Origin of the sequence: Paenibacillus planticolens (genome assembly GCF_013141725.1) — a bacterium.
Lineage (GTDB): Bacteria > Bacillota > Bacilli > Paenibacillales > NBRC-103111 > Paenibacillus_E > Paenibacillus_E planticolens.
In genome coordinates this window covers 114,240-171,910 of the sequence record NZ_WHNZ01000040.1, presented here as the reverse complement: position 1 = coordinate 171,910, position 57,671 = coordinate 114,240, and the positions used below count along the sequence as shown (strand labels likewise).

At 45.7% G+C, this 57,671-nt stretch carries 43 protein-coding genes (2 of these 43 cut by a window edge); 28 read left to right on the top strand and 15 right to left on the bottom strand.

Annotation, left to right across the window (positions count from 1 at the left end):
- From GC097_RS18285 to GC097_RS18260, 6 genes are all read right to left on the bottom strand, one after another.
- On the bottom strand, positions 1-323 hold the 5' end (the start) of the coding sequence (locus GC097_RS18285) for a DMT family transporter (protein WP_246294332.1). The gene continues 592 nt to the left of window position 1, outside the view; only the first 323 of its 915 coding nucleotides appear in the window; its start codon is at positions 321-323; its stop codon lies beyond the left edge, outside the window.
- Between the two features lie 282 nt (positions 324-605).
- A complete protein-coding gene (locus GC097_RS18280; protein WP_171684747.1) occupies positions 606-1,652 on the bottom strand; it encodes a Gfo/Idh/MocA family protein in 1,047 nt (348 codons plus the stop codon).
- A gap of 22 nt (positions 1,653-1,674) precedes the next feature.
- Positions 1,675-3,021, bottom strand: coding sequence for a hypothetical protein (locus tag GC097_RS18275; protein ID WP_171684746.1), 1,347 nt, complete (start codon positions 3,019-3,021; stop codon positions 1,675-1,677).
- Positions 3,022-3,124: 103 nt separating this feature from the next.
- On the bottom strand, positions 3,125-3,328 hold the full coding sequence (locus GC097_RS18270) for a hypothetical protein (RefSeq protein WP_171684745.1): 204 nt from the start codon (positions 3,326-3,328) through the stop codon (positions 3,125-3,127).
- A gap of 142 nt (positions 3,329-3,470) precedes the next feature.
- Positions 3,471-3,896, bottom strand: coding sequence for an NUDIX domain-containing protein (locus GC097_RS18265; RefSeq protein WP_171684744.1), 426 nt, complete (start codon positions 3,894-3,896; stop codon positions 3,471-3,473).
- Positions 3,897-4,459: 563 nt separating this feature from the next.
- Complete coding sequence (locus tag GC097_RS18260; RefSeq protein ID WP_171684743.1) at positions 4,460-4,693, bottom strand: GNAT family N-acetyltransferase; 234 nt, start codon at positions 4,691-4,693, stop codon at positions 4,460-4,462.
- A 719-nt stretch (positions 4,694-5,412) separates the two neighbouring features.
- Here GC097_RS18260 and GC097_RS18255 point away from each other — a divergent pair.
- The 3 genes from GC097_RS18255 to GC097_RS18245 all read left to right on the top strand — a co-directional run bounded on the left by GC097_RS18255 (position 5,413) and on the right by GC097_RS18245 (position 9,212).
- On the top strand, positions 5,413-5,613 hold the full coding sequence (locus GC097_RS18255) for an SDR family oxidoreductase (RefSeq protein ID WP_171684742.1): 201 nt from the start codon (positions 5,413-5,415) through the stop codon (positions 5,611-5,613).
- Between the two features lie 158 nt (positions 5,614-5,771).
- Positions 5,772-6,950, top strand: a complete 1,179-nt coding sequence (locus GC097_RS18250) for a NupC/NupG family nucleoside CNT transporter (RefSeq protein ID WP_171684741.1) — start codon at positions 5,772-5,774, stop codon at positions 6,948-6,950.
- Between the two features lie 210 nt (positions 6,951-7,160).
- A complete protein-coding gene (locus GC097_RS18245) occupies positions 7,161-9,212 on the top strand; it encodes an alpha/beta hydrolase fold domain-containing protein (RefSeq protein ID WP_171684739.1) in 2,052 nt (683 codons plus the stop codon).
- Positions 9,213-9,387: 175 nt separating this feature from the next.
- On the opposite strand, the gene GC097_RS18240 is transcribed toward GC097_RS18245, so the two are convergent.
- On the bottom strand, positions 9,388-9,840 hold the full coding sequence (locus tag GC097_RS18240) for a MarR family winged helix-turn-helix transcriptional regulator (protein ID WP_171684738.1): 453 nt from the start codon (positions 9,838-9,840) through the stop codon (positions 9,388-9,390).
- A 135-nt stretch (positions 9,841-9,975) separates the two neighbouring features.
- Here GC097_RS18240 and GC097_RS18235 point away from each other — a divergent pair, with 135 nt between their 5' ends.
- Both GC097_RS18235 and GC097_RS35295 read left to right on the top strand, forming a co-directional pair.
- Entirely contained in the window at positions 9,976-10,836 is an 861-nt protein-coding gene (locus GC097_RS18235) for a DMT family transporter (protein WP_171684737.1), read from the top strand.
- A 151-nt stretch (positions 10,837-10,987) separates the two neighbouring features.
- The gene (locus GC097_RS35295; RefSeq protein ID WP_376768402.1) at positions 10,988-11,359 is read left to right on the top strand and encodes a helix-turn-helix domain-containing protein; all 372 of its coding nucleotides are present in this window, start codon (positions 10,988-10,990) and stop codon (positions 11,357-11,359) included.
- Positions 11,360-11,773: 414 nt separating this feature from the next.
- Here the strand turns inward: GC097_RS35295 and GC097_RS18225 are convergent, their stop codons facing one another.
- On the bottom strand, positions 11,774-12,169 hold the full coding sequence (locus GC097_RS18225) for a VOC family protein (RefSeq protein WP_171684734.1): 396 nt from the start codon (positions 12,167-12,169) through the stop codon (positions 11,774-11,776).
- A gap of 265 nt (positions 12,170-12,434) precedes the next feature.
- Here GC097_RS18225 and GC097_RS18220 point away from each other — a divergent pair, with 265 nt between their 5' ends.
- The gene (locus GC097_RS18220; protein WP_171684732.1) at positions 12,435-14,615 is read left to right on the top strand and encodes an ABC transporter transmembrane domain-containing protein; all 2,181 of its coding nucleotides are present in this window, start codon (positions 12,435-12,437) and stop codon (positions 14,613-14,615) included.
- Positions 14,593-14,718, top strand: coding sequence for a hypothetical protein (locus GC097_RS34775; RefSeq protein WP_281364308.1), 126 nt, complete (start codon positions 14,593-14,595; stop codon positions 14,716-14,718). Before GC097_RS18220 ends, GC097_RS34775 begins: the two co-directional genes overlap by 23 nt.
- A 47-nt stretch (positions 14,719-14,765) precedes the next feature.
- Here the strand turns inward: GC097_RS34775 and GC097_RS18215 are convergent, their stop codons facing one another.
- Positions 14,766-15,959 (bottom strand): MFS transporter, encoded by a 1,194-nt coding sequence (locus GC097_RS18215; protein WP_246294322.1) that lies wholly within the window; start codon positions 15,957-15,959, stop codon positions 14,766-14,768.
- 608 nt (positions 15,960-16,567) lie between these two features.
- Between GC097_RS18215 and GC097_RS18210 the strand changes: the two genes are divergently transcribed.
- Positions 16,568-24,517, top strand: a complete 7,950-nt coding sequence (locus tag GC097_RS18210) for a pectate lyase family protein (RefSeq protein ID WP_171684727.1) — start codon at positions 16,568-16,570, stop codon at positions 24,515-24,517.
- A 306-nt stretch (positions 24,518-24,823) separates the two neighbouring features.
- On the opposite strand, the gene GC097_RS18205 is transcribed toward GC097_RS18210, so the two are convergent.
- The 4 genes from GC097_RS18205 to GC097_RS18190 form a co-directional block, all read right to left on the bottom strand.
- The gene (locus tag GC097_RS18205; protein ID WP_171684726.1) at positions 24,824-26,347 is read right to left on the bottom strand and encodes a stalk domain-containing protein; all 1,524 of its coding nucleotides are present in this window, start codon (positions 26,345-26,347) and stop codon (positions 24,824-24,826) included.
- 229 nt (positions 26,348-26,576) lie between these two features.
- A complete protein-coding gene (gene cysW, locus GC097_RS18200) occupies positions 26,577-27,449 on the bottom strand; it encodes a sulfate ABC transporter permease subunit CysW (RefSeq protein ID WP_171684724.1) in 873 nt (290 codons plus the stop codon).
- A 35-nt stretch (positions 27,450-27,484) separates the two neighbouring features.
- Positions 27,485-28,321: a sulfate ABC transporter permease subunit CysT gene (cysT, locus tag GC097_RS18195; RefSeq protein ID WP_171684723.1), complete on the bottom strand. Its 837-nt coding sequence runs from the start codon at positions 28,319-28,321 to the stop codon at positions 27,485-27,487.
- 17 nt (positions 28,322-28,338) lie between these two features.
- Positions 28,339-29,445 carry a sulfate ABC transporter substrate-binding protein gene (locus tag GC097_RS18190; RefSeq protein ID WP_171684721.1) on the bottom strand — a complete coding sequence of 369 codons (1,107 nt, stop codon included), beginning with the start codon at positions 29,443-29,445 and terminating at the stop codon, positions 28,339-28,341.
- A 361-nt stretch (positions 29,446-29,806) separates the two neighbouring features.
- On the opposite strand from GC097_RS18190, the gene GC097_RS18185 reads away from it, so the two are divergent.
- Together GC097_RS18185 and GC097_RS18180 are read left to right on the top strand one after the other, a co-directional pair.
- Entirely contained in the window at positions 29,807-31,855 is a 2,049-nt protein-coding gene (locus GC097_RS18185; RefSeq protein ID WP_171684720.1) for a methyl-accepting chemotaxis protein, read from the top strand.
- A gap of 125 nt (positions 31,856-31,980) precedes the next feature.
- Positions 31,981-32,148: a hypothetical protein gene (locus GC097_RS18180; RefSeq protein WP_171684607.1), complete on the top strand. Its 168-nt coding sequence runs from the start codon at positions 31,981-31,983 to the stop codon at positions 32,146-32,148.
- A gap of 153 nt (positions 32,149-32,301) precedes the next feature.
- On the opposite strand, the gene GC097_RS18175 is transcribed toward GC097_RS18180, so the two are convergent.
- Positions 32,302-33,921: an extracellular solute-binding protein gene (locus GC097_RS18175; protein ID WP_171684798.1), complete on the bottom strand. Its 1,620-nt coding sequence runs from the start codon at positions 33,919-33,921 to the stop codon at positions 32,302-32,304.
- Between the two features lie 412 nt (positions 33,922-34,333).
- Here GC097_RS18175 and GC097_RS18170 point away from each other — a divergent pair, with 412 nt between their 5' ends.
- From GC097_RS18170 to GC097_RS18120, 11 genes are all read left to right on the top strand, one after another.
- Positions 34,334-35,302 (top strand): ABC transporter permease, encoded by a 969-nt coding sequence (locus GC097_RS18170; protein ID WP_171684719.1) that lies wholly within the window; start codon positions 34,334-34,336, stop codon positions 35,300-35,302.
- A gap of 12 nt (positions 35,303-35,314) precedes the next feature.
- Positions 35,315-36,193, top strand: coding sequence for a carbohydrate ABC transporter permease (locus GC097_RS18165; RefSeq protein WP_171684717.1), 879 nt, complete (start codon positions 35,315-35,317; stop codon positions 36,191-36,193).
- Positions 36,193-38,259 (top strand): sensor histidine kinase, encoded by a 2,067-nt coding sequence (locus GC097_RS18160; RefSeq protein WP_312875695.1) that lies wholly within the window; start codon positions 36,193-36,195, stop codon positions 38,257-38,259. Before GC097_RS18165 ends, GC097_RS18160 begins: the two co-directional genes overlap by 1 nt.
- Complete coding sequence (locus GC097_RS18155; protein WP_171684716.1) at positions 38,252-39,820, top strand: response regulator transcription factor; 1,569 nt, start codon at positions 38,252-38,254, stop codon at positions 39,818-39,820. Before GC097_RS18160 ends, GC097_RS18155 begins: the two co-directional genes overlap by 8 nt.
- Before the next feature lie 155 nt (positions 39,821-39,975).
- Positions 39,976-40,617 carry a ThuA domain-containing protein gene (locus GC097_RS18150; RefSeq protein ID WP_171684714.1) on the top strand — a complete coding sequence of 214 codons (642 nt, stop codon included), beginning with the start codon at positions 39,976-39,978 and terminating at the stop codon, positions 40,615-40,617.
- 33 nt (positions 40,618-40,650) lie between these two features.
- Positions 40,651-41,451 (top strand): sugar phosphate isomerase/epimerase family protein, encoded by an 801-nt coding sequence (locus tag GC097_RS18145; protein ID WP_171684713.1) that lies wholly within the window; start codon positions 40,651-40,653, stop codon positions 41,449-41,451.
- Entirely contained in the window at positions 41,448-42,434 is a 987-nt protein-coding gene (locus GC097_RS35040) for a zinc-binding dehydrogenase (protein WP_171684711.1), read from the top strand. Before GC097_RS18145 ends, GC097_RS35040 begins: the two co-directional genes overlap by 4 nt.
- Before the next feature lie 51 nt (positions 42,435-42,485).
- Complete coding sequence (locus tag GC097_RS18135) at positions 42,486-42,908, top strand: VOC family protein (protein ID WP_171684710.1); 423 nt, start codon at positions 42,486-42,488, stop codon at positions 42,906-42,908.
- Complete coding sequence (locus tag GC097_RS18130; protein ID WP_171684708.1) at positions 42,908-43,864, top strand: ROK family protein; 957 nt, start codon at positions 42,908-42,910, stop codon at positions 43,862-43,864. Before GC097_RS18135 ends, GC097_RS18130 begins: the two co-directional genes overlap by 1 nt.
- 19 nt (positions 43,865-43,883) lie before the next feature.
- The gene (locus GC097_RS18125) at positions 43,884-46,283 is read left to right on the top strand and encodes a glycoside hydrolase family 9 protein (RefSeq protein WP_171684707.1); all 2,400 of its coding nucleotides are present in this window, start codon (positions 43,884-43,886) and stop codon (positions 46,281-46,283) included.
- A 66-nt stretch (positions 46,284-46,349) separates the two neighbouring features.
- Positions 46,350-47,432, top strand: coding sequence for an SIS domain-containing protein (locus GC097_RS18120; protein ID WP_171684706.1), 1,083 nt, complete (start codon positions 46,350-46,352; stop codon positions 47,430-47,432).
- Between the two features lie 414 nt (positions 47,433-47,846).
- Here GC097_RS18120 and GC097_RS18115 read toward each other — a convergent pair whose 3' ends face one another.
- Positions 47,847-48,491, bottom strand: coding sequence for an SGNH/GDSL hydrolase family protein (locus GC097_RS18115; RefSeq protein ID WP_171684704.1), 645 nt, complete (start codon positions 48,489-48,491; stop codon positions 47,847-47,849).
- 352 nt (positions 48,492-48,843) lie between these two features.
- Here GC097_RS18115 and GC097_RS18110 point away from each other — a divergent pair, with 352 nt between their 5' ends.
- The 7 genes from GC097_RS18110 to GC097_RS35035 form a co-directional block, all read left to right on the top strand.
- Positions 48,844-49,623, top strand: coding sequence for a heparin lyase I family protein (locus GC097_RS18110; RefSeq protein ID WP_171684702.1), 780 nt, complete (start codon positions 48,844-48,846; stop codon positions 49,621-49,623).
- Between the two features lie 106 nt (positions 49,624-49,729).
- On the top strand, positions 49,730-50,893 hold the full coding sequence (locus tag GC097_RS18105; protein WP_246294321.1) for a GerAB/ArcD/ProY family transporter: 1,164 nt from the start codon (positions 49,730-49,732) through the stop codon (positions 50,891-50,893).
- Positions 50,890-52,374, top strand: a complete 1,485-nt coding sequence (locus tag GC097_RS18100; protein ID WP_171684700.1) for a spore germination protein — start codon at positions 50,890-50,892, stop codon at positions 52,372-52,374. Before GC097_RS18105 ends, GC097_RS18100 begins: the two co-directional genes overlap by 4 nt.
- On the top strand, positions 52,371-53,522 hold the full coding sequence (locus GC097_RS18095) for a Ger(x)C family spore germination protein (RefSeq protein ID WP_171684699.1): 1,152 nt from the start codon (positions 52,371-52,373) through the stop codon (positions 53,520-53,522). The genes GC097_RS18100 and GC097_RS18095 overlap by 4 nt, the downstream gene beginning before the upstream one ends.
- A 455-nt stretch (positions 53,523-53,977) precedes the next feature.
- Positions 53,978-55,015, top strand: coding sequence for a type I glyceraldehyde-3-phosphate dehydrogenase (gene gap, locus GC097_RS18090; RefSeq protein ID WP_312875694.1), 1,038 nt, complete (start codon positions 53,978-53,980; stop codon positions 55,013-55,015).
- Positions 55,016-55,071: 56 nt separating this feature from the next.
- The gene (pckA, locus tag GC097_RS18085) at positions 55,072-56,646 is read left to right on the top strand and encodes a phosphoenolpyruvate carboxykinase (ATP) (RefSeq protein ID WP_246294320.1); all 1,575 of its coding nucleotides are present in this window, start codon (positions 55,072-55,074) and stop codon (positions 56,644-56,646) included.
- Between the two features lie 288 nt (positions 56,647-56,934).
- On the top strand, positions 56,935-57,671 hold the beginning of the coding sequence (locus GC097_RS35035) for a methyl-accepting chemotaxis protein (protein ID WP_312875693.1). Its footprint extends 973 nt past the window's final position; 737 of the gene's 1,710 nt are visible here — the first part of the coding sequence; its start codon is at positions 56,935-56,937; its stop codon lies off the right edge, out of view.

Genomic DNA, 57,671 nt, shown 5'->3' with positions numbered 1-57,671 from the left:
ATAACAACCGATAGGATTGTAGAAAATACAACGTAAAATCTCCCAATGAATCCAACATATATTGGACTTAAGTTATTTGCGCTAATAAACATGCTTAGTATTGCTATTGTATATAGAAATGAGGTATCGATTGAGGAAAAGAATTTTTTCCAAGAGATCTCGACTTTTTGAATTAATATAAGTACAAAAGAAAATAAAACTTGGAGAATCGATGTAAAGATTGCCACGTCAACGTAAGAAAAAGAATTGACTAGGAACTTGTTCACTATGGGTGAAAGTGAAGTGAAAATAAGTGAGAAAAAAACAACTAGTATCCCTTTCATTTCATTGTTTACTGATATTAAAGATTTAACATTCATGTATATTCCCCGAATCTACATTTGATTTAAAATAAAGTAACAGGTACCGCCAACCCAATGACGTAAAACCCACGCTAAGACATTTTCGAGAATTAAATAAACGCGGATTGTTTCTAGCTAAACCGGTTACGTATTTGATACGTTAATTTTGAGATGGAAAGAAAAATTCTTGTGTATCAATCGTTTCAGCCTTAGCATGGGTTTTATGTCACATGTTGGATATCCCCCAGCAAGTAATAAATGACACTATTTTTCCTTGGTTTTTCTTAGAATCTCATCGATAATTTTATATACTGCAACGGACTCAGAAATGCCACAACTTGGTTTTAGTCGACCGAGAATCATATCCCGAAATACAGAAATCTCACCTGAATAGCCTGTGCGTTCATATCCTCCATTTAAACCTGAGTAATCGTAAACTAAATTTTCTTTACCATTAAACGGGGAGACTTTACTAATATTTTCGTCTAAAAATGATATTTTAGATAAATTATCAACGATACATACTTTTCCATCAGATGAAAGAAATTCAAATCTGCTATCAAATTTATTGGAGTAATTGCCCATTTCCAGAGTAGTATGGAATCCGGAAGCAAAATTTATGGTTACAATTAATGAAAATTTTTGCCCGTTATCTAAATTTAGAATTTCAGCATTAATTTTAACTGGTTCCCCGAATAAATTAACCACAAAATCAAGCGCGTGAATACCAACAGCGTAGAGGAAACTTTCAAGAACAGAAGTGTTATTCCACATTACCGTTCTAGGTTTAGAACTCAAGAAACGAATTTTACAGCCTACAATCTTATGAGAGTCGTCATTTTCTTTAAACAATGCAATAGCTTTTTTTAGTGCCCCTGATGTTCTGAAATTGTAACCTACATTACATACAATACCGGGACATTTTTTTACTCTATCTACTAGGTCTAGAAGAGTTTTTAGATCTGGAGCAGGTGGCTTTTCAATAAATATATGGATACCTAGTTCGAGTGCTACTTTTGCAACTTCATAATGTAAATCGGGGGGTGCGGAAATAACAACCGCATCAATAATTTGAGGATCGAGCATATCCCTCCAATTTGAATATCCATGGACAACAGGGAATATTTTCTTTATCCTTTCTAGCTTTTCTGGTGTTCTAGAAGCTACTGCTATTAGAGAAATATCTTCTGTTACTGCTATTGCAGGTATTAAATTTTCTTCACTGTGAGGACCAATACCAATAAGACCTACACGTAAATTTCTTTGAGCTAACAAATTACTACTGCTTAACTGCATGCTTAAATTTTCCATTATTATTCCTCCAAAGTTTGTTTTACAATTTTAAGTAGGCTAATAGATAAGTAAATAATTTATCTAGTACTAAATTTTTAGCTTCAATAGCTTGGAATGAACGATTATTACTTAAATCAAATAATACATTGTGTAATCTTTCGGGTATATCTCGCACGTAATCTGTTGCAAAATGAAGTGGTACAAATGTAACCGCTTTTAACTTTTCTTTATTATAATTCGATATTGCTAGTGCCATTTGAGAAATTTCGTTATCAATTGATAAAGCATGATATCTGTTTATGATTTCTCTTTGCTGATAATTCTCTTCTAGAACGGTCGGTACCGATACATGCCAACCTGTATTTATTTCTGGAAATAAATCTGCAATAGGATTTTTAACATCACAAATTTCACCTAATATTTGATTGTGTCGAAGAATTAAGTATTTAGTAGGTGAAAAAACCTTGTTATACAAATCTTCGGTACTTGATAAGGCACCTAATTTTGCTGCATAGATAATTTCACTGCACCCAAGTTGACATAGATGGGAAACTAGCTTTGCACTAATACATCCCCAAAAACTAAATTTAACCCCTAAAAGGCAAACAAAACTATCATTTAACTTATAGCGAGAAATGCAAAAGTATGAGTTCTCGTATCTGCTTATTAACAAACAGCTAAGTTCTTCGTCTAGTAATTTGTTGAATTCACCAACATATCCAAGAATAATACGATCTCCCGGCATAATTAATTCATTGTTGATACCTGTCCAAAAAGGTAAGCTTTGTTCAGCTAGAGGATACCAAAAAACTTTGAGAATATCGGGTTTTGTCGTTCTTAATTTAATAAAATGTTTAATAAGATTTGAGTAATGCACCAGATAATCCTGGCCCGGAGCGACACACAGTAGCAATACCTTTTTATCATACCTCTCAGCATAATAATATTTAGGTCTTTCATAGTTAAATTGTTTTGTAGATAAGTTATGTTCAAAATCAATTTTACTTATATTTGAATAACCAAGAATCCCATAAATGACTTCAAAGTGTTTCCAGTGGATTCCATGGACTTCTACAAGAAATCCGTCAGCTAATGCCTGGTCCATATAGGATGTGGGTAGTTTTTGAATTACATATTCATCGACACTGAATGACATTGTATGATCGAGTGGGCGGCAATCTGCTAAAAATATATCTGGTAGTATATGGAAGTTACGATATATTTCATAAAGCTCATTTAATGTATGGTTATCGTTACTTAACTGATATGGATACAAAGTGGTTATTCGGTTTAAGGTTACTTCTTTATTGTAAATAAGATTCCTTGGATCAAAGTCATTAGCATGAGTGTCTAACCGAAAAGTTCTTAATGAATCTGCTAAAAGCATAATGTCCCCCTCAAAAATGCAAAATACTAATATTCCGAAAAATTTCATGATTGAAGAAAACTATTTAGGGGTCCAGCCAACATTTTAACGCGGAAAATATAAGCTAAGGATGTTCAGACGCATAAACAGCGGATTTCCCTAACCGGTTTGTTACGTCCGCCAAGGCCGTCAGGAATGGGGCGAATACGTGTCCGCTAATGCTTAGCGTATAAAACCGAAATGTTGGATCTACCCCATTTTCTGTATACGCCTGTATTTTTCTATTAAAATCGTCTAAAATGAATTTGGGAACGTTATTTTTTTGCATGACAAAGAAACAACACTCCTCCAGAGAACCACTACCATGGCCCCGTCATAAGCGTTGGTAGTGGTTTCTTATTATTTTATTTTAATAAAACAACCAATCAGTTGCTCTGTAAACCGACGAAAACGCAATGAAATTAGACATATTATACAGACAGCATGTTTTTAGGCAATAAATGTTCCTCAATTAAGAGTTTAGTGGGTGTTGCTATACTAATTGAATTTAATTGAGATTTCGTGAACCACCCGAAGTCAACTGCTTCAGAATTAATAATTACTTCATCTGAGTTTATCGTAGTCGCTATATGCTCAATAAAAATGAAATGTTTATCTGAATTAATTTGTTCGCGAACACCTAAAAATTGAATATTTTCAATATTTAGGTTAGTTTCTTCTTTGATTTCTCGTTTTAATGCTTCAATCATAGTTTCACCACATTCTATTTTTCCTCCAGGGATAATCCAATCGTCTTTAAATTTTCCGGAAGATTTCATAAGAAATAATCGATTTTGACGATCTAATATCAGTGCACCTACAACTGGAATAGCATATTTTTGAGCGCTTGACTGCAAAAGTTTCTCCTCCTCACTCTTTTTCACTCCTATTTTTTCTCATAACAAAGAACTAGAAAATAAATACTACTAAAAAATTGTAATAAACTTCTTGTATATTAATAAATTGTAAATAATAACAATTTCAGATTTTATACCCAGTGGAGAATATTGTCAAATTAAATTTTGATAAATTTGGCATAAAGGGATCGTGCCAACAAAATGCGGATTTCGAACGCTAAGGAGAAGAAGTCAGTAAAATGGTCGCTTTTCTGTACGCTAACGAATGCAGCACAAGATCAATTGTGTTGTATGAAAGCCAAATAAACGAGTATTTTGATACCTTAATGCAACACAACTTATCCAATTATGACCGTATCAGGATGCGACGCAATTGTTAGCGTAGGATTTTCACGTTCTGCTTGTCTTTTTAATTATCGACGCTTCTTCCAAAAGAGACACACATTAAAATGAATGAATACTGTGATTTCAGCTTCTTCACTAACTCGACTAAGGTGGTATATACCCCGTATTATAACCTGCCCCCTCATAAAATTTCTGCGCGGCTCCATTATTGGCATCGACTAGTAACGATATACGCAAAGAGCCTTTAGTTCGACAAAATTGATGATTTTTTGCATAAAGAACGAACCGTACCCTTCTCCCCTCTCTGATTCGGACAAGATATAATCCTCAAGAATGATTGCTTTTCCGCCCTCGGCTGTACTAATGGTGAACAGCATGTTCACCATGCCAATAACGTAGTCATGATTCAATAGAACAAGAAGTTGGCCGCTTTCTGGGTGGTTTAATTTCATTTCCAAGCCGGCCTTTTGGGTCCGATGGCAGCCTCGTGTGTCGCTTATTCAGCACTCGTTTCCACGTTAGCTTTTCTTAAAATACGCAGGGGAAATGGTTTGTTTTCTGGAGCGATTGGCGGAGAGTAATAATTCAACATTAATATTTAATTAGAAATAATTTATTATAAAAATATCACTAATAACAATAATCACTTGGGGGGACATTATGATTAACGAAGAATATCAGTCAGACATTGCTTGCGTTACACCTTCAGGAATTCGACTTCACCATTGGCTTTACTCATGTAGGAGAGCAGTCCACGAACAGTGGTTTCATAATGCATTTATCACGGGAGATTGGAGTATCTCTGTATTATACGATTCATCTGACAGGTCTCATCTCTTCCCGATCATGAACTTGAGGTCTGTAATATCATTCAGTTCAAAACTTTTGATCAGGATGAACTAAACCAATATCATAGCCTTATTGAAATTTATAAGCAGAGTAAACAGAAGTTGGACAGACTTAAGCGGGGGCAAAGGCATGGATATCTAAGCTAAATTGGACTTTGTAGATGAGGAATTTGATTCAAAACCAGTAAGCAGATTGTATTCCCTTCAACCGATTGGGTTAAATTCCGGATATGTAGAATCATTGACCAGCTATATAACTCGACTTGCGAAGGCGCACTGTGTAAGAACTGGTTTCTGCGGGTTCGCCAGATACTCCAGGTGTGATGGGAGCGATGAAACTCCTTGCGGAAAGTGCAGGAGTAACCTTTGAGCAGATCTTGGAGGAAAACGCTAAGAGCACCATGCTTAAACGGATGCCGAGTTTGGCCGAAGTCGCGGAAATGGCGGTTCTCATGGCATCAGATCGCGCTCGATGCATCACCGCCGCGGCTGTGAATGTGACTTGTGGCGCTTACGTGGATTGAAGTGGCAATGCCTTAGGTCTGAGCACTGCGATAAGTAGGAAACCATCGAAGTCATTCGATGGTTTTTATTTTTGGCTGAGCTCTTTTAAAGGAAATGGGATAAGAGCGCTTAAGAAAGGAATAATGAAAGTACATTCACATCGGAGGAATTAGACATCATGAGATACTTAATCGCTATACTGGGAGTGTTAGTCGTGTTCTGTCTGTCGTATGCGGTAAGCAGTGACCGCCGGAACATCCGCTACAAGCCGCTTTTCATCATGATCGTCCTGCAGGCGCTGCTTGCATTTGCCTTGCTGCATACCGCCGTCGGCGAGATCCTTATTGGTGGCTTTGCTTCGTTGTTTGAGAAGCTGCTAGCGTATGCGGGAGAAGGCGTTGATTTTGTGTTCGGAGGTCTTGTCAATGAAGGCCAAATGACATTCTTTTTGTCGGTTTTGCTCCCGATCATTTTTATATCCACTCTCATAGGGATTTTGCAGTACACAAAGATCTTGCCTTTCATTATTCAATATATCGGTCTGGTGCTCAGCAAAATCAACGGAATGGGCAAGCTGGAATCCTATAACGCGGTCGCATCCGCCATTCTAGGGCAATCGGAAGTATTCATTTCCGTCAAAAAGCAGATCGGCATGCTGCCGAAGCATCGTCTTTATACGCTATGCGCTTCCGCTATGTCAACAGTTTCAATGTCAATTGTCGGCGCATACATGCAAATGATTAATCCGAAGTATGTTGTTACCGCACTCGTGTTAAACTTATTCGGGGGCTTCATTATCACTTCGATCCTTAACCCGTATTCGGTTTCGAGAGAAGAGGATATTTTGGAAGTACTGGATGAAGAGAAGCAGTCTTTTTTTGAAATGCTGGGTGAATACATTATGGATGGGTTCAAGGTGGCGATCGTTGTCGCGGCGATGCTGATCGGCTTTGTTGCGCTGATCGCTATGGTCAATGGCATCTTCACTGGCGTCTTCGGCATATCCTTCCAACAGCTTCTCGGTTATATCTTTGCGCCTTTTGCTTTCGTGATGGGGGTACCCTGGAAGGAAGCTGTGGAAGCGGGAAGCATCATGGCGACGAAAATGGTTTCCAACGAATTCGTGGCGATGCTTGATCTCGGCAAGCATACGACTTTGTCCGCACGTACGATCGGCATCGTCTCGGTGTTCCTAGTGTCGTTCGCGAATTTCTCGTCCATCGGCATTATTTCCGGAGCAGTAAAGGGATTGCATGAGAAGCAGGGCAATGTTGTGGCCCGTTTCGGTCTCAAACTGCTGTTCGGGGCAACGATGGTCAGTGTATTGTCAGCTACAATAGCGGGATTGTTCCTGTAATATCCTAAAAAAGAACATACAAAAACAAAAGACACCCGATAGGGTGTCTTTGCTTTTGTGTTATTTACACAAGTTGTCAAAGTAGGGTGACCAGGAATTGCGTAATATTGCACTCAATTACCGGGGAATACATCATTGTAAAAGTACTAAGGAAAATCTAAACTAAACATCAAATTGGTGTTACACTGCAAGTTTGAGGAGGTTGTCATAATGAAGCGGCTGCTCATTTACGTTCTTCCGATTTTAGTGATTGTACTAGGAGCTTGGCTATTCGTTAGCCGGCAGGCCCCTATTTCGAAAGTGTCCCCGGTCCAAGCAGCGCCCATCTATACGACGGTTAACAACGAGCCAGGCAACGTCAATTATCTATCTCCCGTGTACGATGTTTACATAAAGCGTGGTATCGTCTATGCGACTAAGAAGAATGAGACTGAAGCCGAAGAACCCTTGAAATTCGATTTATATGAGCCGGAGGGTGATAACAACAAGATGAGACCTGTATTTATTTTCATTCATGGAGGAGGTTTTAAGGAAGGAACTAGAACAGATGCGGAGCAATTTTCCAAGGAATTAGCCAAGCGAGGGTACGCCGTTCTTTCAATGGACTACAGACTGAAAAGCGATCCTTTTGCTGACTTTACACATACGGTTTTTGACGCTTTCGAGGATATCTCCGATGTCATTGGCTGGATTAACAACAACGCTACAGCTTATGGGCTGGACGCGGCACATCTGGCTATAGGCGGGGATTCGGCTGGCGGCCAGCTAGCGATGAATTTTGCTAATGAATATTTGGATCTCAATCCTGCCAGCGTAAAACCGATATTTGCAATCATCGATATTTACGGCGGGTTACTGATGAATAGCGCACATGAAAACCTGCCTCCCGTTCTCATCATTCATGGGACAATAGACAAATTAATCCCATACCAACAGAGTTTGCAACTCAACGATTTATTAGAAAAAAGCGGAATTTATCATACGTTGTTCACCTTGGATGGTGTTGGGCACGATTATAAGAATGCAAAGTATTTCGACGAAATTGTCGAAAATACATCACACTTTCTCTGGAACATCATGAGTCGTCCGAAGACAGAATGGCTCCCGGAAAGAGTCGGTATCGAAGCCGTTGCCGGCGATGCTTTTGACATTCAATTGCCTGAAGGATTCCGCAATCCCGTTAATGGGCAGATCAAAGTTAATTTGCCTAATGAATGGTCGCTAGGGAAAAATGAAGATACCCAGTCTCTAAGGGTTCAAGTTCCTGTAGGTTTGAATCGAGGGAATCATTCGATCTTCGTCTCGCTAGATCAAAGTCAACAGCCTGAGCCGCGCTTTGCGATGAACGTTAAAGTCGTCGATCCTGTAAAAGAAAGCTTCGATTCCTATTGGGATGCCACAGACCATAAAATAAAAACTCATCTGCAAATTACCAACGCATCAAAAAGCGAGTTCAACGGCTCTCTGCAAGTCACTTACGAAACGGAGCAATCGAATCAAGGAACATTCTCAATCCGTGTGGATCAGCTCGAACCAGGGAAAAGCAAGACGTTCACCATCCCTGAACTGGCAAAAGGCAAACGAACCCTCAAAGGATTCAACGCCTCAGGCACGCTCCTGCAAATTACGGAGGATTCGTCTCCTGCACTTCTAGTTCATAAAATCCAGAAGCGAATAACGATCGACGGCAATTTGGATGAATGGCAGGATCAGGTAAGTTTCGAGGTGAATGGCGTTGCCATCAACGATTGGAAAGGAAAAGAAGATGCCAGCGCAGTCGGCTATTTATCCTGGGACGCGAACTACTTATATGTTGCGGTGGACGTTACTGACGATGTTCATTCTCAACCAGCGGACAGTAGTATGATCTGGAATGGAGATAGCATACAGCTAGGGATTGGTTTCGCCAATGCGGATGGAAGCGTTCCTCTCGAATATCACGAGATGGGGGTTGCTCTGAATGACAATGGGAACTTGACCAATTGGCGCTGGATTGCACCGAAAAGCTTTAGTACCGATGGCTCCGTCAACATCCATGAAGCAGTCAAACGCCAAGGCCAGAAAACGATCTACGAACTTGCAATTCCTTGGAGTGAATTGACCCCAGATACTGCGTTGATCACGCAAGGAACGAAATTGAAATTTTCCATGGTTGTGAATGACAATGACGGGAGCGGTCGCAAAGGTTGGCTGGAATACAACAGCGGAATAGCAACAGCCAAAGATATTAACGAGTTTGGCGATTTATATTTGATGGATTAACCGAAACGTGGGAACTAAGCCTGAGTTTGGGTATCGACCCCGATACACGCGGCGGCGATAGTGGATTTTCCAAGCCATGTCTCACCTCCATACAAAAGAAAGAAGCACCCGAGAGAGTGCTTCTTTCTTTTGTATAGATTCGCCCGCGCGGGTAAACACGCTTCCTGCTCGTCGATCAGCGTTCGTCCTGCAGGGCACGATATACTTTGGACAGCCCTCTCTCGATTATCGTACGTTCTTCTTCGTCTAGGACGTTGAGAAAATAGTTCGATATCCCGTCCGCATATGTTGGCCATGTGGCGAGAAACGCCTTTTTACCTTCCCGCGTCAAAATGGCAAAAGCTCCCCGCCGATCTTCTTCCGTTCGTTCTCTTATTACGAATCCTTCACGTTCCAATCGTTCAACAACGCGTGTCAGACCGCTGCGGGTTATAACCACTTTTTTAGCAAGATCGGTCATCCGGAGCTTTTTATTTGGGGATTGATACAAGGCTACCAAGACATCGTAAGTCGTCAACGGTATTTTCCGCTGCTCGGATAAATCCTTTTCAATTCGTTCAATTACGGATGCATGTGCATTTACAAATGCACGCCATACGGACAACTGTTCTTCTTCTAGTCGGTGCATAAGGTAATGCCTCCTGAATCTTCGCTTTTATAGATCTTACTTGATTTTTTGTTGACTACGCAAGTAATTCATGATAATTTTATTTGCATAAGAAATAGTTGCTTGAACAACTATATAGCAAAGGAGGAATCTTCCTTGAATGGCATACTATTCGGACTTCTGTCGGCTTTTTCATTTGGTACAGCTGATTTTTTTGCAGGTAAAGCAAGCAAAAATACAGGGGTTTTCTCTACCCTTTTTTACATGCAGGTCGTTGGTTTTGTCTTTCTGACGTCAGCGGTGACTTGGTATGGACAGTGGCATAACTTGAATTCTTTGTCGCATGTAGCGGCAGCCAGCTTGTGGATGGCACTGGACTTGATCGGTATTCTATTTCTTTATCAAGGTCTGGTTTCCGGCAAGTCTTCCGTCGTTGCACCTATCGCGTCCAGTTTCTCGGTCTTCACCGTTATTCTGGCCTTTGTGTTTGGAGAGCGGCTCAGCATTGTGAAACTGGCAGCTATTGTACTGACGCTAGTCGGCATAGTTCTTACAACCTTGGTCTTATCTGATAGAGGGAAGAGCAGATCTGGCCAGAAACTGGAGAGCGGAGCGGTTTGGGCGATTTTTGCTGCGCTGTTTCTCGGTACGGCGTTCTTTGGACTGCGCTATCCGCATGAAGCCTTAGGCGGTCTGGTAACGGTTTGGATCGGTCGCCTGCAAGCCACGATTTTGCTTCCTGTTGTGTATGCATGTTTTAAGAAGCGTATAGTACTTCCGGATAAAAAGAACGCAGGTTTGATTATCATCGTTGGCATTCTTGATGCAATAGCTCTAGTTTGCTATAACCTTGGGCTGGGCTTAGAGGATACCTCTATTGTGATTACAGCAACATCCTTGTTTGCCGTGGTGACTCTGTTTTGGGGCGTGTTTCTAGGCGGTGAAAAACCTTCGTGGAATCAGTGGGTGGGAATTGGCTGTACGTCCATAGGGATTTTCTTGATTTCCCTGCTATAACAAGCATAAGGGGCTTTTTGCGTTAAACAGCAATATCTTGTCCTTTATAAAAGTGTTCTGTCAATATCCTTAATTTGTAAGTTGGTGATATAATGATGAGGTATTGAAAGGTAACTATACGTTGTTAAGAAAAGAATGATTTTATTTATAGGTGAAGGTGTTGCATATTTTTAACTACAAATTGTTAAAAAAACTAAGGAATCATAAAAGGCTATCTATTCAACAATTATCGAACGTTATTAATATTGACAGAACCTTGCTTTCTTCGTTCGAGAAGGGGAAGAAGATTCCAAATTACGCTGAAATAAACGCACTTGCAGACTTTTTTGAAGTCTCAAGCGATGAATTACTCCTAAGGGAACAACAGGAAACGGATGAAACAACCGAAATAATCCAACAATTATTAAATAAATATCGGTTCAGCCTTTCAAATTCAGAGCATGTTCAAAAACTAAACGAGTTATTATGTAAAGAAAAAAAGCGAATTAAAACGATACGTAATAAACATCGGAATGAAATCTAAATACATGAAAGCACGATTCTATCTAAGGGGATAGATATATTTTGGGAATTACAGTGACACGACATCCGTTATCCTTGGATAACACAAAATAAACTTTCTCACAGTCCTCCACATTCATCCAAGCATTTCTTTTCAGGCTAACGAAGACTACGCCAACAACTCCTTTTCCGTTTAAAAGTGTCGGACCCTACGTCTATCATCGGCTGCCCGAGGCTGCCATTGCGACAATACGGCGTTACATTGAATCACCGCCTACTTCTGGGGTCTCCATTTTCTTACACGGTTTAGGCGGTGCGGTAGCTAAGGTGCCGAATCGCGCTACGATCATATTTTTGTACGGGAGTATGTAACCTCCCTCATAACATCAAAACCCAGTCCGCATACGGACTGGGTTTTTGCGATAAAAAAAGGAGTTTATTTAGCGTTCTTATCCGGTTGATGAATACCCAGAATATTACCTTCCGTGTCCGTATAATAGCCTTGCCACGCCATACCCGGAAGGGCGTACTTAGGCATGGCAATCTTGCCGCCATGGTTAATAATTTTCGCTTCAGTAGAATCGTAGTTCGCTACTCCCATTGTACAGGCATAACCATTCAAAGGCTTGCCAGGTTCAGGGGAAGGACCTTGGCGCTGCATTAACGCTCCGTTAATACCCATTTCATTGGCATCACCCGTCACAGCTCCAAAATAGGGCATTCCAGCATAACTGCTCCAATCTTCAAATGTCCATCCGAATACCTCGCCATAAAACTTCTTGGCACGCTCCATGTCATCGACATGAATCTCAAAATGAACTAATCTGCCCATGTTTACCTCCTAAGTGTTGTCTTCTGTATTCCTTTAATTAATTATGTATATCTGTTTGATTTTCCTGCTTAGTATTGTTATGGGATAAATGCCATGTTTTTATAACCGATGATGTGCTAAGTTTCGACACGCAGTTCAGAAATTTTCAATCAAACCTCACGTGAAGCGCTTTCTTTTCAGTTTGCGCAGTAGTTTCATCCGTTAAAGTGAATCTATAATATTAGTTTTGCAAATTGCAAGAACCGTATAAAGGAGACTGGCAAAAGTGCTATGGAAAACTATACTTACTTCGATTCGCTCGTCGCCCTTCTTTACTTTCCTCATCGTATTAGGAGTCTTATTTGACCTTTTGTTCCAATACTTTTCCTCGCTCAGCTATAAATATTTAATCGATAAAGCTCTGATGCCGCGTGATATCGAGGCACTGGCGATTATTGTAGGTGTATTGCTTGCCCTGGGATTGCTTAACGTGATTGCCGGAATTTCCAGCGATTATGCCAAAGCCAAATTGGGTGCCAAGATGTTGTTTGATTACCGGCTCTCTCTTTTTCGGCACATGCTGCCGCAGTCTCATCGCTTTTATGAACGGTTTCAAGTGGGTGATCTTCTTGCCAGGTATTCCGAAGATATTCCGGTGATTAAGACGGCCGTGCTTCAGACGTTCAGCGGGGGATTGCTGTCCGCCTTAAGCGTCGTGATTGGGCTAAGCATCCTTTTTACGATGGAATGGAAGCTTACGCTGCTGGCGCTGGGCGGCTCGATTTTAGTATTCATACCTTACAGGATGTTCAGGAACCGTTCGCTTGCGCTAGCCAATGTCTATTATGGGCATCTTGAGCAGTTCAACGGATCGATTGATGAGAGCATGAAGGCATATCGGGTTATTCGAGTGTTCGATTTGCGCCAAAGCATGTTGACGAAAGTGGAAGGAATTCTTCATACAATGGCTTCAATAGGTGTGAAAAGGAGTTTCGTCGATTCCAATTTGAACCGGATGCCTGTGCTTGCCATCTCGATTTTGACGGCGATCATTCTCGCATACGGCAGCTATTTGACCTTCGACGGCAGACTCTCGATTGGCGAATTTATCGCCTTTAATTCGATTTTTGTTACGGTTGGTCAGTCGATGTACGGCATATCCGCTGTACTGCCGCATTTCTTGGCGGCGCGAACAAGTTTGCAGCGTTTGCAGCAAGTGATGGATTGGAAACCCGATGTGACGGAGCGGGGGGTTCAGGAACTGCCAACTATCCGAACGCATGTCGAGCTGCGCGATGTCACTTTTGCTTATGTTCCAGGGGAGCCTGTGCTGCGGCATTTTGATCTGAGTATACCGCTCAGCGGGCATACGTCTATCGTCGGTGCCAGCGGCTCAGGAAAAAGCACGGTGCTCCAGCTGATGCTGAGGTTTGCCGATCCGGAAAGCGGAGCGGTTCTGTATGACGGAAGGGATATTCGGGAGGCCCGTTATGCTTCGCTGCTTGGGCAAGTGGGCATCGTCTTTCAGGACTCGATCCTGTTCCACGCTTCGATCCGGGACAATATTGTTGTGGGCAAGCCGGATGCGACGAAGGAAGAGATGGAGGAAGCTGCGCGGGCGGCAGGGATTCACGAGACGATCATCGGATTTCGGGATGGCTATGATACCGTTATTCGCAATCATGGCGATAATTTATCCGGCGGTCAAAGGCAGAGGATTGCGCTGGCCCGGGCGCTTCTGCGCAGTCCGAACGTTTTGTTTCTGGACGAGGCCACATCTGCGCTTGATCCGGATACCGAACAATCTGTGAATGAAACGATCCTGTCGCTTGGACGCAGCAGACCGATTATTTCCGTGACGCATCGTCTCGCGTATGCGGCGTTGTCCGATCGTATCATCGTTCTCGATAAAGGGCGGGTAGCGGAATCAGGGTCGCATGAACAATTGATGGAACAGGATGGTGTGTATCGCCGAATGTGGGAGAAGCAGCAGGGATTCGTCCTGTCCAGAGGAGGCGGAAGCGCGCAGGTGCAGGCGGATCGTTTGCAGCAGCTGCCCTTCTTCCAGGGGATTGAACAAGGAGCATTGGATCAAATATCCCGGCTCTTTGTTGCCGAGAAATTCGAAGCAGGCGAGGCGGTCGTGGAACAAGGCGATCAGGGGGAAAAGTTTTACTTGATCGCGCGAGGCAAAGTAGAGATCGTCGTCACTTCAAAGTCGGGGGAACGACGCAAAGTTGCCGTTTTGGAAGACGGCGATCATTTTGGAGAAATAGCGCTCATGCAGCATATTCCGCGAACGGCCACGGTTGTTACGGCAACGACTTGCTTGCTGCTGTCGCTGTCGTACGAGCATTTCCATCCGCTGATGATGCGCCATTCCTCCATTCGGGAAGCGCTGGAAGCCACATTACAAACTCGAATGCAAGGGAGAGAGAAAATTCATGCTTCAATGGATAGTCGCTGAATCGGAACAGTTGAAAGAGGATGGGGTCTGGTTTCTTTGCAGGTATGCTACCAAGGTATTGCAGGTAAGCTGGCTGGGAGCGGCCATCCGGTTTAGATCATAACCATACCTTGGAATCTCTTCTCCGCATTGTTATGTCCAATGATCATCCTACGTTAGGCTTTTTATGCGGATCAAAAATGCAGCAAGCAATCCGACACACAACACGAGTGCCAGTAAAATAAAGGTCAGTGAGAAACTGCCTGTCTTCATGAATTGAACAGACATGATGGGACCGAAGCTCGTTCCTGCGAATAGAATAAATGTATTTACAGATACCGCTATGCCAGCCATTTTTCCAGCCATTTGTCCAACAAGTCCAACGAGCGAAGGAACTGTAATTGCAATCCCTACTATAAAGACAAGCATCATAATTATTAGTAACGGCAGATTAGATATGAATCCTATTGAGGCAAGACCAAGTACAGCCAAGATCAAACTGCCTCGCAATAGGGTTAGTGCACCAAAACCCCGAGCAAGCCGTCCTGCAAATGGAGAAACCAACATGCCCAATATGCCAAATGAGCGTACGTATAGAATCTCTTGTTTGCTTAGTCCAAACGTTGAATTGCTTAAATACGTTCCCAGAACAGAAGACATGTTCACAAAGGACATTAGCAATACCAATGATATCAAGTAAGAAAACACCAAGTTTTTCTGGGCAAATACTTTGCCCATGTTCCTGATCGGTTCCAAAATGCTGGAAGGCGCCTGAGTGGTATCTTCCTTAGGCAGCATCGACAACACGAGAAATGCGGTAATCGCATAGACGATAGCAAGTAAATAAAAGATCGCATTCCATCCGTAGTGCTCACTGACGAGACCGCTGACGACCTGACCTACGATTCCAGCAACCATAAATCCTGTGCTGATAAACCCGATTGTAGTCACCCGTTTTTCCGGTGGAAACATTTGTACCGTATAAGCCAGAGCAACTGGAGAAAAAGTCGCCGCCGCAGCACCCTGCAATCCACGAAGCACTATTATTAAAGGGAAGCTGTCAACAAGACCAAGCAGTAAAGAAATAACAGTTAATGCAACCAGTCCAATAAAAATAACTCTCTTACGACCGTATTTGTCAGACAATGCGCCATAAATCAGACATCCTATAGCAAATCCTAAAGAAAAAATGCTTCCCGCGGACGCAGCTTGCGTAGAGGATACACCAAAGATATCCGAGAATAATGACACCAGCGGAATCGTAACGTAAAGACTTGACATCACGACCATCCCCGCCCAACATAAAATAGCCGTTATTAAGGGATAATTTCTACTAGAAACTCTTGAGTCCATTGGCTGTGTCATAAAAGCACCTCTTCATAGAATAATCTCTGTTAGTTCATCCGTGTTCTGAATCGCGGTGGGGTATTGTACGATTACAGGCGGTTGAAATGATAGGATTTTTCTTTTGGAAAACGCAGAAATTTTTGGTATTTCCATAAATGCGTTCATATAATGCACCTTCATGTTGAATTTTATTCACGGCGTTCTCAAAGCTTTAAATACCTTGCCAGCGCCTTTGATGGTGAATCCGACGGCAATGGGTGGTTGTGCTAATTGTCGATTTGACCCACCACGGTTCACCTCCATACAAAGAAAGAAGCACTCGTAAGGGTGCTTTTTTCTTTTGTATAGGTTTGCCCACGCATTAAGATCGCGAACTCAGCGAACAAGCGACCGCTTTTTCATCCGTAACCAAAGGTGTCCTTATCTTATATTCCGAACAAATTGCCCGGAAATACAGGCTTTACCACAAAAATGTGAGCTAATGATTATTCCTGTTATACTCTGAAAGCGTTTTAATAGTAACTGTATATAGTAGCAATCTAAATAAATATGAGAGGGGAATGTGGGGAAATGATACAATCTTTCCCGCAGTACAGGAACAATTTTAACAGCAGGAGGAAACGAAAATGAAGAAGAAAGCTAATATCATTTGCAGCTTGTTGCTCTCACTGGCTCTGCTGGTTGGTTTATTTCCGGCAATGCCTGTTCAAGCGGCGGGCAGCAATTCCGGGGCGCCGCAAAACTTATCCGTGCCTGCATTAGCATTTGATGAATCAAAAATTGTACTTACCTGGGAAAAGCCGGACGATTATTATGGAAGTGCAGTAAAAATCGTGGACTATGAGGTATTCCGGGATGGAAACAGTCTCGGTCTTGCAAGCGATAATTTTAAAAAGAATTATTCCTATGTCAATACGTATATGGACACATTTTACGAGAAATTGAGTACGCAGCATCATCGGATCAGTATCCTTTCCTTTACGGCGACCGGCTTAGCACCCAAGACGAATTATGAATTTAAGGTACGGGCCGTTTACGCCGACAAGACAACGTCATCTTTTAGTGCGACGCTTAACTTTTCAACGGCGTCTACACCTATCGTCATAGACGCCGCCGATCGTGGCGCAACCTATATTACCTCTACTTCTGGCGTCAATGCCGACTATAAAATTCGGCGCGCAAACAATAATGCAACAGTTATAAAAAAAATCGAAGACAACACCGCGGCGATTCAGGCTGCGATCGACGCTACCCCTGTGGGCGGCAAGGTTGTATTGAAGGGAAGCGGAAACAATGCTGAGCCTTGGTATTATACAAGCGGCTCATTGTTTCTGCACAGCAATATGACCCTCGAAATTGAAGAAGGGGCTGTACTGCTCGGCTCTCCTGTCTTTGACCACTATCCGCGCAGCCTTCTGGTCTATCCGTATTCACAGGATATCCGGACATATGGCCTGTTGAATGCGGTATCCTGGGACACTGGCTCCTTGGAGAACATCCGCATCGTCGGCAAGGGCGCTGTAGATGGAAACGGATGGAAGAATGTTGGAGATGGCTTACAAACCAAAACGGCGATGGACCCATCTCCCGGGTTCGCAGATCCTTCCGGAAATGGTTGGAGATTGCCGAACTACCAGGGAGGCAGCAACACCACTGTTGATAATAATAGCGCAACTGATTCCACCGCTGTGAGAGGCATCCTCGCGGCTGATGCGATGTGGCAGTCGCGTCAGGATCAAACCCCGAATGCCGCTGCATCGCAATTCTACAATGCCCGTCCTAACCTGACGGTAGCGCGCGGTGTGCATGGCCTGTATTACGAGGGACTGACCTTCTATAATCCCGCCTTCCACGGAATCGTCAACTATCAGTCCGAGCAGATTACTGTGAACGGCATTGTTACGATGATGTTCGACGCCAACAACGGCGACGGTGTCGAGTTTGGCGACTGCCTTGATCTTAAGGTCATGAACAGCTTTTGGGATACCGGTGACGACGTCATCAACTTTGCAGCCGGTCAGGGTACGGTCGTACGCAATTTGACTGACAAAGTGGCAAGCGGAGAGGGTCGTGTTTTCAATAACTTTATTCGAAACGGCCATGGCGGCCTGTTGGCGATGGGCAGCCATACCGGCGGCTGGATCGGTGATCTGGTTGCGGAAGAGAATGTATATAATACGAGCGAAACCGGAAGTAATGGCGTCTTGCGTATGAAATCCGGCGCGACGACCGGCGGCGGTATCCGCAATATTGTCGTGCGCGACAATGCGGTCAATTATTCGAGCGGTGGCAACAGCACGATTGTGATTGACACATCCTACAGCGACGGTAACGCCAGCACGGCCTTCGGCCCGGAAAGCGACCTGCCGTTGACGTTCGAAAACGTGCTGGTACGCAATATGACGGTGTCAAACTCTAATATACCGCTGATTAACACAGCGGCACCCGGCAGCTCCGCCTATGCCTTAAGCCCGGTGCTGCGCAATTTCACGTTTGAGGATATCAAGATCCTAACTCCAGGAGCAAATGGTGGTAACATTGCGATAAACGGCATGTCGGATGTTACGTTCCGCAACATTACAGGTCTTCAAAAAGCCATTACCACCACCAACAGCAAGAACGTCACGATCGAGAATTGCGTTGGGACCACAAACCGTAAGCCGGATGCGCTGAATGGGAGTGGCGCACTCACCGTGACGGCCAATACTTATAATGTCACTTTAGACTGGCCCGCTATCGATAATGCGACGCAGTACGCCGTGTTGGTTGATATGCTGGATGGTCATGGCTATCAGCAAAAAGACATTGTAATGAGATCGGGATCGGTGTCGGAATCCACGAAAATCGCGCTGCGCCCAAAAACCAGCTACAAAATTGCGGTCCGACCGGAGACGACTGGTGCGAACGCTTCCTTTGGCGGACTGCTGGAGGCGTCGGTAACTACGAATGATGCAACGTTTGGTGCATCCACAGTCTCGACAGCATCGCCGAATTTTAAAGTTAAAGCTGCAAACATTACGGGCATTTCCTGGCAGGATTTCTCTTGGAATGCCGTAACCGATGCTGTCTACGGCGTGCATTATTACGAACTAACGGCAAAACCGCAAGATCCAAAATATGCTACCCGTACATTCAAAGCCTATTTTGACAACTCCAGCCGGACAGGTTATTCACTGTGGGGGCTGGATGATGGCGTGACCTATGATGTTACGATGAAAGCCGTCAATTGGGTTGGACAGGAAGGCCCAGTGGCGGGTCCGATTACGATTACCACCGTTCCCGGCACCTTAATGCAGATTCCGACGTGGGCTCCCGGCAGCAAGCTTTCCGTCAGTGGCGGCAGGTGGATCGGGGAAGATATGACCCTCACATGGGACGAAAAAGACGTAACGGATTATTCCAATGGCGATACCGCACGATTTGCCGGTTACCGCATCTTGATTAACGGCGTGCCGGTGGACGGTGGAGCCGTTCAAGCAAACGCGAAACCAACCGTTAAACCGGGTCAACATACTTATGTGCTTTCCACTGCCGGACTTCTTCCTAATACTCCTTATACGATCTCGGTGGAAGCGGGAAGCGAGATTCTGAAATACGCGTCCGGAGCAGGCGGACTTGGCGGCTCCACAGGCTTTACCGGTACAAAAAATACCGAACTTCCGCGGAATCAGGTGACCTTTGGAAAATGGACCGGGCATGGACCAAGTGTAACGTTCACATTCCCAGAGTCAGATTTGAGTTTGGATCCTCCCGCAGCTATTCAGGCAGCCCCGGGTTTTAACAGCGTAACCCTTGCGTGGGAACGTGTTGCTGACGCCCAAGCCTATGACATCTACAAGGCCGATTCGGCTGGAGGTTCATATGTGCTGGCTGAGGCGGATGTGAAAAGTACGGTTTTTGAGGTTCACTTTTCGAATGGTGAGAAATTAAAGGGCAATCAAACCTATTTCTTTAAGATCAAAGCCAAGAATGGCAGCATTGAAAGTGATTTCTCACATGAGGTATCCCAAAAAACAAATGCATACAATCCGGCTGATGGCTGGGCTGCAACGGGTGCTGGTACAACAGGAGGGGACCCTGGAACGGATTATGTTCTAGTGACCACATACGCAGAGTTGAAAGCGAAGATTGACGCACGTAAAGATACAACCAACACCCTTGCCAAGTCTCCTTACCTAACCATTTATGTGAAAGGCTTGCTCAAAGGTTCCGCTGATATTACTCTTCAAGATGTGCATAATGTATCGATTGTAGGTTTAGGCAATGATGCGGTAATTGACGGTTACGGTTTTGTTTTTAAAGCTAGCAGCAATGTCATTGTTAGAAACCTAACTATGAAAAATGCCCTTCTTACGAAAGCAGTAGATATACAAAGCTCCAAAAATATTTATTTCGAGCACAATGACTTTTCCAACGCCAAGGATGGTTTGACAGATATTAAATCGGCCTCCGACCTTGTTACCATGGCGTGGAATCGATACTCGAAACATGAGAAAACGATGTTAATTGGGTCAGGCTGGAGTGCAACTAGTTCAGACAGAGGAAAGCTCAGTGTTACCATACACCATAACTGGTTTGAAGGTACACAGGAGAGACATCCTAGAGTCAGATTCGGTAAAGTACATGTTTATAATAATTACTACTCCGACATTATTAATTACGCTGCGGCAAGTACTTCTGAAGCTCAAGTGCTATTAGAAGGAAATTATTTTGAAAATGTGCCGATTGTTGCGATGTATTCACGAAGTCCATTAGATAAGGGCCTTAACAATTTATTATCCAATGATCCATTAGGATTGATGAAGGTAACAAATACGAATAAAATCGTGGGAACCGGCGGGCAATATGACGAATTGTTAGACGCAACTTATGAGGATGCAGCTAACGTACCGAATAGAGGACTACCCTATAGCTGGAGCTTTTATCCAGAAACGATTCCGAATTACACCTATACACTTGATAATGCGGATCATGCAAAAGCAGATATTGAAAAATTAGCAGGTGTGGAGAAGAAGCCCGTATTTACTATTTCTACATTGGAGACGCCTTCGAATATTAAAAATACGTTTAAGACAGGCGGTATTGACCTGGAATGGGATCGTGTACAAGGTGCAACCCATTATATGGTCAAATATGCAACATCTCCTGCTGGACCTTTTACTGAAAAGAGTACAAATGTGCCTTCTGTCACCCTTCCGGTAGGATCGGTTGAGCTGGGTGCTACGTATTATGCTTCGGTAACTGCATTTAGTGATAAAGCTGTAAGTATAGAAAGCAATCTAGAAACTATGAAAGCTGCCATACCCGCAGTACCTTCAAAGCCTACGCTTCAAAGGCTTGACCGGTCATTTAAAGTGGTATGGAGTGAAGTGCCAAATGCGGAAAGCTATTCTGTAGCTATAACCAATAAAGCAACAAATCAGTTAACTGTAATCCCTAATATTAAAGACCCAACCTATCTTTTTAGCGGCCTTGATGTAGGCACAACCTATTCCTTTACGGTTCAAGCGGTCAATTATTTTGGAATGAGCGCTAAATCGGCGGCAATTGAAGATACAGCCGTTGCGGCCATCATCGTTCCTAGTGTTAACTGGGTTGTAAATGATCAATTTGATCGTGTAACGGAAGATACGCCTATTGAAGAATACGGATATGTCGAAAGTGTAACGGGCACACCCGGCTCCTCTGTTGGCGTGAATTTTGTTAAATTTTTAAGTGGAGATGTGGACGGTTCTAATAAAGGCTCGATGTCTCTATTCCTAAAGGATTCGAACAGTAATTTAGCGACGGTAGTAACGAAGGATTTGACCAAAAGCACTACCAAGTCGCCCTTCCTAGGTAAATTTGTTTTCGATATCGATTTTAAAGAGGCTCCGCCGGAGAATTCCAAACCGATCCGATTACTCGATTCTGACGGGAAGGTTGCAGTAAGTCTTAGTGTAGACAGCCAAAGCGGAAACTTATACTACTCGGTTAAAAACGGGAGCGGCGAGACGAATACGAATCATTTGCTCGTATTGGGCCACAACGTTTGGTATAACGTCAGAATTGTAGTGGATATGGATGCCAAGTTGGTTGATGTGTATATAAACGGCCAGCTTTATCTTGCAGGCGCACCTTTGTATGATCCAACAGCGAAAGACATAACTTTCTTTAGAGGGGAAACATCGAATGGAGGCATAAAACCAATACAATATAGAAATGTAAAGGCAGGTATTCCAGGAACAGATCCAGGTGATGGCGAGCCAGGAAATGATCTAGACGTCATATTCTATGATGATTTTACTGGGGCAACTTCAAGTAACCTATTTACACCTGGGTATAAATCATTGCCTGGTAACGATACGAGTCCAATGTATATCAAGACAGGCGGAAATGTAACAGCTGAAGATGGCTTGTTGAGCCTAGTCAAAGGTGGAAGAATTGCGATAGGTGCTTTGAGTTCCATAGCAACTACACCAACGTTTACACCTGGGGGAGCATTCGACCTAAGTAAGCCTTACCAGATTATGATTGAAGTTTCTAGCGGATCTGATGCTGGATTGTTCCAAGTATATGTTGATAATAATGGTACAAGTGCAGCAAACTCTGTGCACGGTAGTAAATCCAAAGTGTATGAGGCGAAACCAAGTACAATTGCTGGAACTACAATTATTATCGAACCTAATGCTGGTGATAATGTCATAGGTACAGCTAGTTCATTCATTCAACTGCGTACTGATAGTAGCGCAACAATAGTCATCGATAGCATCAAAATTGTGTCATTGGAAGTTAATCAAACTCCTGCTGATGTTACGGCATTAAATGAAGCAATACTTGACGCGAACAAACTTCTAACGGATCATCCAGAAGGAAACGCAGCGGGGCAAGCACCGAAAGATGCTAGAGAAGCATTAGGAAGTGCGATAGCTCAAGCCAGGGCAATCGTGTTGGATGCAGCCAATCGATCTCAAGACCAAGTGGATGCGGCTGTAGATGCATTGAGAGCAGCCATCAGCACCTTTAAGGCAGCAGTGGTGCCAGTAGATCCAGCAGATCCAGCAGATGTTACGGCATTAATTGCGGCAATAGTTGACGCGAACAAACTTTTAACGGATCATCCAGAAGGAAACGCAGCGGGGCAAGCACCGAAAGATGCTAGAGAAGCATTAGGAAGTGCGATAGCTCAAGCTGATGCAATCGTGTTGGATGCAGCCAATCAATCTCAAGACCAAGTGGATGCGGCTGTAGATGCATTGAGAGCAGCCATCAGCACCTTTAAGGCAGCAGTGGTTGGGACAGACAATGGTGGTGAAGATCCAGGAACAGATCCAGGAACAGGAACGGATCCAGGAACAGGTACAGATACAGGAACAGATCCAGGTACAGGTACAGGTACAGGTACAAGTACAGGTACAAGTACAGATCCAGTTACTCACAAAGTAGAGACGAATAATGCTACTGGTGTAACGAATGTAACGGTAAATCAAGCGTTGAATAATGTTTTAGCTAATCTGCCAGCAAACAGTAATAGTAAGAAAAGGTATAACATTGATTTAAGGGCAGAAACAAATGGATCGAAGAAAGTTGAAATTTCTATTCCGACTGATATATTTAAATCATCAGGGAATGCAAATGCAGAAATTTCTTTCCAAATGTCCGGGATTACTGTAGGGATTCCTGGCAACATGTTAACTGATGCGCAATTAGGTAATGCACATCAAGTTTCATTAAAAACTAACCAAGTCGATTCATCAGAACTACCAGCCGATCTACGTGCAACGATTGGTGACCGCCCAGTATTCAATATCGATCTATCAATTGATGGAAAGTCGATTGGTTGGAGCAATGATAAAGCTTCAGTTACTGTATCCATTGCTTATGATGCAACAGCAGCTGAGCTTGCAAATGATCAATTCATTATTGCATGGTACATTGACGGCAACGGCAAAGCAACCCCAATGGCAAGCAGTAAATATGATTCAGTGACGAAGCTATTAACATTTACTACGAATCACTTTAGTCAATATGCTGTTGCTTACGATCACAAAACATTCGCTGATTTAGGCAACTTTGCATGGGCTAAAAATGAAATCGAAGTATTAGCAGCGAGAGGCATCATTAACGGTACTTCAGCTACAACTTATGCACCATCAAATAACATTACAAGAGCAGACTTCACCTTGTTATTAGTCAGAGCTTTAGGTTTAAGTGCGGAGTTCAAATCAAACTTCCCAGATGTTAAATCTACAGATTACTACCATAACGGTGTGGGGATTGCGAAGGAGCTTGGCATTATTACAGGTGACGAGAAGGGTTCATTCAATCCTAATGAGAACATTTCAAGACAAGATATGTTCGTTATTACAGCGAGAGCTCTGAGAGCATTAGATCAATTGAAAGCGGCAGGTGCATTGTCACAACTAAATTCATATGCTGACAAATCTCTAATCTCGAACTACGCCACAGCTGATCTTGCAGCACTTGTACAAAAAGGATTAGTAAAAGGCGATGATCAAAACAAGCTAAACCCTCTTGCGAATTCAACAAGAGCAGAAGCAGCCGTGTTCATCTACAGAGCATTCTATCTGGAATAAGCACGTTGTTTTGAAGCAAAGGCAATAAATAAAAGATCGCATTTTCTACATTTCGTAGAGAGTGCGGTCTTTTTTTGTTTCCTTGAAAGGGAAAAATTTCCTCTATTTTGACTGCAGAAGCTTGTCAGATCCATTTAGCTGGAAAAACTCCCTCTATTTGCACCGATTTCGTGAGAATCCACTGAATCTGGTCAGATTAACGGGAGTTTTTCCTTCTATTTTCCCTGCAAGGTCATCTTTCGAGCAATTTAGCGGGAGATTTTCCAGTTATTTTCCTTCGCCGCCTTCAGCAGTGACTGTAGTACATTACTCAACATTTAAAATCGCAGACCAGTTTTCTGCATCCCAATTAACCTTAGCTCCTAATGTGTCACTAACGAATCGAAGCGGTACATAGGTGTAACCTGCATCTGAGATGAATGGAGCGACAGCTAATGTGACAGAGCTACCATTAACAAGGGCTTCTTTGCTTCCGATTTTTAGATTTACTGAAGCATTTCCTTTATCGATGGTAATCGACTGTGTTTCATTCAGCCAAGTGATTTTCCCTCCTATGGCTTCAATAACGCCGCGTAGCGGGATGAATGTGTTCTCGTCAACAATCATCGCTTTAGGGTTGATATTCAGGTATGTACCGTTAAGTTTAATACCGATATTTTGGTTGTTATATGTTTTCTGTGGTGTGGATATTGGCTGAGCAGGTTCGGGCTTAGTCGGCTGTCGTTGACCCTTGCTGCCATCTTTATTCGGTAATAACACAGGGATCGGCTTCTCAGAGTAATCGTAGCCCCCGTTAATATTTCCCCATGACCAAAGTTTGCCGTCTCTCGTCAAGGCTAGCGCATATTCGTCACCTAATGTCACTGAGGCTACATTCTCAAGTCCATCAACTATTTTTGGTGTAAATGAATAGGTGACGGACGGATCTCCAATTGTAAGTCCGACTACCCAAACGGTTCCGTCCCTTTTAACAATTGCAGTCGTATATAATCCAGTACTAATGGATTCAACATCGGTTAAGCTATCGATGAGGACGGGGTGATACGAATTGTGAATGGAAGATGGAAGTCCAAGTGCACCATCCCCGTTATCCCCCCATCCCCAAACGGTCCCATCCTTCTTAATAGCAAAAGTATGTAGGGAATTACCAGACGATAATGCGGCGATATTGTCCAGTTCATTGATTTTATAAGCGTTGTAGCTTTGTAGCGGAACTCCAGTGCTGCTGTACGGGACCCAATTCCATACCGTGCCATCCTCCTTAAGAATTAGCACTCCATCGTTGGCAATACCAATATCTTTAGCCTTTGTTATATTTTCAAGTTTTACGGGATCGCTGCTTTCAGGCTGAGTAATCCATACCCATACGGAGCCATCCTTATCAAGAGCTGCATCTACACTGTGAAGGACCGAGACTTTGGAGATATCAGAAAGCCCCTTAATTTGTTTCGGAGCTGGGAATTCCGATCTTCCATTATTGCCATCAGTATAGATGTACTTTCTACCCCATTCCCATACAGTCCCGTCCTTCCTCAAAATTAGGTTATTCGTATTCGGACCGGCGGTTACTGCAGTAAAATCACCCAAGCCTTGCATAATCTTTGGTTCCCTAAGATCTGCTGTTGGTTCCCAGTACCAAAACGTCCCTTCTGAATTGTAAGCAATTCTGTGGCGGTCGTGCACGGTAATGGCAACAGGCGGAGCTTCAGCGGCCTCCGATTTATTCTCGAACGCCGCCTGGGCTTGTGCTCCGAGCCCAAGTGTTAAAACAGAGGCTAGTATCATAACCCGGTATGATTGCGCTGCTCGTAACGTTGTTTTTAATTTCATTTTTTTCTCTCCCCTGCAGGACTAATCAAAGAATTACAGCAAGAAGATCATGCAATCCCCACTCTTTAAATATACCTAAAATTTTCCAATCAAAGGTTAGACGAAGCTAAACCCAAATAGTTGCATTTATAGGAAAATATTTAATATTGTTATCTTCCTGAATTCAGAAGACCAAGTTAGAAGAGACATTGAGCGGTTATCAAAACTTCAAAGCCGGGAATAACGGGTACTATGTCTCCGTTTGTCCCTGTTTCCACTCCAGGAACCATTTGGCCAGCAGCGTGACCAGCGCAAGTCCGACCAATAAGGTTGAAAAAGCGAACGACGCCGCATATTTGTATTCCTGATACAAAATCTGAATGTGCATCGGAATCGTGTTCGTTTCCCCGCGGATATGCCCGGATACGACCGACACCGCACCGAATTCGCCCATTGCTCGCGCGTTGCACAGGATGATGCCATACAGCAATCCCCATTTGATGCCCGGTAGCGTAACTTTCCAGAAAATGTACCAGCCCTTGGCGCCCAGCGTCGCCGCTGCTTCCTCCTCCTGCACCCCCTGTGTCTGCATGACGGGAATTAGCTCCCTCGCTACGAACGGGAAGGTAACAAAGGCTGTTGCCAGTACGATGCCCGGCAGTGCAAAAATAATCTGGATATCATGGTCGTTCAACCATGGTCCAAACCAGCCTTTGGCCCCGAATAGCAGCACAAAAACGAGGCCTGCAATAACGGGTGAAATAGCGAAGGGCAGATCGATCAGTGTGATCAGCACGTTCTTGCCCTTGAATTTGAATTTAGTGATGGTCCATGCGGCGCACACGCCAAAAATAATATTCATGGGCACGGCAATCGCTGCCGTTTTGAGCGTTAAGGTAATGGCGTGTCTCGCCGCTTCATCAGTGAAGGCAGAGAGGTAGACTTCGAGGCCCTTTTTAAATGCCTGCACAAAAACAGTAATTAACGGAAGTACCAGCAGAAGAGTCATGTACAGAAGCGCTATGCCAATTAGCGTCCACTTCACCCAAGGGGCTTCGGTCACATGCTTCGGCCGTTCTGCCGTACGACTGTCTGCTTTAATATTCGTTACAACTCCCGCCATGTTGCGGTTCCTCCCCTTTTTACTTAGGGTCCCGATCAGTTTGAGATGACTTTGCGGTTTGCGTACCACTGCACGAAGTTAATGAGCAACAGCAGCAGGAACGAGACGACCAGCATAACGACGGCAATGGCCGTAGCGCCAGTGTAATCGTATTGTTCGAGCTTAGTCATGATGAGCAGAGGCGTAATCTCCGTGACCATCGGGATGTTGCCAGCGATGAATACGACTGAGCCGTATTCGCCGATCGCTCGGGCAAACGCCAAGGCGAACCCGGTCAAGAGGGCCGGCAGCAGTTCCGGCAAGATCACCTTCCGGAACGTAAGCAGCCGTCCGGCTCCGAGAGTCGCTGCTGCCTCCTCCGTATCAGCCCCGAGTTCTTCAATGACAGGCTGCACCGTCCGCACGACGAAAGGCAACCCGATAAATGTTAATGAGATAATGATACCCAGCGGCGTGAAAGCAATTTTGATGCCATACGGATCCAGGAGGGACCCGATCCAGCCCTTGCTTGAGTACAGACTCGTTAAAGCGATGCCTGCCACGGCTGTAGGAAGTGCGAAGGGCATATCGACCAGCGCGTCCAGAATTCTTTTGCCCGGAAAACGGTATCGCACTAGCACCCAGGCTACAATGAAGCCGGAGACGGCGTTGATTAAAGCTCCGATGAGCGAGGCGCCGAACGTCAGCTTATACGAAGCGACAACCTGCGGGTCGGTGATGATTTCCCAAAAACGATCCCACGGCATCGTCGCCGTTTTCAAAATGAGCGAAGATAGCGGGATTAGCACGATGAGGCTCAAGTACAGCAGGGTAAAGCCCATGGTGACGCCGAATCCGGGGAGTATGTTTTTATTTTTCCAACCTGTTCGCATAATGTGGTTAGCCCCTTTTATTTGGCTGCCGGTTTGTAAATCTGGTCGAAGACTCCCCCGTCATTAAAATGAACGGTTTGCACTTTCGCCCAACCGCCGTATGGCGCGTCATTGATCGTTACCAGCTTAAGTTTCGGGAATTTTGACTCATATTTCTTCACAATCGCCTCAGATGACGGACGGTAGAAGTTCTCCGCTGCAATCGTTTGGCCCTCATCGCTGTACAAATAGTCGAGATACGCTTTGGCAACTTCCTGCGTGCCTTTGCTATCCGCAACTTTATCTACGATCGCGACTGGCGGCTCAGCAAGGACGGAGACGGACGGATAGATGATTTCATACTTGTTCGGTTCGGATTTAACGGATAACAAGGCTTCGTTCTCCCAAGCGATCAGCACGTCGCCAATCCCCTGCTCAACAAATGTTATTGTTGAATCGCGGGCGCCAGTGCCTAGCACTTTGACGTTCTTGTAAAGACTGCCGATAAACGCTTTGGTTTGTGCTTCACCGTTGCCTTTGCCCAGCGAGTACGCCCAGGCTGCAATGTAGTTCCAGCGCGCGCCGCCTGATGTTTTCGGATTCGGCGTAATGACCTCGATGCCCGGTTTCACCAAATCATCCCAGTCTTTGATGCCTTTCAGATTGCCCTTGCGCACAAGAAACACGATCGTTGATGTGTAAGGTGCGCTGTTGTTTTTGAACTCCTTCTGCCAGCCCGGCTGGATCAGGCCTTCCTTCTCCAATGGATCGATATCTCCGGACAGCGCCAGTGTAACCACGTCGGCTTTGATACCGTCGATGACGGACCGGGCTTGCTTGCCGGAACCGCCATGAGACTGCTTGATTGTCACTTTGTTGCCAGTCTTCTCCTCATACTGCTTAGCGAACGCTTTGTTGTACGCTTCATATAACTCCCGCGTCGGGTCATACGATACGTTGAGCAGCTCGTAGGATTTGCCCCCTGCCGGTTTGGCGCTGGCCGCTGCTGTAGCTGCCGCCGTGGTAGCCGGCTGTGTCGATGTCTCCTTGCCTCCGCACGCCACTGTACTAGCAACGAGTGCAGACAGCACGAAAAATAACGATGTTCGTTTTAAAAGCGGCTTCCAAGCGAATGTGTTCCCCATAAATAATGACCCCTCTCTTTACTGCTTAAATTTTTGGCAAAACCAATTACAATTTAATTCCTATGTGTTTACTTGGTATTGTGTTGGAATTAATCTAGCATCGAAGGAAACATCTGTCAACAAAAAAAGTGAGGGCATGATTAATGGCCGAATTCTTATGATTTCCAACTGTTGACATGGTAAAATCTTCATGTTAGAATCCAAAACACAGTAAATTTATCGGAAAAATTATATTTATTCGATATTGAAAAGAAGGGGGATCTTTGCTATAAAACGATTTGTTTTTCTCATTCGATGGTCGCGGTCTTTCGGGTCGCTTGGCTTAAAACCAGGGATATTATTGTTAAATCGGCTATCGTTCTTGGGTAAGTTTGCGTTGATTGGCATTGTAGTGCTCGTGCCATTGCTCGTGTTGACTGGACAATCCGTTATCGACACCCGCGCCTCGCTATCTGCTGTTCGGAAGCAGATTGATGGTTTGGCGGCTGTTCGTACAGCAGGCGATCTTTTACGCACGCTGGAACTGCATCGGACGCTTTTGGAAAGTGCTCGTACGAATCCGTCGGATGGCGAGCGCTTCCAAGCTACAGAAACCAAAGCAGATATTGCGATAGAAACTCTTGGATTCTATGTGGCGAAAGAAGGTGGGGATAAATCACTGCAAGAGACATGGAGTGATTTCGTCGGCCGATGGAACCAATTAAAAGCGCAAGGGACAGAACTAAAACGCATCGAAAGCTCTGAAGCTCATACGGTACTGTTAAACCGGTTATCGAGAATAATTGATAGGTTGGGCATAGAGTCGGGCCTTCTTTTGGATTCTCAACCAGGATTATTTCAAATAAAGGATGAGACCATTCGGCAATTTCCCAAGCTTTTGCTCCATTTCGACAATTTTCAGGTCGATATGCTGATGGCAGTTACGCAATCGACAATCGGTGTGAATGATAAGAATAAGATCGCGGCGGAAGCGGAAGCGGTCGATACGGAATGGACGGCTATTTATCAAGCTTCTTCGGACCCCGGTCAAGCAGCCGCACATCATGGGGTGAAAGATGGAGACGCGAAAACGCAGGAAGCCGTTAAGCGTATGCTGGATGACGTTCAGTCCAAAGTTGTATTGCCGCTCAAAGTTTCACTGAATGTACAGGATTGGCTGCAGTTGTCGGGCGATGTGGAAGATCGCATATATGAGCAATGGAATGGACGGATCGATTGGATCGATCAAAGTCTGCATGAGCGTGTTGCGAGCGGGAACAAGATGACGTTTCTGATTCAACTGATTTGTATCGTAGCGGTCTTGGGGTCCATCTATTTGTTTTTGGCGCTTTATCGTTCGATCACTCGCGTTGTTTTGGACATGGAGAAAGCTGCGGTACGACTTGCCGACGGCGATTTGACGGCACGCTTTCAAATCGGAACAAAGGACGAGTTTCGAGTCGTCGCGAATAGCTTTAACCATGTTTGCGAATCGTTCCAATCCGTTTTGCTTGAAGTAAGCCAATCCTCTAATCAATTGGCTGCTTCTTCGGAGCAGCTATCGGCAAGCGCAGGGCAAAGTTCCAAGGTCACTGAACATATTGCGGGTATTACCGAACAGATGGCGGACGGGGCCAGTCAGCAGGTTTACAAGGTAGAGGAAAGCGTCCAAACGATCCAAGAAGTATCGGTAAAAATTCAGCAAATTGCAGTAAGTGCACAATCTGTAGCGGAGACTACAACAACAGCCTCTGAGAAATCATCGAAAGGCGGACGCGCTATTCAGACCGCTATAGGACAGATGAGTTCCATTAGTAGTTCTGTGAATGGACTCGCACAAGTTATTACCCAACTAGCAGTTACTTCCCAAGAGATTAGCCGAATCACTGAAGCAATCACGCAAATTTCGCAGCAAACCAATTTAATCTCTCTTAACGCTGCAATCGAAGCGGCTAGGGCAGGCGAGCACGGACGTGGATTTGCTGTAGTAGCAGATGAAGTAAAGAAACTTGCCGGACAATCTTCCCAATCGGCGGAAAAAATTGCTGATCTGATCCATGTCATTCAAGATGAGATTGATAAGGTTCAGGAATCCATGCAATCGGCAACGGAGGAAGTAATTTTGGGAATCGAAGTCGTGCATACGGCAGGAAGCTTATTTTCCGAGATTGAACACTTTGTCGATGAGGTTAATAGCCAAGCGCGAGAGGTTTCAGCAGCAACGCAGCAAATTTCCGCCGGAACAACGCAGGCTGTACAAGCCATTGAAGGAATCGCCAGTGTGGCTCAAGCAACTGCATCCCGAACCCAAAATGTTTCTGCTGCTGCAGAAGAGCAACTGGCTTCTATGGAAGAAATTTCAGCCTCATCTTCGGCCCTTTCACACATGGCAGAGGAATTGAAAGTATTAGTGGACAAATTTAAGCTGTAATTAGGTTTGGGACAAGGAATAGGGCACGGGCATCGGGAACAGCCTTATCGGGAGTATGGCTTTTTTCACACATCCCGTGAAACGCTGAAACTTCGTGAGAAATGGGCGGGGGTAAGAGGGCCCAGATGAATATCGAAGTGAAATACGGGTTACCATTTGTAGAAGTTACGATTTGTTATAGGGGCGAAAAACTTTACTTGAAGCATGTTTTACTTGATACTGGTTCGGCGGGAACGATTTTCAGCGCTGATGTAGTGGATGCCATCGGGGTTAAGATTGAAACAGGGGACTAGCAACGCAACCCGCCCAAACAACCTCAACATCACCCATAAAGCTGTTACGAGTCACCATACACATGGAAGCCTGCCTTCAGTTCACCATCAGTACGTCTACATGCGTACAGATGGTGAACCAATGGCAGGCCTATTTGTACTTCTTACCTTTAACTATTGTATTCCCAACTGCTTTTTGTTCTTCTCATATTTAGCCTGTTGATAGGAAACTACTTTATCGTAGCCCAGCTTTTCACGGTCCTTAAGGAATTTGGCGAAGATTTCTTCCATTTCCGCATCGCTTTTCGACAAGAGCATCTTCGGCAGCGTTTTGCCCCACAGCTGCTGCGCCTTCGTCGAGATGATGCCTTCCGGGGAGTTGCCTTGTGGCTGCAATTGCTTGAACTCTGAGAAGTTATGCACTTTGCTTGTACCCCTGGACCAATTGTAGTTGGTCAAGTACGGTTCTGGGTCCTTTGGCGCCCATTTCAGCCACATATTGGTATCCATTACCATTGGGAACAAATATTTTGCCCCATATTTGACGCCTTCTTTTGGATTGTTAAGATATTCCTCCAAGAACTGATCCTTGCCGTCGATCGTATCGTAGGTAACGCCCTTCACGCCCAGGCAGAGGTCCCGCTGCCCTTCGTCACTAGCTAAATAACTCAGAAATTGAATCGCTCTTTTCTTATCTTTCACATCTTTCGAGATGAGGGTCAGCGTCCAGCCGGAGACATCCGGACCAGGCAGCGTCGGTTCTGCCATCTTGCTATTTGCCGGGCCATCGATAGCGATGTAGATTTTGTTCGGATCTTTTAAATATACATGGCGGTTCTGCGCCTCAATGTCTGCGACAGCATACAGCATGGCGAAGTAGCGGCCCTGTATCGTTTTCTCCTCTACCTGCGGACGCTTGTCGATGAATACATCTTTTGCAATAAGCCCAAGTTCATTGGCTTTACGGAATGTTTTCATCCAGCGCATATATTCGGGATCGGTAGAGCGATCATACAGCTTGCCATCTTTCTGATGAGGAATGGCCAGGAAGTTAGGCAGAATATCGTCGAACGTATAGTTGCCCTTTTCATTAAAATCATGAAAGTTGAGCGGAATAAGGGGCTGTCCGTCGACCTCCGGAAACTTCTCTTTGGCTGCTATGAGCGCATTCAAGAACCCTTCCGGTGTTCGCATATCCGGCTTGCCCAGCGCTTCATACATATCTTTGCGGACAATGAAGGTTTGCTTGGTCGCACGAGGCACCGGATTTTTCACATAATCCTGCGGGGTCTGCGAGTCACTCGGGTAGCCGTACAGGTTGCCGTCCGCTTCCTTAAACCAGTTGACTTTGCCCGGATCGAGATTGTTCATGAAATAGGGCTCATACTGTTCCGACAACTCATTAAGCGGCAGAACCAACTTGCCGTCAACCATTTTCTTCACCGCATCATCTGTTACATTGAGTGTAATAAAGTCAGGCAGCTTGCCCGAAGCGATCATTGTCTGCATCTTCTCGTTCTCATTACCGGCCGGAACGATCAAGTTAACGTTGACACCCGTTTTCTTTGTAATATTTTGCGTAGTTAGGTCATCTCCCCACTTGTGGGTGAACCACGAGAAGTTCATGTACCAGTCAAATGTGATCGGAGACGTATCCGACTGCCAACCTGGCCCTTTCGGGTCCGGCTTGCCTGTCGCCGTCGAATTTACGGAGTCGGTGTTAGACACCGATGGCGTGTTGGATGACGAGCAAGCGCTTGTTAAGGATACCATACCAACCAATGTAGCTATCATGATGTTCTTTTGTATTTTTCTCAAAGCATGTGCTCCTCTCGTTTCGGCTGCTCCTGGAATGCTGTCCTCGGGAAATACAGCCGCAAAATGATAGTTAAGCGTTTTCACGAAATGCTGTTGTGGCTTAGTGTATACGAATATGCCATGCCGCAGGATCGGCCCTTGACCTCCTGAAAATTTAAATACTAAGATGCTGCGCCAACAAGAATGGCCTATCGATAACCGGTGAACTAGGGTGGAACTGCGCTTGCAAGGCTGACATCAGAATACATTTGAATTTTACAAGATGTCAACATGACCAGAAATTTTGGTACCTTACACAAAATCTCGAACCTTATGTGTATGTCGCGAACTCATCTATACTAAATTTGCCGGGAGGTAGATGGAGCAAAACATTAGGAGGAGCACTCTTATGAGTTCACATGTTAGTGATCAACACCAATCAACAAGCAAGGCTGCTGGCCAGACCTGGGGTTCAGGGATCGTCAGACGATTAAAGCAGCAGAAACTGCTTCAAATGATGGCGCTATCGGGGATAGTCTGGCTAATTATTTTTCACTACGTGCCGATGTACGGCATTATTATTGCTTTCAAAGAGTATGACATTATCTACTCGATCGGTGATGCGCCTTGGGTAGGATGGGAACATTTCAAGGCATTTTTCGAAGATGAAAACCTCGGATACGTTATCAAGAATACGTTCGGCATGAGCTTGTTGAAGCTGCTGATCGGCTTTCCGCTTCCCATTTTGTTCGCTTTATGTTTGAATGAGCTGCGTTCGATCCGCTTCAAGAAAGCAGTCCAGACGATCTCTTATTTGCCGCATTTTCTGTCATGGGTTATTCTTGGCGGAATTCTAACGACCTGGCTGGCTGACATTGGTATTGTCAATAAAATGCTGATGGCACTCGGCTTTATTAACGAGCCTATCAGTTACCTGGCAGAGCCGGGATACTTCTGGACGATTGTCGTGAGCTCGAACATTTGGAAGGAGCTTGGGTGGTCGGCAATCATCTATCTTGCCGCTATTACGGGTGTATCGCCAGAGCTGTACGAGTCCGCTACCATTGACGGCGCCGGCCGTTTCCAGAAGATGTTCTACATCACGCTGCCGATGATTAAGGGCACGATTACGATCTTGTTTATTCTTGCTGTCAGCGGTATTCTGAACTCCAATTTCGATCAGATTTTCATACTGAAAAATCAATTGAACGAATCTGCAAGTAATGTTATTGACACTTATGTGTACCAGGTTGGGATCTCGCAAGGCCGTTATTCCTATGCCACAGCCGTTGGCTTGGTGAAGTCCGTTATTGCCTTCATCCTACTGATCGGAGCCAATACCATAACGAAGAAAATTAACAATACGTCATTATTCTAGGAGGGTGAGAAGATGAATATACGACGCAACTCAGAGCGGCTGTTCGATTGGGCCAATTTCGGGATCATGCTGATCATCTGCTTTCTGACGATTTATCCGATTTGGTATGTGCTCATTAACTCTTTCAATGAAGGAACAGATGCGATGCGCGGTGGAATCTACTGGCTTCCCCGGGTATTCACTATCGAAAACTATACGACCGTTTTTTCCAATAACGGTTTGATGACAGCCTTCGGCATTACGGTAGCCAAGACCTTGCTCGGTACCGCCCTGCACGTCTTCTTCACCGCCATGGTGGCCTATGCATTATCCCGCAGAGAGCTGATTGGCCGCAAAGCCTATCTCATGATTGGCACCATTACGATGTTCTTTAGCGGTGGATTGATTCCAACGTACTTGCTTCTTCGCGATCTGGGATTGCTTGATACGTTTGCCGTTTATATTCTGCCGGCCATGTTCAGCTTCTTTGACCTCATTATCTTCATGACTTTCTTTCGTGAGATTCCGTATGGTTTGGAGGAGGCGGCCAAAATCGACGGGGCCAACGACTTCGGTATTTTCGTCAGAGTCATCATTCCGGTATCGATGCCGGTTGTTGCGACAATCGCTTTATTCCATGGCGTATACCAGTGGAACGATTATTTTGCAGGCGTTATTTATATCAATAAAACGGATTTGCAGCCTATTCAGACGTATCTGTACCGGATCATTGCGTTGTCGGGCTCGAACCAGATTGCTTCATCCGTCCCGAACGTTGTGGAGAAAACAGTTACTTCGCAGTCGGTCAAACTGGCTACAATGGTCATTGCCACACTGCCGATCGTATTCGTATATCCATTCCTGCAAAAATATTTTGTTAAGGGCTTTATGATCGGTTCGATGAAAGAGTAGTGCTATCCGAATCCGGGGCCCAGTTTGACGATATTTCCAACAAGTTTCTGGAGGCGCGTGGCAAGCTGGGTTATGATAGAAAAAGCAAGAAGAGCGGCGATTGTCCGGGCAGCCGGAGGCGCTGGCTTCTTGCTTACGTTGCTTTTGGGAGTGATCGCGCGGTGAGACAACAGCTGTTTGATAGATGGACCAGACTAATTAGGCATATAGACAACATGAAGCTGCAAACCAAGCTGGTAGGCGCGTATATTTTTATCATTCTCGTTCCGATTATCGTTTTCTCGATTTATTTGTTCAATGATTTCTATAAAAACACAGTCAAGGAAATGATGCGGTCCAATCAATATATAACGGAGATGGAATACAACAACATTATGAACAACATCAACCTGATGGAGCGAGCAGCGCAGCTGATGCTCTCGGATGGTCAAGTAAAGGACTATATGACCCTCAGTCAGGAGCTGGATACATTATCGCTGCTTGAGTTCTCCAACAATGTCGTTCCTAACTTGCAACGTATCCAATTCAACAATCCGAACATTGCGCATATCCGCATGTATGCCAACAATCCTAATATAAAGGAAATGTGGCCCATCTTTCTGAATGAAAGCAGAGTGACAGATGAGCCCTGGTACAATAAAGTCATTCAGAATCAGGGGCTGGAGCTGTGGCAATTTGAGTCTGACGACAAAGACGTGTTGCGCAGGGCGACCGTTGTACAAGAGAAGAAGGCGAAGGTTTCGTTGCTTAGGGAAATCAATTACGACTACGTAGGCAATGTCGGTATTGTCCAGATCGATATGTATCTGGATGATTTTCTGCCGAAAGTATTCAGCAGTGTACAGGACGAGCAGTCCCAAATGCTGATGATGGACAGCGATTCGCGGGTTTATTATAACTCGGCGTTTCCGCTGCTCGCCAAGGTATCCATTACCGAGCTGAAGCAGCAGCTGGAACAGACCATTAGGAACAACCCGGATGCCTCTCATTTTGAAATCGCATTCAATGACGAGCCGTATATTTGCATCTTTAAAAAATTGGATAGCCTCGATGCTTATCTCATCAACGTTGTTTCGTTGCAGGATTCGCTTCATAAAATCAGCATATCCCGAAATATGATCATTGTTGTAAGTACTATGCTCATTCTGATTTTGTCCGTCATTACGTATTTGACGAGCAGAATCTTATTCAAGCGGCTTCGCAAGCTTCAAAATTCGATGAAGAGTGTGCGGGGCGGCAATTTCCAAGTCAATATTGACGTTCATGGCGGCGGAGAAGTTGGTGAAATTGCCGCTCACTTCAAAATGCTGATGAAGAAGATCAATGGACTAATTGCAGATGCTGTCAATAAACAGGCGGCAGCGAAGGAAGCGGAGCTAAATGCGCTTAAGAACCAGATTGACTCCCATTTCCTGTACAACACGCTGGAAAATCTGAAGATGCTCGCGGAGGTAGAGGGGCAGTATGTCATCTCCGATTCCTTGACTTCACTGGGGGGAATGATGCGCTATAACCTTCAATGGACGAGCAACTATGTGCGGCTTAAGGATGAAATCAAGCATATTCGCAACTATATTGCCATTATGAATATTCGTTATGACGACCGGATTTCGTTGCAATTTGATGTACCTCCTACTCATATGGAGCAGGAAATTCTCAAGATGTCCCTCCAGCCAATTGTCGAAAATGCGGTCAAGCACGGTATGCAAACGACAGCAGACGGTGAGGAGCTGCCACTGGTACTCTCCATTAAGGTGGATGATTTGCAGGATGCTACGGTAATCGAAATTATTGATAACGGTCGCGGGATCAGCGCAGAGCGGCAGCAGCGGATTAATCAGATGATCCGAATGAACGATCTGGATTTCCGTCAGATGTATCGGGACAGCGGAGAAGAAACGTTTAAAGGCAGCGGGATCGGGCTGCGCAATGTGAACCAACGTGTAGAGATGAACTACGGGAACGGTTACGGTATTTATGTACAAAGCGTAGAAGGCAAATATACGTCGGTCAGCATCAAGCTGCCAAAACTCATACTAGCAGGAGGTGTTAAGGGCCATGCGTAGTCTTCTAATTGTAGATGATGAAAAGAATATCCAAAACGGGCTCAAAGCAATCATCGAGCGGGAGTTTCCCGGACAGTATGCCATTACGCTCGCTGCTAACGGCGCCGAAGCGCTGGGGATTATGGATCAGCGGCAAATCGATCTGATGATTACGGATATCCGTATGCCTGTTATGGATGGAATTGAATTGATCCATAGGACGCAAGAGCTTCCTCAAAAGCCTGAAGTCATGATCTTGAGCGGCTATGACGATTTTCAGTATGCGAAGGAAGCGGTTCGTTGCGAGGTTCGCATGTATCTCCTGAAGCCCATTGTCCGGGAGGAATTGTTCGATGGCCTGAAGCAACTGGAGAGCAGAATCGTCAGGAAGGAAGAGCAGACACAGCGGTTTGAAGCTTATGTACGGCAGTCGAAGGAGTACACAGAGGTGCAGCTCAATTATTTGTTTCTTCAGCCGATACTGGGGGAGCGGGAGATTGAGAAGCAGCTGCAGTCGCTGGAGCTCTATGGTCTGCAGGATGGATATCAGCTTGCTTTGCTGCGCTGGTCGGATGCAGACCTTGCGCGGCATGACCAGAAGCATCGGCTCGGCTACGTCGATGATATGATTACGGAGATGGGGCAGGAGGTTTGTCAGCGCACCCTGCGATTCTTCAATAAGAACAGCGAAATGATTGTACTGACAGGCAGCAGGGAGATGCTGCCGCATCTGACGCGTCGTATCTACGACAAGGGCAGCATGAGCGTGAAGATCGGTTTCAGTGGGTGGGTCACCGCGCTGGGAGAGCTGCAGGAATGCTATCAGCAGGCAGACAAGGCGCTCAAATATACGATCTTCCACTCGTACCCGGCATTCGTGGCCTATGAGTCAATCGCAGATAAGCAGCAGGTCTATACATTGCCGATTCAATCAATCAAGAAGATGGCCAACATGCTTGGTACGGATCGTATTGAGGAGTTCAAACAGCTTTGCAAAGAAGTTCTCGATCTTAACACCATCCTTCAATACGATATTTCCTACATGGAGGGAATCAGCCAGGCCTTTAATGAGCTTTTGTTCGATCATGTATTTAATGTGTACGGTGAGGAGTCCGTCGAAATATTGAGGTTGTACAAGCGAGTAGTCCATATGCACAACTTTCAGGATTTCCATGACTACTTCCATCATGTAGAAAGTCTCCTCGATAAGCTGAATGCCTATGTGAGCACGATGAAGCTGATTCATAACGACTATCGCGATATGAAGAAGGCGATTCAATATATTCATGACAACTATAACAAAGACCTGAACATGGCCATGGTCTCCAACCACGTATCGCTTAACTATACGTATTTCAGTCAGGCATTTAAGAGCTACACAAAAGAAAGCTTCGTGCATTATATAAAAAGAGTTCGGATTGACAAAGCCAAGGAGCTGCTGCTAAGCACTGATCTCAAGGTGATGGAAATCGGCGTGCAGATCGGATTTGAGAATGCGAAGCACTTCCACCGAGTCTTCAGGGAATTGGAAGGCATATCGCCGAATGAATACCGCAAGGCCGGGTTTGTACCCAATAAATAAATGGCGGGGCTGGATAGCTGGCAAACCTGCCGGCGGCAGTACCTGAAATTCTGGTACCCGATATAAAATCTGAAGCCTTAAACATGCCTAACCGCTCCTTTATAATTTGGATGATGGAAGCTTAACACATCGAAATGGCGAGGAGTGCAGGTACAATGAAGAGCTTAGTGTATATTATACGCGATGATTATAACCACCCGAAGGAAGTCATTGATCCCGTTATGGCGAGGGTGTTCGATGAGGAGCAGTGGGAGGTTGTCCTTACTGACCGGACTAGAGATTTGATTGAGACCGAGTCAGCGGTAGATCTGGTCATGTTCTTTACCAACGGGCGTCCTGCAGGGGAGACCAATATGACCCCGGATGAGCAGCGGCAGATTGTCCGCAAGGTGAAGGGCGGCATGGGCATTATGTTCATACATGCAGGACTTGTCCTGATCGAGCCGGACAGCCCGTTCTATGTGGAGCTGAACTCCGGCCGATTCGTCGAGCATTCTCCCCATCACGTGGAGGTGACGAATAACCCGGCGGCCAGCTTCAAGCATCCGATTACCGAGGGCGTCGAGGCGTTCATGGCTATCGATGAGCATTACTACTGTCAAGTGGACACGACGAGAACCGATGTCATTCTGTTCAGCACTTCCCAGCATGTAACGGCGGCAGGGGGATGGGCGCATAGGGCTGACGCAGGCAAAGTGGTGGCGCTGACTCCTGGACATAACCCGGAGGCACTGGGCCATCCTCAAATGATTCAGCTCATGAAGAACGGTGCGGATTGGGCTGTTCGCCAGAGCTAGAACATAGAGAGGAGCGATGTGTCAGTGAGTTCGATGTCAATAGCATTAGGATTGTATTCGGTATACAAGGAGTTTCAGCGCGACCTGGAATCGACGTTGCGCAGAGTCAAGGCAATCGGCTATGAAGGAGTGGAGTTCTACGGCCCGTTCATTCATGAGCCGGAGAAGATTAAAGGACTGCTCGAGGAAATCGGACTCGTCAACTGCGGCTGGCATACGGAGTGGAAGCTGCTGCAGGCAGATACGATTGAAGCGACATTGGACTACCATACTCGTGCCGGAACGACCAATATGATAATCCCGGCCTTGGGCGGTCCTTGGCAAATTGGGCACAAGATGAGCGAGGATTGCGCGGATGTATGGGTGCAATATGCAGGACGCATCAATGAACTTGCGGGGCTGGCGGAAAAGCGGAATTTGCGTATCGGCTATCATACCCATGCACATGAGTTTCATACGCATTATGGCGAGTCAACGCCGTGGTCGCTTCTTAGTGAGCATACCCATTCCGGCGTCATACTGGAGTTGGATACAGGCAATTGCATCGAAGCGGAGGCTGATCCGGCTCAAGTCATTGCAGATCATCCGGGGAGAGTGCAGCTTGTGCATTGCAAGCCGTTCTCCCGTGAGCTTGGCCACGAGACATTCATTGGCAGCACGACGGATGACAATGATTGGCCGGCTATTCTTGAGGCATGCAGCCGTTCAGGCACCGAATGGCTGATTGTCGAGCATGAATCGGAGAAGGGGTATCCCCAGTTTGATGGCGCAGAACGGTGTTATGCCGGGCTGCTGGAGCAGCTTAAACTAACCCGGCGGGAGTTGTTATTGTGATACAGACAAATCAGGCGATTAAGTTCACAGGCGAGCAACAAGCATCGCTTGTGCAGTGCGATTGGGAGCCATTGCCGCTTGCAGCCGATGAAATTATAGGGCGAACGATCGTATCGCTCATTTCGAACGGCTCGGAGATGGGTGCGTATATGGACTATTCCGGAGGAATGAAGTATCCGGTAGAGACTGGCTATGCGGCTATCCTCGAGGTGCTTGAGGTAGGCGAAGCGGTTACAAATGTGGGGAAGGGGGAGCATGTGCTTGCATTGTCCCCACATCAAGCATACAGCCGGGTCAAATTCAGTGATTACATTCCTGTCCCGGCTGGAATGAAGCCTGAGCATGCTGTGATCGGCCGATTCCCGGCTGTCTCGATGACTTCCATGATTCATTCCCGAATCCGCCCGACAGAATCGGTGATGGTAACGGGACTTGGCGTAGTGGGCCTAATGTGCGCGCAAGTGATGCAGCATTGCGGCTATGAGGTCTATGCCTTCGATCCGAACGAGGGCCGCAGAGCAACAGCACGCTCTTGTGGATTGCGTCATGTATACGCTTCACCGGATGAGGTGCCGGGACTTAAGGGGACGGCTGGATTGGCGATGGACTGCTCCGGCAGGGAAGAGGCGGTGTATTCCTTAATTACCAACCTCCGCAAAGGCGGGGATCTGTATCTGATCGGCGTGCCTTGGTACCGTTCGACGGAAAAGTTTGCGCATGAGTTGCTGCGCAGCATTTTTTATGGATTTATACAGGTTAATTCCGGGTTCGAGTGGTCGCTTCCGCGACATTCTTCAGAGTTCCATCCTAACAGCAGTCATGGCAGCATCAGGAAAGCGATGGAATGGATTCGCGACGGGCTGATCCAGGTAGAAAACATTTATGATATCTATGCGCCAAGCGCATGCGGAGAAGTGTATGCGGGGATTGCTGATGGCACATTGAAGAAAACCTGCGTGATTTTTGATTGGAGTCTGGTTTAATACCGGTTTGCGGCCAGCAGCTCATCACAATTTCGGGAAGTGAGTGGGACGATGTATACGACTACTAAAAAGAAGGGCATTCATCATGTTTGCCTGAAGACACGGGATATTGAAGGTACGGTAAAGTTTTACATGGAAGGTCTCAGCGCACGCTTTGTCGTGGAATGGGGCAAGGATGGCGCTGAGGATCATGCGGTGCTGGTGGATTTGGGCGATGGCGATTTCCTGGAAATCTACGAAACGAAGAAGGAATTCGTCGACGGGATGTGGGAGCATCTGGCTGTTCGCACGATGGATATAGAGGAGTCGGTGCGCAGGGCCGTAGCAGCAGGGGCTACGCCTCTCGGGGATCCGCGTCATAGCAATATTCCGACCCGCTCGGGCGAAACTGTCGGCTTAAGCTTCGCCTATGTTCGCGCGCCGGGCGGCGAGCTCGTTGAGTTCATTCAGGATGACCAAACGGAGGAACGATGATGGAAAAGTCTGTACTGGCTGTTGATTTGGGCGGAACCAAAATCTTGATCGGGGAGGTTTCACTGGACGGCAAGGTGCTTGGCAGCAAGGTTTATGCTTCGACAGTGGTGTCGCAAGCGCAAGCATTCGAGACGATAGCGGCAAGCCTCAGGGATTATATCGAACATGTGGGACTGTACAGTGAAGTGGCGGCGATCGGTATCGGCGTAGTAGGACGGGTCAATACGAGAGAGGGCATCTGGTTTGAAATTGATCCTTCCAGAAGCCAGCCGATCGAGCTCGCCTGGAAAATTAGCGAGATGTTCGCGATGCCGTGCACAATCGGCAATGATGTCTACTGTGCAACGCTCGCGGAGCAGAGATGGGGCTGCGGCACCTATTCGGACAATTTTATTTATATGAATATTGGAACGGGGATTGCCGCTCGTTGTGTAGTAAACGGCGAGCCAATTATCGGCCGGCATTTCAATGCAGGTGAGGTTGGGCATCATGTAGCGGATTATGACAGCGACATTTCATGCATATGCGGCAGGAAGGGCTGTGTGGAGCTGCTGGCTTCCGGGCTCGGGATGCATAATCGGATCGTTGCGCTAAAGCCATCCTATCCCGATTCGGCCATTGTCATCCCGAATGAAGGCCGCGTAGGGGTCGAAGAGATTTTTGCAGGCTACGATCACGGTGATCCGCTCTGTACAGAGGTTGTGGACACTGCGCTGCAGGCTGTAGCGGAAACGATCATGAATATGGTCCGCTTCTCCGATCCGGATACGATTGTACTCGGCGGCGGTGTTGTTAGCGGAAGCTGGTTTATCGACAAGCTGCAGTCCCGGCTGCAGGGGAAGACGATGCGTTTCGTAATTAACGGCGTGAAGAAGACGGAGATCGACGAGGCGGTTATCGGATTGAAGGGCGCTGCATGGCTGGCTATACGAACGATATCCAAGCTGGAAGCTTAAAAAGGGGGACAACGGAATCATGGGATCGAAAATTGAACGTGAGCTCGCACTGTCAAATCTGATTCACAGGCCGCTGAAGGTGGACGAGAGTGCGTCATTGGAAGCGGACAGCTTGAAAAAGGAAGTATTGGACAGGGTGGTCATTCTCGATCAGGCCGTGGGCGGTGAGCGGTGGACGCATCGTGGACTCGGGTCGTCAAGCGTGCTGGAAGGCGGCCTGCTGCAGCTGACTTCTCCGTTTGATATGGATACATGGCCGGAGGGCTCGCCCAGTGACGGGGATTACAGCACTTACGGGCATGTAGGCATCTATCGGACGTTCGATCATGAGAATTGGGAGAACTTCAATCGGATTTCCTTTGAAATTTACCCGGACTGCAGCGGGATGTCAAACCCACATATAAAAGTAGGCATAAAAAATGACGGTACGATCAAAATTCCCGATATTTATCGTCGTGAAGGCTCGAATGTCATCAATTTGAAAAACCGCCAGTGGAATGCATGCTCGATGGAAATTCCGGACTTGCCGAGGGACGGCATTACCGAGCTTGAGTTTTGCTATGATATGTACGGCAAAGATCGGGCTACCGGCGATACCATGACCTATCGCATTCGCAACGTCATCTTGGAAAAGGTATCCTATCCGAATATTTCGAAAGGGTGGCAGCCAAGAAGCAAGGATATTATTTTCTCCCACAACGGCTACAGTAGGGAGCAACCTAAAACGATGATTTTGGCGGAGCAGCAGGCATCGTCTTTCACCGTTATCGAGCTTGAGACGGGAGAGGAGAAATTCACCGGTTCTGTTAAGCATGTGAGCACCTCGATTGGCAGCTTCACCGTTGTGGACTTCTCCGCGTTTAAGGAGGAAGGGACGTATATCGTCCGGGTCGGCGAGTTGCTGACAAGACCGTTTGAGATTGGCAGCACGGCGGACCGATGGGAGGATTCGATTTGGAAATCGATCAACTTCATCTATTGTGAACGCTGCGGCTGTCCGGTGCACGGCATTCACGGCAGCTGCCATGAGGACATTCTCGCCCGGCATAACGGCGGCACGATCATTTTTAATGGGGGATGGCATGATGCAGGCGATGTATCCCAGCAACTGGTGCAGACGGCAGAGGTTGCATGCGCCCTGTACGAGATCGCTCATCAGGTGAAGGAGCGCAATTATCCGCTGTATCTTCGTCTTGTCGAAGAGGGGGAATGGGGAGTGGACTTCATTCTGAAGACCCGATTCGGCGATGGCTTCCGGGCTACAAGCGCAGGTATCCGCATCTGGTCGGACGGCATCATGGGCAATATGGACGATATGACCGCCCGCGTGCACAACAACCCGTATGAAAACTTTATCCTCTCCGGCATCGAAGCGCAGATCGCCATGTTCATGGAGGATGGAGATATGCTGAAGGATAAATTGAAAGCCTGTGCGATCCAAGATTTCCAATATGCAATTGAGCAATTCGAGCTCAGAGGCTTTGCGCCGAAGCCTATCTTCTGGGAGCACACCTATATGAGCTCAGAAAGCTTGTTCATGGCGACAGCTTCATGGTCGGCATCGCTCCAATACCAGCTAACGGGTGAGGCTGCTTATGCCATCAAGGCTGTCGAATATTTGGACTATGTCATCGATTCGCAAGAGCTTGTCGGCATTCAAACCGATGACGGCAAGAACGTAGCGGGCTTCTTCTATCGGACGCCGGAGAAGAAGGTCATTCAGCATTTCAACCACCAGGCCAGAGAGCATATGTATTTACAGGCTTTTAGCGAAATTTTGAAGACGCAGTCAGAGCATGACAAGCGTGGCAGCTGGATGGAATCCGTCCGAAGGTATGGGGAGTATATCAAGTTTCTGACCGCCTTTACAGCGCCTTATCCCATGATTTCAAGCGGCATCTACCATGTGGATGAGAATCAGGATCGTGAAAGCTTCGAACTCCAGCATTTGCTGGTCGGGGAGGAAGCGACCGCTTTGTATGCGGAGCAATTGAGGCAGGGTGTTCGTCTGAACGAAGACTATTACTTGAAGAGGTTCCCGGTTTGGTTCTCATTCAAGGGCAACACGGCGATCGTCCTTTCTACAGGCAAAGCCGCCTCCTTGGCAGGCATGCTGCTTGACGATCAGGAGTTGATCTCGATTGCCGAGAGCCAGCTGCAGTGGATAGTAGGCAAGAATCCGTTCGGTCAATCCCTGATGTACGGTGAAGGATACAACTTCGCGCAGCAGTACAGCGTGCTTAGCGGCGAAATTGTAGGTGAAATTCCCGTAGGCGTACAGACCTTCGAGAACGAGGATGTTCCATACTGGCCGCAAATGAATGGCGCCACCTATAAGGAAGTATGGGTCGGTCTTGCGGGCAAATGGCTGTCGCTGCTCTCCGACTTGTACGCGCATGACAAGCAGAGCGAAGCTTGAGCATACAATAAATAATGCGATATTCTGCGCCGGCAGCGCTACGGACCGTCAGGGAGGAAAAAATCGATGAAACCGACAATGATGACCTATATTCAAGAAGAGCAAGCGGTAACGGAAAGCATTCTCGCCAACTACCCGGGCAATGTGGATGCCTTCGCGCTGGCGGCGAACAATAAGGCGGAATGGCTTATTTTGGCGACTGGTTCAAGCATCAATGCCGCACTAAGCGCCAAATATTATATCGAGAAAGTGGCGGATGTGCGTATTGACATCAAAGAACCGTTCAATTTTATGCATTACGATAAAATCAGTCCGCACTGCGATCTCGTCATCGGCATTTCGCAAAGCGGCCAGAGCACTTCAACGATCGGCGCACTGAATCGGAATCGCCAGCAAACAGGCATCACAACGGTCGCCTTCACGAGTGATGTGACGACGGCCATTTCCGAAGCGGCAGATTTGACACTTGATATCGGCTGCGGCAAGGAAAGAGTCGGCTACGTGACCAAAGGATTTATCGCGACAGTATTGACGCTAATGCTCGCCGGTTTAAAGACGGCAGTAGCGAAAAAAACGCTGACGGAACAGGCGGAGCGGGCCCATCTTGATAAATTCCGCGCAGCGGCAGCCGCTATACCGCAAACGATCGCCAAAACAGAGCTGTTCTTCGAGCAGCACAAGGAAAATTTGGCGAGCGCGCCCAGATTCTCGGCGGTTGGTTACGGGCCAACCTTCGGAACGGTGAAGGAATTTGAAACGAAATTCTCAGAAACGGTTCGTATGCCGTCGCAGGGGATCGATCTGGAGGCCTTCATGCATGGACCTTATCTTGAGGTCAATCCGGAGCACCGTATTTTCTTCGTTGAAACGGAAAGTCCGGTCAAGGACCGGATGGAGCTGCTAAGTGCGTACGAGAGCCGGATTACGAACTACACCTATACCGTCACCTTGGGTAAAGCGGCGAATGACCGTACGATTGGTCTGGAGGTGGAACTGGACGAGTTCATGGCTCCGTTCATCATGATTATTCCGTTCCAGATCTTGGCCAATCATATTGCGGGAGCAAGAGGAATCGATTTGACCCAGCGGATTTATACAGACTTCGGGGTCGCTATGAAGAGCAAGACACAGCCGGGAGACTACGCATAAGAGCGGAATTGCCAGTGAGTTTTTTACAAATAATGAGAGGCTATCTCCAGTCATTTCTATGACTTGTGGGATAGCCTTTCGTGCCGTTATGCTTCTGTGGTCAAAATAAGGGAAAAATTCCCTATAATTTGATTGCAGAAGCTTGTCAGGCCCTTTCAGCAGGAAAACCCCCTCTATTTGCGCCGATTTTATGAGAATTCTCTGAATCCGGCCGAATTGTCGGCAGTTTTCCTTCTATATTCTTTGTGAGTTCATCTTTCGAGCATTTAGCGGGAGATTTTCCACTTACGCCTCTTCTTAAAGCTCGGATTTGGATTTGGAACCATCCAGAATCTGCTTATGGGACAGCTACAAGGCCTTATTCGCCATCATCCAGAACCCCAAGGATATCCATCATGTAGGGAGCCCGCCATACTATTTACGAGGAGCAAGATAAGGGGCCAATCCCGCTGCAATAACTTGATGCCCCTTATCATTGGGATGGATGGGCAGAGATCCGCTCAAGGCATCCTCAATCTTTCCATTTCGATATCCATAGATCAGATTCGCTTGTTTGCCTTCGAACCATGTATGGACGGGCGCAATACCTACATCGTAACTTTGGGCGAGCTCTCTTGTTATACGATTAAGTTGGTCCACTGACTCAGCGGCAAGAGGACTGTTAGGGAATGGGTTGTACTGCGTGCAGAAGACGATGCGGGCATGGCATCCTTTTTTGATATGAGATACGATGGCACCTAGGTGGCGTCTGTAGTATCCTGCCATTTGTTTTGCGGCTAACGGCTGCTGATTTCGAAGAGAAATCAGTGCAGCGTTTGCTAAATCCACACCTCCGATCCAGATAGACACAACATCGGCAGGCCTAATCATGGAGGCCCCCCGCCATATCACGGAATCCAGGAGATCATGGCTGGTCCAACCAGGTCGAGCCATAACATAACAAGTAGCCTTATGGGAGCTTGAATGTAATGCAGACACGGCCAATTGGGGATAAGCATTGGCAAAGGAGGAGGCATTTTCCCCGAATGTGATGGAATCTCCAAGAGCTGTATAGATCATAGCCGATCACGAACTCCTCTCTTAATCATACATACAACGCATAACCAAATGTTTTGCTTACTCCTGCATTTCATGAAATACATCCTAGAGGTATGATATTGCAATTATACACAAGTTGTGTGGACATTAAGGTAATAAACGAGCTCGTGCAAAAGATGTAGCGGACGGTTTACGTTAGGGTCTCCCCGGATGATTAAAAATCACAATACACCATAAAATATTACATTTAAAAGTCCCCTTATTGTCCTTAAAATAATATTGTAAGCGCTTGCAATTCTTGCGGGAGACGTCCCGGCTAATATTGTTATGTCAATATATAAATTCATTCCAAAAAATAAGGAGGAATTCGATTATGAAGAAGAGCTTTAAAAGGATGATGGCCGGAGTCGCCCTGCTGTCGACTTTCGCATTCAGCGCAACGGCACTGGCCGGAACGGTTACGATGAATTCGGACGGTCCGAATACGGGGAAATCCGCATTGGAAATATTCCAGCAATACTTCGGGCCGAGTCCGGTCGATGGGCCTACGGATTCCGAGCATATTCGAGAAACGACTTCTTCGAGCATCGGAAATGTGTTCCAATTCCACTTGAACGATAGCGGCGATTATGATGGCAGCAACACCGACCGTCAACGGGTTGAGCTCAAAGGCTACAACAAATCACCAGATAACGTCGTGGGCAAACAAGGCGAAACGGTCACCTACAAATGGCGTTTCAGGGTCATGAACGACTTCGGCCAGTCGTCATTCTGCCATATCTTCCAAATCAAAGCGCAAAACGGGACGGAAGACGCCGATCCGATTCTCACTTTTTCGTTGGATGCCAATGACTTGACGTTCCGTCACAGCCCGAACGGGCCGCTCTCCACGCTTGCACAAACGTCCAAATCCAATATTGTCGGTAAGTGGGTGGAAGCCACGGTTAAGTTCCAGGCCAGCGACAGCGGCAGCCTGAGCATGACGCTGACGGACGTGACCAGCGGCAACACGCTCATGTCCTACAGCGGCACTAAGGATATGTGGAGAAGCGGTGCGGACATCGTCCGTCCGAAGTGGGGGCTTTACCGTAAAATTACTTCCGGTATGCCGACGGCTGACATTCAATTCGCCAACTTCCAGGTAATTAAGTAGTAGGCTGTCAGGTTTAAAATAGTTCAAATAGGCCCATGCAAATTTGCATGGGTCTATTTGAACTCCATCGAACTATCTGGCGATGACCTGACCCCGTGAATAATAAATGCAACAAAAGGATAAAATTACAAAAGATTCTGTTCGTAATAACTACCGGCTATTCATGGCTGCAGGCGAGGGAAATGATATGGACGGAACACAAGGGAAAATCGGTATTGTATCAATTATTATGGTCATGATGCTGTTCAATGGTTTGACTAGTCATGTTATTGTAAATCCGCTCGTTTTGGATGCATCGGGAAGGGATGCTTGGATATCTGTACTAATGACGGCAGTTCTCTACATACCCTGGTGTGCTCTGCTTGTTTATATTATGAAGAAATCAGGGCAACAGGAGCTGCGGACGTGGCTGTCTAACCAAACCAGCCCTCTCATTGCATGGGTCATTATAGCTCCGATTTGCGTGGAATTGTTTTTGATCGGTGGCATGACGGTGATCCAGACAGAGATTTGGACATTCACTAATTATTTGCCCGCAACCCCTCAATTTATATTGATCATTGTACTAGTTTCGGTCTGCTTTTACGCGGCCTATACGGGCATTCGCACAATTGCGATAGGTGCGGGCATTCTGCTTCCGACGGTCGTCTGTCTCGGATACTTCGTTTCCATTGCGAATACGTCGGAGAAGGATTTCGCGCTTCTCAAGCCCATTCTGGAGCACGGCTGGCAGCCGGCTTTGAACGGTATGGTTTATACGGGAGGAGCATTGGTGGAGATCATTCTGATGCTGTTATTCCAGCACCGTTTTAAATCGAAAATGCGGGCTTGGCAAATGATGCTGCTGGGCATGATTCTGGTCTACATTACTTTAGGTCCTTTGATAGGAGCAATCACGGAATTCGGTCCTCATGAAGCTGCCAAACAGATGGTATCTCCGTATGAGCAATGGCGTCTTGTTAAAATTGGTTCGTATATCGAACACGTCGATTTCTTGTCTGTATATCAATGGTTGGCTGGGGCAACAGTACGAATCAGTCTTGCTCTTTTTTTATTGGCGGAATTAATTCCATTCAAACGAGGATGGACTATTCTAATATTAACGCTTGGTCTAGCCATATTCTCCATCATTGTAAACAGCCAAAATACATTCTATTTGTGGATATATCAAATTTATTTTCCTGTATCTTTGATTTTCACTCTATGTATAACCATTGTTTTAGCCGTCATTGCATGGATGGCCAAACCCACCAAGGAGGGAAGGACATGAGCGGTAGCGATATTCAATCTGTCGACGTAACGAAAGAACAGATGCTTCGGCAATTATTCGCAAATTGTTCTGACGTACAAATTCAGATTTACCTATTTGGTGAGGATGACCCGTCGTCCACGGTTATGATGATCTATGCAGAGGGTTTATGCGATGCGGTTCAAATAGGGAAAATTGTTCTGCCGGAATTGAATATTGTCTATAAAGAAAATGGTTTCGAATATTTGCAAAACGGATATGCGCTGGGCTCTTTACCGCTTATTTCCTTTGATGGAGAAGCAACTGAGCAAGAAATGACAGATTGCGTCTTTCAAGGGGATCTGCTTCTCGTTTTTTTAGCATCGGATGCGATGTACAAGCTTAATATTTGTAACCGTCCTCAGCGCACGCCTGATGAATCGAGTGTCGAGATTTCAATCAAAGGACCGAAAGATGGATTTGTGGAAGATTTGTCGACGAATATTGCCTTAATTCGCAAACGGATTCGAAGCAATTCCTTATGCTGTGAAACGACGATTCTCGGAAGAAGAACGAGAACGAAGATTGGACTTATGTATATTAAGGACATTTTAGCCCCGAATATTTTGCTGGAAGTTCGTTCCCGCTTGAATAAAATCGATGTCGACGGCATTTATAGCATCAACCAGGTGGAAGAAGCGCTCACCGATAAGAAATTTTCGTTATTTCCTATAACCGACTTCACCGGCAGGCCCGATTATGCGGTCAACTGCTTGTTGGCTGGAAGGTTTATTCTTATTGTCGACGGCAACCCTTTGATCTTAATTGCACCAGGGAACTTTTCATTGATCATGAAATCTCCGGAGGATATTCATTTCAGCTTTCAATACGTATCGTTTGCTCGATTAATCCGTTTTTTTAGCTTTTGGATTTCTATTCTACTGCCTGGCTTTTGGGTAGCCCTTACTGCATTTCACCAAGATCAAATTCCATTTCGGCTCATGGCGACGATCTCGGTAGCAAGAATCGGTTTACCTTTATCCGCACAAATGGAAATGTTAACCTTGCTGTTTCTGTTGGAGGTTTTTCGGGAAGCCGGCGTGCGGTTGCCCAGCTCCATTGGACAAACGCTAACGGTCATCGGCGGGTTAGTCATTGGGGATGCATCCATACGCGCGGGTTTGGTTTCGCCTTCGGTGGTTGTGGTTGGGGCGATTACCGCAATCATGGGAGCTACGCTTGTTAATCAGACCTTGGGTACAGTCGTAAGTGTGATCAGGTTATTTATTTTCCTGGCTTCAGCGATCATTGGCATGTACGGGCTCATTTTGGGCATGATTTTGTTGGTGATTCATATGTCTAGAATCAAATCATTCGGTATTCCTTTCTTGTCTCCGTTGTCCCCACCCAATTACAAAGACATGTTTAAGAGCTTTTTAAGGTTCCCATGGGTTAAAATCGTTCATCGTCCGCAAGAGCTGCACACGATCGATTCAGACCATCAAGGGAAGAATGCCGAATGAGGAAATATAGTCTCCTTGTGATCATCACTGCGATTCTGTTATTCCAGACGGGTTGTTGGAATTCCAAAGATATTCAAACGATGGCCTATGTAACAGCGATTGGAATGGATTACGAAGATGGAAAATATATAACCTATGTTCAGGTACTCAATTTTTCTAATGTGGCCAAAAGCGAGTCAACACAGCTAGGGAAAAACGTCCCCTTATGGATTGGAAAAGGGGAAGGGGTAACGGTTACTGAAACGTTTAATTCGATTTATGCGACATCCCAATTGAGAGTGTATTGGGGTCATGTGAAAGCAATTGTTTGCACGGAAAGGTTTTTAAGTAACGGTCAAAGAGTCAAAGAGGCTTACGATATGTTAAACCGCTATCGTGAAGTCCGTTATAACGTTTTATTGTATGGAACAAAAGAATCGTTACGCGATATATTTCAACAGAAGTCGATTCTGAATCTATCCCCGATAGATTCCTTATTGGACAATCCTTCACAGATCTATTCTCAGCGCTCGTATATTACGCCGCATTACGGTTTCAAGATTATTTCGGAGATCAATGAAGCGGGGCAATCGGCCATGCTTCCTTCGATCGCAATTGACAAGGGAGCATGGACCGAAGACAAACAACCCAGAACGATGTTTAGAATCGATGGGGCGTTTTATTCACAGGATAGCCAATTCCTAGGGTGGATGTCCGAAAAAGAGTTAGAGGGATTTCGATGGCTTCAAGAAAAACTGGCGCGTTCCCCGATCAACATTCCAGACATAAAGAAGCCTGTCGCGGCAATTGTTATGATTAAGCCGAAATCGCGTATTCTGCCTGTTATTCGAGATGGTAAGGTATACTATACGATTAAATTAAAAATAAACGCCTATGTTGATGAAATGGTTGAGAATGTCACTACTAAAGACATGGAGAGGCTTGCGGAGCAAGTGATTGAGGATCAAATCAGAAAAACTTATGCGATAGGCCTTAGCAAGAAAATAGACGTGCTGCAATTGGGCGAACGGCTTTACAGGAACTACCCCCAAAAATGGCATGAACTTAACCGGAAAACGGATTTCAAATTGGATGCCAATTCCCTCGACAAAGTGGAGGTCAAGGTTAATCTGCAACATACCGGCAAGTACAAAGCAAGAGCACATTAACGTTAAACCTTTTGAAGAACCTCTTTCGACAACTGCTGATCCACAGGAAGGTCATCTGCGTTCCATGTTTTCGGCATTTTCCGGAATGCGGATGCCTGTGCCTGTCAGGTCAAAGACTAGTTCGGCACGAGTGAAAAGCCCCGATACGTTTATTGTGTAAATGAATTTAATGAAGAATATTATATTATTGACCGTAATATTTCAATATTTGGGTCCCTGGCCTATACTTCATTAGTACATTGGAAATAAAAAATTCAAGTAAGTTGGATTGTAATCGCTTACAAATTAAGTTGTGATTCACGCCTCTGTTGTCGGCGCCGCTTTGCTGGCTTTCTTGGTACAGGTCATAAATAAATATATAATGTGTCATTAATTTATTTTATTATCTCTATACGATTGAATAGTGTATACTAAAAAATAAATAAAACACATTATATGTTTTGGAGGGGAATTCAGTGATACAAGGCGTAGGCATTAGCGGGATGGGGCGAATAGGACGATTACTAGTCAGAAAGATATTTTCGGAAAAGCAAAGACCTTATCGGCTATGTGCTATTAATTGTAGTTATCCGGCCGAGACGATTGCGCATCTTTTAAAATACGACACCGTACACGGAAGATTGGATGCGGAAGTTACCGTAAGCAACGGGAAGCTTATCATTAACGGGGAGAGCATTGAAATTGTCAATCAAAGGGACCCCGAAATGATCGCATGGAAAAGTCTCGGAGCAGATATCGTTGTAGATGCAACCGGTAAATTTAATCATCGGGAAGGCGCCCTAAAGCACATTGCGGCAGGTGCAACCCATGTTCTGATTACAGCCCCGGGCAGCCAAATGGATCTTACAGTTGTGATGGGCGTGAACGATCATTTGTATGATCCCCGGAAACATCAGCTGCTGTCGGCCGCTTCTTGCACGACTAACTGTCTTTCGCCTGTTTTGCACATTGTGGACCAAGCTTTCGGGGTACAAACCGGTTGGATGACAACGGTCCATTCTTTTACTTCCGACCAAAATCATATGGATAATCCGCATAAAGATTTACGAAGAGCACGGGCATGTACGCAGTCCATCATTCCAACTACCACGGGTGTGGGAAAAGCTTTAGTCGATGTGCTGCCGCATCTGGCTTCTCGCATTCAGGGAATTTCCCTCCGTATTCCTACACAGGATGTGTCCCTTATTGATTTGACTGTTAAGGTTTCGAGGCCAACAAGCTTGGAACAAGTGAGGTCTGTTTTCAAGGCGGCATCCGAGGGAAGCTTATCGCCTTATGTCAGTTTTACGGATGAACCTTTAGTATCCGCCGATTATATTGGCTGTTCCCAGTCAGCTGTCATCGATGGACCTTCCATCATGGTTATAGATGATCAGATCAAGGTTTTGGCCTGGTACGATAATGAGTGGGCTTATGCCAGCCGTGTCGTCGAACTTGTACAACTCATGAAAGAAAAAGTGGATCAATTGTGGAAAGCGCCTCTGTTAGCTTGAGTTGGTAAATTGACATAGAAAATAGACAATATCAATTAAGAAACTGAAGGGAATGGATGAGTATGGAAACTAAGCTGCAGCAGTTGAAAATAGGGAAGATAAGCAATAATTTGTCCGTTTCCGAGCTGGTCGAATCAGCATTGGAACGGAAGGAAGGGGTTCTTGCTTCCTCTGGAGCGTTACAAGTCTACACAGGGAAATATACCGGACGCTCGCCTAAAGACAAGTTCATTGTCCAAGAACCTTCCGTTAGGGATCACGTAGAGTGGGGGGCTGTGAATGAACCCATCTCAGAGTCTCAGTTCGAGCGGCTTTACCAAAAAGCGCAAGACTATATGTCGGATAAGGATTTGTTCGTATTTGACGGTTACGCTGGGGCGGACCCGGAGTACCGGTTACCCATTCGTGTTGTGAATGAATATGCATGGCAAAATTTATTTGTCCGGCAGCTTTTTGTCCGTCCGACAGAGGAAGAACTGCAAACGCATGCTGCGGAATTTACGGTGATTGCGCTGCCAGGTCTAAAAGCCGATCCTGCAGTGGACGGTACGCGCTCTGAAACGTTTATCTGCGTGTCCTTTGAAAGGAAGCTGGTGCTCATCGGAGGGACCGAATATGCGGGAGAGATGAAAAAATCAATTTTTAGCGTCCTGAATTATTTGCTCCCTTTCCGTGGCGTTCTTCCTATGCATTGCTCAGCAAATGTGGGTGAGAACGACGATGTGGCTTTATTCTTTGGATTATCCGGTACGGGGAAAACGACGCTTTCCGCCGATCCGAACCGCGGGTTGATCGGGGACGACGAGCATGGCTGGACAGATCACGGGGTTTATAACTTTGAAGGCGGATGCTATGCCAAGTGTGCCAATCTATCCGAAGAAAAGGAGCCGCAGATTTGGCAGGCTATTCGTTACGGTTCGGTTTTAGAAAATGTCGTTCTGGCTTCAGAGACAAGGATAGCGGATTATAGCGATACTCGGGCAACGGAAAATACGCGAGCCGCTTATCCGATCGATGTCATTCCCGGTGCGGTCATCCCAGGGAAGGCGGGCCATCCGAAGGTCATCATTTTCCTAACAGCGGATGCTTTCGGCGTGCTGCCTCCTATTTCGAAGCTGACGAAGGAACAGGCGATGTATCACTTCTTGTCAGGGTACACTTCGAAGCTGGCAGGAACCGAAAGAGAAGTAACGGAGCCGGAGGCGACATTCTCCACTTGCTTTGGGGCGCCTTTCCTTCCGCTAGAGCCATCTGTGTACGCAAAGCTGCTTGGAGATAAAATTGAGCAGCACCAAGTTAAAGTATATTTGGTGAATACGGGGTGGTCCGGCGGTCCTTACGGTGTAGGCAAGAGGATGAATTTAACCTTCACCCGGGCGATGGTGACTGCAGCTTTGAATGGAAGTATCGAGCAAGCGTCGTTTACGGCAGACCCGATTTTTGGTGTGCTCTGTCCCGATTTCGTAGAGGGAGTTCCAAGCCACATTCTGGTTCCCCGTCAAACTTGGCAGGATCAGGAGGCGTATAGGAAATCCGCTTGGGAATTGGCTGAACGTTTTACTCGCAATTTCGAGAAATTTTCCAATATCGATACAGAAATTAAGGGTGCCGGTCCAAGGCAAAGGGATTGAACTCACGAGTGGGTACTCGATGAATGCCGCACCTCCATACCAAGAAAGCAGCACCCGAGAGGGTGCTTTTTTCTTTCAACATAAAATTTAACAGTTTAGTGTCGAAAAATGACGATATTTCACGATTAATCTTAAAATTCAGATCGCGTTTGTTGCTATATTAGGCATTTTATACTATTATTTGTGGTGCTTGCAGGAAACCTCACCCATCTATGGGATGATTAAGTTTATTGGGTTCACAGTGTTTTCCAATAAAGTTCCTAGCATTCTTAAAGGGGGTCATCATAAGTGCAATCCAGAACGATCAAATTATCAATTAGCCAAAAGCTTATGGGGTTATTTTTGAGTATTGCTGTCCTGATGGGGATTACAAGCAGCATCTCGTTTTATTACCTTAAGGAAGTAGATCAATCATACACCGATTTAATTGACAGACGGTCAATAATTGTGGCCAATGCTCAAACTATGCAGCTGGAAGCTGCAAAACAATCTAGCAGATTACGCGGATATCTCTTAACAAGGGATTCGGAATATACGAAACAAGTGCAAGCATCCAATGATAGCTTATCTAAGCTAGTCAGCGAAACCATAACTTTGGCAAACAGAGAAGTGGATAAAGAAAGACTAAGAAAATTGGATGAATTGAATATACAATTTAAACAAAAATATGATCAATTGCTTCAAATGGTCCAAAATGGCCAGAGTTCCACACAAGTGATGGAATTTTACGATAATGAAGTGCTGCCTTCGGGAAGGCTGCTAGAGCCGGCTGCAGATGAAATAGCTAGTGAGCAGCGAAAATTAATGACGGAAGCAAATGCCAGCAATACCAAGATGGTTGATACGGCTAATAGAAGCGTTTTGATACTAAGTTGTATTGCATTGGTGCTAGCGATATCGATTAGTTATTTTAGTTCGCGTATGATTTCTAAACCCATTGTATTTATGGAAAAAATCGCTAAGAAAATAGCTTCAGGTGATGTATCCGTTGAAAATATTCAGGTCAAAAACAGGGATGAAATCGG

Excerpts from the sequence above, each read along its gene's own strand:
- GC097_RS18280 (WP_171684747.1), bottom strand. The coding sequence starts at position 1,652 with ATGGAAAATTTAAGCATGCAGTTAAGCAGTAGTAATTTGTTAGCTCAA.
- GC097_RS18275 (WP_171684746.1), bottom strand. The coding sequence starts at position 3,021 with ATGCTTTTAGCAGATTCATTAAGAACTTTTCGGTTAGACACTCATGCT.
- GC097_RS18270 (WP_171684745.1), bottom strand. The coding sequence starts at position 3,328 with ATGCAAAAAAATAACGTTCCCAAATTCATTTTAGACGATTTTAATAGA.
- GC097_RS18260 (WP_171684743.1), bottom strand. The coding sequence starts at position 4,693 with ATGAAATTAAACCACCCAGAAAGCGGCCAACTTCTTGTTCTATTGAAT.
- GC097_RS18255 (WP_171684742.1), top strand. The coding sequence starts at position 5,413 with ATGGGAGCGATGAAACTCCTTGCGGAAAGTGCAGGAGTAACCTTTGAG.
- GC097_RS18250 (WP_171684741.1), top strand. The coding sequence starts at position 5,772 with ATGAGATACTTAATCGCTATACTGGGAGTGTTAGTCGTGTTCTGTCTG.
- GC097_RS18245 (WP_171684739.1), top strand. The coding sequence starts at position 7,161 with ATGAAGCGGCTGCTCATTTACGTTCTTCCGATTTTAGTGATTGTACTA.
- GC097_RS18240 (WP_171684738.1), bottom strand. The coding sequence starts at position 9,840 with ATGCACCGACTAGAAGAAGAACAGTTGTCCGTATGGCGTGCATTTGTA.
- GC097_RS18225 (WP_171684734.1), bottom strand. The coding sequence starts at position 12,169 with ATGGGCAGATTAGTTCATTTTGAGATTCATGTCGATGACATGGAGCGT.
- GC097_RS34775 (WP_281364308.1), top strand. The coding sequence starts at position 14,593 with ATGCTTCAATGGATAGTCGCTGAATCGGAACAGTTGAAAGAGGATGGG.
- GC097_RS18215 (WP_246294322.1), bottom strand. The coding sequence starts at position 15,959 with ATGACACAGCCAATGGACTCAAGAGTTTCTAGTAGAAATTATCCCTTA.
- GC097_RS18210 (WP_171684727.1), top strand. The coding sequence starts at position 16,568 with ATGAAGAAGAAAGCTAATATCATTTGCAGCTTGTTGCTCTCACTGGCT.
- GC097_RS18205 (WP_171684726.1), bottom strand. The coding sequence starts at position 26,347 with ATGAAATTAAAAACAACGTTACGAGCAGCGCAATCATACCGGGTTATG.
- cysW (WP_171684724.1), bottom strand. The coding sequence starts at position 27,449 with ATGGCGGGAGTTGTAACGAATATTAAAGCAGACAGTCGTACGGCAGAA.
- cysT (WP_171684723.1), bottom strand. The coding sequence starts at position 28,321 with ATGCGAACAGGTTGGAAAAATAAAAACATACTCCCCGGATTCGGCGTC.
- GC097_RS18190 (WP_171684721.1), bottom strand. The coding sequence starts at position 29,445 with ATGGGGAACACATTCGCTTGGAAGCCGCTTTTAAAACGAACATCGTTA.
- GC097_RS18180 (WP_171684607.1), top strand. The coding sequence starts at position 31,981 with ATGAATATCGAAGTGAAATACGGGTTACCATTTGTAGAAGTTACGATT.
- GC097_RS18175 (WP_171684798.1), bottom strand. The coding sequence starts at position 33,921 with ATGATAGCTACATTGGTTGGTATGGTATCCTTAACAAGCGCTTGCTCG.
- GC097_RS18170 (WP_171684719.1), top strand. The coding sequence starts at position 34,334 with ATGAGTTCACATGTTAGTGATCAACACCAATCAACAAGCAAGGCTGCT.
- GC097_RS18165 (WP_171684717.1), top strand. The coding sequence starts at position 35,315 with ATGAATATACGACGCAACTCAGAGCGGCTGTTCGATTGGGCCAATTTC.
- GC097_RS18155 (WP_171684716.1), top strand. The coding sequence starts at position 38,252 with ATGCGTAGTCTTCTAATTGTAGATGATGAAAAGAATATCCAAAACGGG.
- GC097_RS18150 (WP_171684714.1), top strand. The coding sequence starts at position 39,976 with ATGAAGAGCTTAGTGTATATTATACGCGATGATTATAACCACCCGAAG.
- GC097_RS18145 (WP_171684713.1), top strand. The coding sequence starts at position 40,651 with ATGTCAATAGCATTAGGATTGTATTCGGTATACAAGGAGTTTCAGCGC.
- GC097_RS18135 (WP_171684710.1), top strand. The coding sequence starts at position 42,486 with ATGTATACGACTACTAAAAAGAAGGGCATTCATCATGTTTGCCTGAAG.
- GC097_RS18130 (WP_171684708.1), top strand. The coding sequence starts at position 42,908 with ATGGAAAAGTCTGTACTGGCTGTTGATTTGGGCGGAACCAAAATCTTG.
- GC097_RS18125 (WP_171684707.1), top strand. The coding sequence starts at position 43,884 with ATGGGATCGAAAATTGAACGTGAGCTCGCACTGTCAAATCTGATTCAC.
- GC097_RS18120 (WP_171684706.1), top strand. The coding sequence starts at position 46,350 with ATGAAACCGACAATGATGACCTATATTCAAGAAGAGCAAGCGGTAACG.
- GC097_RS18115 (WP_171684704.1), bottom strand. The coding sequence starts at position 48,491 with ATGATCTATACAGCTCTTGGAGATTCCATCACATTCGGGGAAAATGCC.
- GC097_RS18110 (WP_171684702.1), top strand. The coding sequence starts at position 48,844 with ATGAAGAAGAGCTTTAAAAGGATGATGGCCGGAGTCGCCCTGCTGTCG.
- GC097_RS18105 (WP_246294321.1), top strand. The coding sequence starts at position 49,730 with ATGCAACAAAAGGATAAAATTACAAAAGATTCTGTTCGTAATAACTAC.
- GC097_RS18100 (WP_171684700.1), top strand. The coding sequence starts at position 50,890 with ATGAGCGGTAGCGATATTCAATCTGTCGACGTAACGAAAGAACAGATG.
- GC097_RS18095 (WP_171684699.1), top strand. The coding sequence starts at position 52,371 with ATGAGGAAATATAGTCTCCTTGTGATCATCACTGCGATTCTGTTATTC.
- pckA (WP_246294320.1), top strand. The coding sequence starts at position 55,072 with ATGAGTATGGAAACTAAGCTGCAGCAGTTGAAAATAGGGAAGATAAGC.